This is a genomic window from Psychrobacter sp. TB55-MNA-CIBAN-0194, from assembly GCF_040309505.1.
In the GTDB taxonomy this organism is placed as follows: Bacteria; Pseudomonadota; Gammaproteobacteria; order Pseudomonadales; family Moraxellaceae; genus Psychrobacter; species Psychrobacter fozii.
In genome coordinates this window covers 346,029-403,699 of record NZ_JBEOOW010000002.1, presented here as the reverse complement: position 1 = coordinate 403,699, position 57,671 = coordinate 346,029, and the positions used below count along the sequence as shown (strand labels likewise).

Here is a 57,671-nt window from a genome sequence, read left to right as displayed (position 1 = left end):
AATCAAGAGCATATTGCGCTTTGCCATGTAAAAGCCAGTAAAGCACTTAAACTTGGACAACGCTTGCAACTCGCCGATGGTCATATGAGTGCGACTATGATTGGTCGTCAAGACAATTTATTTATCTTAGCTTTCGATGCGCCTGTCTTGCCGCACTTAGAGCTTTATGGTGAGTTGCCTATCCCGCCCTACTTTGAACGCCATGCTGACGATACAGATAATGCTCGCTATCAAACAGTCTTTCATGACCCAACCAAGCTTGCAAGCGTAGCAGCTCCTACCGCAAGCTTACATTTTGATGACTTAGTACTCAGTAAACTGACTGAAAAAGGCATCAATACTGCCTTTGTCACTTTGCATGTCGGCGCTGGTACATTTGCGCCTGTAAAAACAGACAACTTACTCAATCACACCATGCATAGTGAGTACGCACATCTACCACAAGCCACTGCCGATCTAATCAATCAAACACATGCTAATGGTAAGCAAGTTATCGCTATTGGTACGACGGTTACCCGTGTGCTCGAGACAGCGTATCAAAAAACAACAAATGATGGACAAGCTCTGTCTAGTTGGTCAGGTGACACTGATATATTTATTTATCCAGGATTTAAGTTTGGTGTAATAGACAAACTGTTAACCAACTTTCATTTACCTAAATCCACGCTATTAATGTTGGTGTCGGCATTTTCGGGTAAAGATACGATAGAGCATGCTTATAAACATGCTATTAAAGAGCAATATCGCTTCTTTAGTTATGGCGATGCAATGCTACTTGAAAAAAAATCAGCTTGAACATTACTTAAACATTTTTTGTATTGTTCACAACAGTTGTGAAATAAACTGGTAAACTAAGCAGTATTTTGTTATAACAGCAAAGATAACTAATATTCTAAAGGGCGGCACATGTCTGGTCATTTATCTCATCGTTTGACTAATATACATCGCGCGGTATCGGTGGCACTACTTTATTCTGTAGGTTATGCCGCCTTAGTGTCGAGTGCACAAGCGGCAACGATAGGAAAGACTGTTGTTACTTCTGCTCAGCATGAGCCTCTGGTAGCAAGCATTGCTGTTTCAGATATTAGAGCGGCTGATTTTTCAGCAAGCTTGGCAAACTCTACTATTTATCAACAGATGGGGTTGACCCAGACTGACTCAATGAGTGTACGCTTTCAGCCTACTTCAGCGACCAGTGGTCAAGTATTTATAACGACTTCGCAGCCAGTATCTAAGCCTTTTGCCGATGTAGTTTTGACTCTAAATGATAAAGGTCAACACAATGTTATTCCTAAGACATTGTTGATGCCGCTTAATGATAATGTGCCTGTTGAAGCAACTAAGAATACCGTTACTGGCGCAAAAAAACCAAGTTTACCAAGTGTATCCGCAAGTATTGCCGAGCCATTAACCGTCAGAAAAGGTGCGCCACCACCGTTTATATCAGCGCCTAATGTATCAACGAGCGAGTTAGTTGCCTCTAAATTGCCAGCGCCGAGCATGCAGTTACCTACCGTGGGTACTGCGGCGCAAGGCACCAATCTTGCTTATGCACCGAGTCGTTTGGATAATGGTCGCCTGAGCAATAGCGTTGAGACAAATAATACCAATACTAACGACAATAAGCCGAATTCAGCAAGCCGATTAGACAATGGTCGTTTGAGTGCAGATAAGAATGTTACGACAATCGGCACCAATAATACCGACCTTAATGAAAATAAAAATACGTCGATTACAGCGCTCACTGACAAAAAATTCGATATTTTAAATATACAAATCACCCGCCAAATACAGCCAAGTAGCAAGTCAGATAATGGCATAATGACTGCTGTGCCTATGATGCCCGCACCAAACGATAATAAAGCAAACATATCAACGCCCGATCTCGACACTAGCAATGACATCGCTACCACTACTCCGACGAATAATATACCTGCTAACATTGCTGCACCTGCATCGCCTAACACCAGTATTGCCAATAGTGCCTCTGATAATACGGCAAACAATACTGCGGCTGCCCAGTATCAAGTACAGCGCAACGATAGCCTATGGGTCATTGCTCAGCAGATAGCACAAGAAAATGATCTCGATGTGCAAACCGTGATGAAACAGATTCAATCACAAAACCCTGATGCTTTTATTAACAAAGATGCCGATCAATTAAAAGCAGATGCCAAGCTCAGCTTACCTAGCTATGATGTCGTGCCATCACAGCAGAAATTAGAAGCAGCGATTAGTGCACAAAGACAATATAACCGCAGAGCAAACACACCGATAGTAAAAAAAACAGCTAAGACACCAGCTAAAAAAACCGCTGAGAAATCTCAAACAACAAAACAACGTAAAAAACCAGTGATTACGAAGACACAAACGTTACCAAAAGCACAGTTTTCTGTGCTAGCTCCTGGTCGTAATGGCAGTGCAGACGGTACTCAAGCAAAATCTGCTTCGGCAACAGGTAATGGTCTCAGCACAGATGTATTAGCAACGCTCAAGGCATCAAGAGAAAACGCCGCTTTACAAGCTCAGCGCTTATCAAAAACCAGTATTGCCCTTGATAGCTATACTAAAAAAATTCAACTACAGAACCAAAAACTGGCTGAGCTACAAGCTCGTCTCAAAAAACTACGCAATCAATAATTGCCTGACTAATCAATGCAATACGCCGTGATCATAGGCGTGGGAGTAACTATGGACAACATGCTATATATCATCGCTGGATTGGTACTTATTCTACTAGTAGTTGGTTTAGTACTGCGCAAAAACAAAGCGCAAAAACCCTCACCACAACCATTTGCAAAGTCGGAGCAAAACGCTGCTACGACAACTCCGGACCATGGTTCTCCTGCCCAAAGCAATAAAGCTGAAGATAAGTTCAATCATATTATGATTGCGCAGCGTTTTATGGATCAACAACGCTATGACAAAGCGATTGAGACACTCAATCGTGGTCTAAGAGAACAGCCCAATGATGGTGAGCTATCTCTCAAGCTACTTAGCATATACGCAACCATCAATCAGCCAGAGAACTTCAACAAAGTCTATAATGCAATTAAAACGCAAAGCGATCCAAAGAGTATCGTTCTAGCCGATGAGTTAAAAGCTTTGTTTTCTGAAGAGCAGAATCAAGTCGCGGCAAAAGAGACACCAGTAGAAGATAATAGCGGTTTTGAAAGCATAGATTTTGACTTGCCAACTAGCCAAGTCGATAGCAATAACGCTACTCTAAGTAACGAGCCTATCGTTAGTGCGATATCTTCAAATGATTCTCCAAAGGCAACCGCTCCGGACGACAAAATAAACGATAGCTTTGATCTTACACTGAACGATTTAGAGAGCGGTTTCAACGAACCTGCTGCAACCAGTACAGCGCCTGTCGCATTAGATGTGATAGAAGATGAAAGTATCGATGTATCTACTATTGATACTCCTACCGAAGATGACGAGCTTATTGATTTCGACTTTAGCTTTGATTCACCTGAAGAAACAAGTGCGCAAACAGAGCCTTCTATAGACGCAGCTTCATCTGATCATGCTACCGAAGATATGACGCTAGACAGTGAAGATTTCGTCTTAGATTTTGATGATTTAGCGACTGATGCTGATCAAAGTACTGAAGAGAACATTACTGAAGAGTTGGTTATTGATGCGTTCGAAAGTGATGCAGCAGAAGACTTTGTACTACCTTCAGACAATATTGATACGCCAAGTAGCACAGAAACGTCGTTAGAAATCGAAGAAACTACCTTTGCAGAAAATAGTGATAACTTTGTTCTTCAAGACAGTAGTTTTGAAGAACAAAGTTTTGAGGACAGCGATTTTGAAATAGAAGATCTTGAAAAAATCGATGTTGAAGAGCCACTGCTCAACGATAGCAACTTACAAGAAACTCTTGCTAATGGGTTTGCTGCTATACCGACTGACACATCACTGTTCGATGATAACAGCCTAGTAAGTGATGAGTTTGCTGTAGAGCCTTTGACTGCAGCTAGCCCAGTCGATATCGAGACCGATATTGCAACTGACGAAGTGGACGAAACTCTTGAAACTGCAGAGGATTTCTCATCGCGTTTTGCAGCAGATTTTGACTTTGTCAAATCACTAGATAGTAATCAAGTGACTCTTGACTTGGCTGGCCAATATTTGCAACTGGGTGAGTACGACAGCGCCAAACGCCTGCTTACTGAAGTGATTGCCCATGGTGATAGTGAACAGCAGAGCCAAGCGCAAATACTACTTGAGCGCACTGCATAGTAAACAACCCGTTTTCTTATCAGCAAGTATTCTATCGTCATAGAATACTTGCTGATTTTTTTTGCGTTTAACCTTTATACTATTTATTATTAATAGAGCTTATTGAGTACATTCTAGACCTCTTTTTCTTTCATACTTAATTATTACGCCAATACTATGCCATCTTCTACTATGACAACGACAATATCTAATTCTATTCAACTGGTTTATGCTGGTGGTACTTTTGGTAGCTATGGACGACCTCTAGCTCCTTTATCAGCAGATGTGTTTTTGCCAACGCTACAGGCCCTAATGCTTAATCATGATAGTTCAGCCAAGCTCCCTAATATCTTTTGGTTAGATAATTCATTGATTAAAGACAGTAGCCAACTCACCCCGAGTGACTTTATTCACTTTTATCAGCTGTTACTGACAGCTTATGCACATGGTGATAGACGCTTTGTGTTAATTACTGGTACGGACACCTTAAGCTACTTAGGGGCATTTTTGGCAGAAGCATTTGCAGGTAGCGATATTTGTGTCATCGTCACTGGCAGTATGCGGCCATTGTTAGACAGTGAAGTACTACAGTCCTACACTATCGACACTCACAGTGATGCTTGGGACAACCTCAATCATTCGTTGAAACTGGCAGCGGCAGGTGAGTCAGGTGTCAAGATCAGTTTTGGTGGTGAGTCTTGGCCTGCACAAACGGTACAAAAGATTCATAGTCATGATTTGATGGCATTTACTGGTCACTCTCGAGCAGCATATCCGGCAAATAGCTATATTAAAAATCTACCAGATACTCGACGCCAGCATTGGCTTGATGATCAGCAATCCTTACTTGCCAGTATTCAAGCGCGTGCTAAATCTAGCAGCGTCCATGCCCTATATTGCTTGCCTAATGATACCGAAATCATCAATAATCAGCTGCAAGCACTCTTATCACAGCCACCATCTGGCATTATTCTATTAGGATTTGGGGCTGGTAATGTTCCTTATTCCGCAGCACTAGCAGAAACATTAGAGCTGCTTCATAAAAAAGGGCATATGGTAATATGTGCTAGCCAATGCCCATTCGGCGGTGTGAGCGATAGCTATGCGGCTGGTAGTTGGCAGTATGACCATCATGTCATTGCGGGTGGACGTCTAACCATTCCGGCAATTTATGCGCGATTGTTATGGCTGCTATTACGCTATGACACTCCGGCAAGACGTAAACAACGTTGGTTGAACAATGTCAGTCAGACTGGCACAAGCATCAAAAAGCGATAAACTACTCTTAATAACCTTAATTTTATAAGTTTAAAAACCACCATGTCTGAAACTGAAATCATCGAGTCTGAACGTTTGCCAATTTATACCTTAGCGATTGCTATTGAGTTTTTGGGCACACATTATCATGGTTGGCAGCGACAACGAGAAGTGATGGGTGTACAAGAAGCACTCGAAACGGCTATTAGTAAAGTTGCCAACGAATCAGTAGAAGTCATCGCAGCTGGGCGTACTGATGCAAGCGTTCATGCCAGTAATATGATTGCTCATTTTACGACGCACGCTTACCGCCCTACTCATAACTGGTTGCGCGGCGTGAACAGCTTGCTACCTGACGACATTGCTCTACGCTGGATTCAACCGATGCCTGCTGACTTCCATGCGCGCTTTGGCGCCATTGCCCGTCGTTACCGGTACATTACTCTCAACCAACCACAGCGCCCTGCGATACTCAATCATCAAGTCACTCATATCTATGAGCCGCTCGACTTAGCAGCAATGCAATTGGCGGCAGCCGATATCGTTGGTACTCACGATTTTAGTAGCTACCGTGCCGCAGCTTGTCAATCCAACCAACCAGTGCGTACCATCAGCCATGCCAGACTTTTTGAACACGGTCAGTTTATTGTATTTGATATTCAAGCGGATGGGTTCTTACATCATATGGTTCGTAATTTGATGGGTACTTTATATGCCATCGGTAGGCATGAGTTAGTGCCAGATGATTTTATGAATATTTTACATAAAAAAGATCGTACGATTGCACCACCGACGGCCTCTGGTGATGGCTTGTACTTCATTAACGCTTATTACCCTGAACGTTTCCAGCAGATATTACCAAAGGTACCTTTGACGCCTATTTGGCTAAATTTGCCTAACTAAATTAATGTGAACTGGCATACATATCACTTACAGACTGTCAAGTCAAAACCCGGTTCCGTATTGCTTTAACCTGCTAACTTACGTATAATATGGGCTTATTTTTAATTGATTGATACAAATTATGGCAAAAGACGATATTATCGAATTTGAAGGCGAAGTCATTGATACCCTTCCTAACACTTTGTTCAAAGTTCGTTTAGAAAACGGACATGAAATCATTGCGCACATCTCTGGTAAAATGCGTAAGCATTATATCCGCATCTTGACTGGTGATAAAGTTAAGGTCGAAATGACGCCTTATGACCTTTCTAAAGGTCGTATTACTTATCGTGGCAAAAACTAATTTCTTACCAACTAAAACGGTTATAAAAGCATTTATATAAACACAGCCAGCTGTCGAATGACACTTTTATCACTGGTATAAATGTTTGAGTAGTTTAACTGATAATAATAATGAAAATGCTAACCTACTCATTATTGCCTATCAATATTTTAGTTGTTTGATGTTTGTTTTTACCATAAAAATACCGCTCAATATCAGCGGTATTTTTTTGTCTGTTTTTTATGATTTAGCTTCTTCGTTTTTAACTAAATTCAACGGTTGCGCCGTTCTTGATCACACCTAGCAGACTAAGTGCATCCCAGTTAGTCAAACGCACACAGCCAGCTGAAGCCTGACGACTGATACGATCAGGGTCTGGTGAACCATGAATACCATAAGTTAGTTTGCTCAATCCAATCCATACCGAACCAACTGGATTATTAGGGCCTGGCGGAATGATAGACTTACGACCGTCATTGCCTGTATAGGTATAATTAGGCTCATTCACCTTTACCTTTACTGTATGCGTACCTGTGGGCGACGGTGTCGCTGTACTACCCACTGTCGTCGGATAACTAGCGACTAACTTATTATTTTCGTCATAAGCATAGAGTGTTTCAGTGTCCTTGTCGGCGACTACTCGGCTAACAGGCTTGGTATTCGGGTTGCCAGGGTTGTATACCGTAATAATTTCACCAGCAGTAAAGCTAGCATTAGGATTGAGAGTTTTTAGATACCTCTCACTAATATGGAATTTTTCCGCGAGCGCTTCAGTGAGGCTTTCATAATACATTCCTTCAAGCTTGGATTTGGCAACAGAATCAGCCGGTATAGTCGTGGTCTTGACGTTTACATCTGTATCAGTTAGCTGATAATTTACTAATACTGGTTGGGCCATAAGCTTTTCATTTTTAATCAGTGCTTGCCACGTTTCATTGTTCAACGTATCAGTTACGGTCAGGCCATTCGCATTTTGAAATGCCTGCATGGCTTTGCGGGTATTTTTTCCCCAATATCCATCTACAGATCCTACCCCATTATGATGCCAATTCAATAAGGCTTGTAGTTTTGTTCCCATGTTACGATCTACGGCAGCATCTGCAGACCAATTGATAGCATTCACTTTTTTTGCAGTGTCTGATAGATTTTCAGTTGTGTATTTTATGGTAGGCAATAGCTTATTTAATGATGTCACAGCTTTGCTATCTCCTGTTAACTTTTGGCTTATCCCATTCGTCACTGGACTCACTTCTGTTGGAGCTATGGCGCTACCATCTGTACTCACATCGTTAGTTGGTTCTGCTGCAATACTTTGTCCCATAAAAACGACTGTAGAGAGTCCAATCATTGCTATCGCTGTGCTTAATTTTTTTAATTGGTACATGTAACACTCCTGATTTTTGATAAAAATTTTGTTTTTTGTTTTCAGTTTTTATTATTAATACGCTATTATTTTTAGACTTTCGAAATTTTAATGGTTATAGCGCTTTTTCTATTAATTTCCTTATAAAACGATAAATACATCTATCCATTTGTTATTAATCAATATTGCCATATTCTTCTGTGAGCATATAACAGCTTTGTGTTAATGAAAGCCTTGCCTGACGGTAGCTGTGTTAAAACAAGTGCTTTTTTACGACTTGGTGAACTAGTATGTTACGGCTAGTAAAAATCTCAGACAAGCACGAAAAAACCCATAATCTGCTTAGCAAATTATGGGTTTGCAACTACAAGAATTTATTAAGATTAAAATAACTCAGTCTAAAAATAAGACGGAGAAAATTTCAAGCTACATCACAAAGGTATGGATTAAACCAGTTTAGCCAATACTGCTTGACCCATTTCTATACAACCTACTTGCTTAAGTCCAGCTTCACTGCTATCTAAAATATCAAGCGTACGTAGACCATCATCAAGCACATCACTGACCGCTTGCTCAATGGCTTTAGCGGCCTCTTCTTGCTTAAAGGTATAACGCAGCATCATCGCAACAGATAAGATGGTCGCCAATGGGTTGGCTTTATCTTGTCCTGCAATATCAGGTGCTGAGCCATGGCACGGCTCATACATGCCTTTACCTGCTACATCAAGGCTAGCTGATGGCAACATACCGATAGAGCCTGTTAGCATCGCTGCTTCGTCAGATAAGATATCACCGAACATATTGCCCGTCACCATCACATCGAACTGCTTAGGGTCTTTGATAAGTTGCATACAAGCATTATCAGCATACATGTGCGATAACGCCACATCGCTATAGTCCGCTTGTTGCATCTGGGTCATCGTCTGCTTCCACAGCTCTGTGACTTCTAATACGTTTGCTTTGTCCACTGAGCAAACTTTCGGCGCTGTACCTGCTGCTTGCGCACGTGTTTTTGCCAATTCGAAAGCCACTTTACCGATACGTTGAATCTCACTCGTACTATATACCATGGTGTTATAGCCTTGCTGCTCGCCATTCTCTAATGTGCGAATACCACGCGGCTCACCAAAATAAATACCACCTGTTAGTTCGCGAACAATAAGCAAATCTAAACCCGAGATAATTTCAGGCTTGATACTAGATGCATTAGCAAGCTGAGGATAAAGCTTTGCCACACGTAGATTAGCAAACAAACCAAGCTCACCACGGATTTTCAGCAGACCACGTTCAGGACGTTTGCTACGTTCAATACCATCCCACTTAGGGCCACCAACGGCTCCTAGTAATACGGCATCTGCAGCACGTGCACGTGCCAGAGTCTCATCAGGTAAAGGCTCGCCAGTTGCATCAATAGCAACGCCACCAATCAATCCAGACTCAAGTGTCAAACCTAATGTAAACTTATCGTTGACAGCATTAAGCACATCAATGGCTTGAGTCATGATTTCAGGGCCAATACCATCGCCTGCTAATGTTAAAATCGTTGCCATACTGATCCTTGGGGGTAAGTAAGTTTTATTTATAATATTGCTATAAGCTAATGATATTTTTTAAAATCAAACACTCATGCAATGAGCTACGCAAAAATTGCGATATATCTGCTTGAATGATTATCCGCATCAATATTAAGACACAGATGTACTGACTTCACTGACTGTTAGGCTTTCGCTTTTGACGGTGCAGGCATAGCATTAGTGAGACGCGTTTCTACAAACTCGCCTTGATGCTCACTACCAATTTCTTTACAAAAGCGGCGCTTTACACTATTTCCTTGATATAGATCGACACACAGAGGTTCTGGTGATGCAGTGTCTAACAAACTACCTGAGTTATCGCTAGATTTATTTTGATAAGCTCGAAGCTGATAAGTATCCGCCTCTACAAAATCATGAATCATCGCAAAACGCTCAACGTAACCTAAATTGTTTTCTGGATAAAAATTCACTTGTACTTCTCGTTTGGCTGGCTTTACCCGTGCATAGTAATTGGTTAGACCTGCGATACCTGATGCAGACAAAGGGACAATTTTTATCTCGTTTTTATGAGCTATTGGTGTCATGTCCATTTTCATAGTGACTTTTGCAGGTTTATTACTATTGTAATTTGTCCCATTGCCACTTGCTCCGTTATCACTCGCTGCTGTCATCGCAACGACCATCGCAGAGTTAATAGGCTCATGGGTATCAGTACCTATTACTGGTACTTTATCTATTCGCGCAATTTCACAATGATAAGTGCCTATGCAAGCAATATTCACCTCACCAGCGACAGGTTGAATCTTACCTGCCCACGCTTTTGCGCTTTCTGCCTCATCTATTTTCTGGTAGCCATTCATGAGCTGACAGCCTGACAACCACAAGCTGGCAGCAACCATTGTACTTGTCCATAAAACATAACGTTTTTTATTCATAATGACGGCTACTATTCATAAGTGAAATAATAAAATACTTTACAAAACCATACTTCATTTTAGCCAGTTCGCCGCCATAACTCAACGCTGCATTACGGTTGTTCAGCAGTTTTATGCACCATAGCTATCAATTAACTGCCTAGGCTCGTACTTCGTTGAAGATCCAAGGCGTTTTTTGCATCATTTGTTGCTCATACTCTTTGATAGCATCACTTTGCTGCAAGGTAAGGCCGATATCATCAAGACCATTTAGCAAGCAGTGTTTACGGAAATCATCCACTTCAAAAGCGTACTCTTCACCTGTTGGCGTAATAACGACCTGACGCTCAAGATCAGCCGTCAGCTCATAACCTTCATTAGCCGCAGTAGCTTTCATCAACGTATCGACGATATCTTCCGCCAATACAATTGGGAGCATGCCATTTTTAAAGCAGTTGTTATAAAAAATATCGGCAAAGCTTGGTGCAATAACGGTACGAAAGCCATATTCTGAAAGCGCCCACGGTGCATGCTCACGGCTAGAGCCACAGCCAAAGTTTCTGCGTGCTAGTAAGATATTAGCACCCTGATAACGTGGCTGATTGAGAATAAAGTCTGGGTTGATAATGCGTGTGCTATTGTCCTGACCTGGATAACCTTCGTCGAGATAGCGCCAATCATCAAATAAATTGACACCAAACCCTGTACGTTTAATAGATTTTAAAAACTGTTTTGCGATAATTTGATCAGTATCGACGTTTGCGCGATCTAAAGGGCAAACGATACCGGTTTGGGTGTTATAAGCTTGCATAAAATTCCCTATCAATGATATGTTTCTTGATGCGTATCCGTCTTAGAATGTGCGTACATCTACAAAGTGACCGGCCAATGCTGCTGCTGCTGCCATCGCTGGGCTAACCAAATGCGTACGACCACCATTACCCTGACGACCTTCAAAATTACGATTAGACGTAGAGGCGCAATGCTCTTGTGGCTCAAGCTTATCGGCATTCATGGCTAAACACATAGAACAGCCCGGCTCGCGCCATTCAAATCCAGCGTCCGTAAACAAGGTATTCAAACCTTCTGCTTCTGCTTGTAACTTCACTTGACCAGAACCAGCAACCACAATAGCTTCTTTAATATTGTTAGCCACCTTACGACCCTTAATCACCGCTGCTGCATCACGCAAATCTTCGATACGTGAGTTGGTGCATGACCCAATAAAGATACGATCTAGCTGGATATCGGTAATTTTTTGACCCGCTTCTAGCCCCATATAGGTATAGGCACGTAACCAACCTTCTTCTTGCGCTTCATCCACAGCTTGGTCAGGTGTTGGCACTGACTGAGTAATATCGACGACCATTTCAGGTGACGTACCCCAAGACACTTGCGGCGCTATTTGGCTACCATCAATCTCGACTACGCTGTCAAATACTGCATCATCATCTGAATACAATGTACGCCAGTATTCTTCAGCTTGTTGCCATTGTGATTCCGTCGGCGCATAAGGACGACCTTTCACATAATCGATAGTGATGTCATCGACCGCAACCATACCGACGCGCGCGCCCGCTTCAATGGCCATGTTACAGACGGTCATGCGACCTTCCATACTCATCTCTTCAAATACTTGCCCAGCAAATTCAATCGCGTAGCCTGTGCCACCCGCTGTACCAATTTTTGCGATGATAGCCAGTACAACATCTTTCGAGGTCACGCCAGCACCTAGCTGACCGGTCACACGAATTTGCATATTTTTTGATTTTTTCTGAATCAGGCATTGAGTGGCTAATACATGTTCTACTTCAGACGTACCGATACCATGTGCCAAGCAGCCAAGTGCACCATGGGTCGCTGTATGCGAATCACCACAAACGACGGTCATACCTGGTAATACTAGGCCTTGCTCAGGACCAACAACATGCAAAATTCCTTGACGGGCATCGTTGATCGTAAATTCAGCGATATCAAACTTGGTACAGTTATCATCCAAGGTGACCACTTGCAAGCGTGATACTTTGTCTTTGATACCAGACACACCTTCTAAGCGCTCTTTAGATACCGTTGGTACGTTGTGATCAGGACTCGCGATATTGGCAGACAAACGCCATGGCGCTCGGTTGGCCAATTCCAAACCTTCAAATGCTTGCGGACTTGTCACTTCATGCAGTAAATGACGATCGATATAAATGAGGCTCGAACCATCATCACGTTTAGTGACTTCGTGAGCGTTCCAAAGTTTGTCATATAATGTTTGACTGGCCATGTTGTTATCCTTTATTGGTTGCTAGCTACTTAATTACTCGATGGCTTACACCATAATAAACGAGGATTCTATTTAAAATTTATGTTTACGTATAACGGCTTGATGGTATTTTCTTATCAATGCCTATTGGCTCAAAACTGAGCCTTTTCAATCAATACTTTCATCGAAATAAATTTATCAGGACATCTCTACTCTATAAATACAAAATAACAATTATCTATTTTTTAATATTTATTGCTGCAATTGAGGCTCAAAACAAGTTTTATAGCGTCATTTATCAAGTTAATCTAATAAATATGTCACAATACGTCCTGATGTCTTGTGATTATAGCAGGCTAATCCTATAATAATAATTGATGATTTTTGACCAGACGCAAACTTTTATTTCTAATACATTGTGATTAGGCCAGCCAACTTTTATTTATAGCTCGATAAGTAGCTAAGGACATCCGCTTGAACACCACAAACTTAACGACTTTCGTCACTGTTATGCATACAGGCAGTATCTCAGGCGCGGCAGAAAAGCTGTTTATTACTCAGCCTGCTGTCAGTAAACGCATCAAAAATCTAGAAGATGAATTTAATATTACGTTGTTTGACACAGTAGGACGCGGGATTGTACCGACACAAGCAGCTAATGAGATGCTACCACATGCCAAACGTTGGTTAGAAGATTATGAAAATTTCAAAATCAACCTACAGCACTCTCAACATATTGTATCTGGCAAACTGGTCATCGGCACCAGTCACCATATAGGCTTGCATCATCTAGCCCCTGTGCTTAAACACTTTATTCAAGCTTATCCTGCAGTGCAATTAGAAGTGCATTTTGTCGATTCAGAAAAAGCACACAAGGCCGTGTTAGATGGTGATTTGTCATTGGCCTTCGTCACGCTGCCACCTGTTTATGATAAGCGCTTGACCTATCACACACTATGGTCAGATCCTCTCTACTTTATGACAGGCACTTTATCGCCTTTAGCGACCAAGTCTAATGTCACTTTAGAGCAATTAGCACGTTATCCTGCTATTTTACCATCGGCCAATACCTTTACCAGTCAGATTACATTGGCTGAATTCGCTAAGCATAATCTCAAGCCTTATGCCACGATGAGCACTAACCCGCTTGAGTCTATCCGTATGTTGGTTTCTGTTGGACTTGGTTGGTCTGTGTTACCGCAGACCATGATTAGTCAGGATTTAGAACGTATCGATATGGCCGATAACGTTGAGCTACAGCGTCATTTAGGCGTCGTGATCAATCCAAAACTAACACAATCTAGTAGTGTTACTGCTTTGCTAGACTTGCTTGCTCCTATCGAATAAAAACTGCTCTCTAAAGATAAATTTCTATAGTTACAATTGGGTCAATTTATTGGGTCAAAAAAGCACGCTATTCGCATTTGCGTCAGTCATACGTTATAATACACTCGGCATTGTCTACATAACAAAAACTTACCATATGAACACTGATAGTCATATATTGAAGACTTCTAGTAAGATATGATGGTTAGTAGTAGGTTTGATGGTTTTAAATGATTGGTTATACAGGCGGCTTATATTGATATATAACGAGCAGATGCGAGCAATTAAGACAGATAGAAAGAGCGTAATATTTCTATTGCTCTCAAATGACTGCTTAATTAGTATTGGCCCTAAAACAGCATCAATCATATAAAACTAACAACAGATATTAAATAAAAGCCATTATGTCCTACTTAATGGCTTTTTTTGTCTTTAGATATTGTTTTGGACATCGTCTTGTAACACTTAATATTTATAGTTAAAAATAATTACAGCCAACATGGTTGGTTAAGGATCATTTATATGAACGGAGTTTCTAGTGGCGTGCTGATATCACTCGGCGCCTATTTCTTAGTGATGATTGGGATTGGCATTTACGCTTATTTTAAGCAAGCCAATGATACTGAAGGCTATATGTTAGGGGGTCGTAACTTAGGTCCAGCAGTAACAGCACTTTCGGCAGGTGCATCAGATATGTCAGGTTGGTTATTACTTGGCCTACCTGGTTATATGTTCGCCGATGGTGTGGTTAGTATTTGGATTGCCCTTGGTTTGACATTAGGCGCATTCTTGAACTATCTCATCGTGGCACCGCGTCTTCGTGTTTATACCGAAGTAGCTGATAATGCTATTACCCTACCTGATTATTTCGCCAACCGCTTCGAAGATAAATCACATATGCTACGGGTTATTTCAGCCGTGGTTATCATCTTGTTCTTCACTGTTTACACCGCAGCCAGCTTAGTAGGTGGTGGTAAACTATTCGAAAGCTCACTCAACCTTTCTTACAGCACAGGCCTATGGGTCACCGCAGGCGTGGTTGTAGCATACACCTTGTTTGGTGGTTTCTTAGCTGTATCAATGACTGACTTTGTGCAGGGCGTTATCATGCTTTTTGCCATGGTTATCGTACCGGTTGTTGCTTTCACAGACTTAGGTGGTATTTCTGCCACCACAACAGCTGTTAGAAACATTGACCCTAGTTTGCTAGACATTACCAGTGGTATGACGGTTATTGGTATCGTTTCTCTGATGGCATGGGGCTTAGGCTATTTTGGTCAGCCACATATTATTGTTCGTTTTATGGCGATTCGCTCAGTGAAAGACGTTCCTACTGCGCGTAATATCGGTATGAGCTGGATGGTAGTTAGTCTTGTAGGTTCATTGATGACTGGTTTTGCTGGTCGCGCTTATGTACAAAAAACTGCGATGACACTAGACGATCCTGAAACTATCTTTTTAGTATTCACTCAGTTTTTATTCCATCCACTGGTATCAGGTTTCCTATTAGCCGCTATTTTAGCCGCTATTATGAGTACGATTTCTTCACAGCTATTGGTGGTATCAAGCTCACTAACCAAAGATGTGTACAAATTGTTCTTTGATCAAGATGCACCAGAAGCTCGCCAAGTATTGGTTGGACGTATTTCTGTAGTCGCCGTTGCTCTAGTATCAATCTTACTTGCCTCTAATCCTGAAAGCTCTGTACTAAGCCTTGTATCTAACGCATGGGCTGGATTTGGTGCAGCATTTGGACCATTGGTTATATTTAGCTTGATATGGCGTGGTATGAACCGCAATGGTGCGGTTGCCGGTATGGTCATTGGTGCTTTGACCGTCATTCTATGGATATATGGTCCATTCGAGATGAATGGTATGGCATTGAATAGCTGGTTATATGCTATCGTTCCAGGCTTTGTATTAAGTACGATTGCAATCTTTGCTGTTAGTATCATGACTGGTGGTCCAAGACCTTCAGTATCTGCTAAGTTCGAAGAGATGGAGCTGAACCTAAACAAGTAACTTTGTTTAGCACTACTAGCTTTGTACAATAAAAAAGCCTCGCCATCATTGGCGAGGTTTTTTTGTTGATTGCAATTAATACAAAAGAGAAAAGTAACTAGAACTTAAATCAACTCACTTTGGGCTTGTCGCTTAGTACCTACCGTGTGTTGGCAATGCCAAATTGCTATAACGACAGTACCAATACCTCTATTTTCTTTGTGAAAGGATATAAACAGTCGTTAATTATTCTTTCAGACTGTCATGTAAAGATTCCATCAATAGATCGCTATAGTATCCAATCGTAGCGCTATACTTCTCAGATAACCCTACATAGCATACAAGCTGAAACTCTATAGCTTACACCCTAAACCCTCTCTATAGCTTCAGTCTACCTAACCACAGTAACTTATCATCTGCCTTAGACTTATTTATATCGATTGCATCAATCAGCATTTTTTCACTGAACAGCATGTCCTATTATTCGTTATTAAACTCTTTATAAGAAAGCTCATATAAAAAACGCCATAAAAAAGCGACCTTTAGATGGTCGCTTTTTTTACTACACAACAGTTATAAGTTAATACTATTTTGCTTGATAGGAAACTTTTAGACCAGCGATGAAGCCATCGTTGTCTTGAAAGTCACCAACGAGTTTATCACTAGGTAACTGTCCTTTTGCATCACCGAACCACAGATATTTACCACCAGCTGATACGGCCCAGTTCTCAGTGAAATTGTACTTAGCACCAAGACCAACACTATAGTAACCTTCAACAGGGCCTAATGAGGTCGTTGGATCACCAGCGCCACTGTCCCAACCAACCGTACCACTAATTGCTAGTGCTGGTGCTACACGTTTAGCTAAACCAAGCTCCACCATCCACTGATCATCAGTATATTCAACCAAGTTTAGACCATCAGGGCCATAACTTATTTTACTAGTATCATTATAAAGTGGTGGTGTAATGACAAAATCACTCCACGGTACCCAACGTACTTTTGCCGTCGCTAGTGTCGTAGGATTGATACCAGTTTGAAAATCAAAGTTTACTGATTTAGGTGTAGTAATTTCATAGTTACTAGCTCTATTTGATAATGCTGTAGCCTGTTCTGCAGTTGCTCCTGCTGCTATGGCTCTGATAGCTACTAACGGGTAACTCTCAGCGATATCTACATTGTGTTCAATCTCAGAACGGTACGTCAACGCTGCTTTTAGTGCAATTTCAGGCTTACTATAGGCAATACCTGCAATGTAACCATAATCCATATCAGGATTACTGGTTGAGGTATAACCACTAGCAGGACCGTAAGCCAGTCCACGTAGTTTGGTTTCTGCTTGAATACGCTGTGCCACTGGGCCGCCATAAATTTGGAAGTTTTTATTAGCACCAAACTTCATACCAAGAATACCGGTTAGGCTTTGGCTACGAACCTCTACATTGGTTTCTTCACCTGCGGTACTTGCTTCGGCTGTTGCTACTGCAACTGCTCCACGCAACCCGTCTAATTGAGCTTGCTGTGCTGGGGTTAACACACCTGCTGTTTCTCCTGCAGCTAGTGCACCAATTCCAGCTTGTGCTGCTGCCAGACTCGGAGCGGCGCCGCCAGTAATGGAAGCGACGGAAGCATCCATATCCCCTTGCGATACAAAGTTACTTTGAGTGTATCCAGCAGCAGCACCAAAAGGCTCGTCATATAAAACACCAATACTAAAAGTATCATTGATATCGGCTTTTACGCCATAGCGGAAAAAGTCATAACTTTCAGCGATATCGCCCGTTTTATCACCACGTACATAATCATTTTGGGAAGGATTAGTATTAGCACTGTCGTAACCACTCACATCAGCATCGATGTAGGTATAAACGGCTTCAGCATAAGTGCCATCTTGAAAAAAGGCGGTGACATCTTGACCTGAACGATCGAGACCAGCTGCATTGGTGACACTGGCTATAGAAAGAGTAGCAATAGCTACTGCGAGGGTTTTCAAATGAAAGTGATTGCGCATTGTGTATCTCCAACGGTCCTTGTTGTATTACTACTTTAACAATCAATATGTAGCATTGCTGCGCTTAACATTGAGGTTATCAAAGTCGTGTCCTAAGTTGAATACTAATGCCTTTTTGACACTAAAACAACAATTAAAGTGCTTTATTTCCCTATTATGACTGGACAGTACAAATACCATATAAATATAATACTGGTATATTCTTTTAAGATATGGTTATCATTTAAATAATATTAGAATTGCTTATATACGGCTGCTAGATACGGAATCGGCAGCAGTTAAGCACACGAAGATAGCTATTACTTTCCTTAGAAGTAGTAATGCACGCACAAAAAAACGACCCATTATGAGTCGTTTTTTTGCTGCTAAATTATACATTCAACAATATGGGAGACGTATGCCTTATAGCGCTTGGTAAGAAACTTTTACGCCAAGTACAAAGCCATCATTGTCTTCAAAGTTAGCAACAGTGTTACCAGTTGGCACTTGACCATCAGCATCACCAAGCCATAGGTATTTACCACCAGCTGAGATTGCCCAGTTTTCGGTAACGTTATACTTAGCACCTAAACCAGCACTATAATAGCCTTCAGTAGGCCCTAATGAAGTCACAGGATTACCAGCGCCACTATCCCAACCTACCGTACCACTTACTGCTAGAGCTGGCGCTAGGCGCTTCGCTAGACCTAGCTCGACTACCCATTGATCTTCATCATAGCTTACCAATGGTAGGCCATCTGGTTGATAGGCAGTGTTCAGCTTGCTAACGTCATTATATAATGACGGTACAATTGAAAAATCACTCCATGGCACCCAACGTACTTTTGCTGTGACTAAAGTCGTAGGATTAATACCAGTCTGGAAATCAAAGTTTACTGACTCAGGGGTAGTAATATCAATATCACCTGTTCTTGGACCAAATCCAGGGAAGCTGGCTACTGCAGGATAACTTTCAGCAGCATCAGCTGTATGCTCGATTTCTGAGCGATAGGTTAAAGCAGCTTTCAATGCAATTTCAGGTTTGCTGTATGCAACACCAGCAATATAGCCATATTCTTGATCTGTACTAATATGTGTCGTATAACCATTAGCAGCACTATAAGCTGTACCACGCAGCTTTACATCCGCTTCTACACGTTGAGCGACTGGGCCACCATATACTTGGAAGTTCTTGTTTTCACCAAATTTAGCACCGACAATACCTGTAATGCTTTCGGTACGTACTTCTACATTTGTACCTTCACCATTTCTAGGTGAAGCGGTATTTTGGTCGACGAAGTTATTGTCACCACTATAGTCAGCCGCAGCACCAAAAGGCTCGTCATATAAGATACCAACACTAAAAGTCTCATTAACGTCTGCTTTTACACCATAGCGAAAGAAATCATAAGATTCTGCGATATCACCAATTTTATTACCTGAGACATCATTGCCTGTCACATCAGCATCGATATAAGTATAGACGGCTTCGGCATAGGTGCCATCTTGTAGGAATGCGGTGACATCCTGACCTGAGCGATCAAGACCAGCAGCACTAGCAATGCTAGTAATAGAAAGTGCAGCAACAGCTACTGTAAGAGTTTTTAAATGAAAGGTGTTGCGCATTATATGTCTCCAAACGTCCGCATTGTTTTACTGCCTTACCCATTTTTGACAAGTAAGCAGTATCCGAGATGGAGAATAGTAATGATTTTCGAACATTAAAACAACTAGAAGAATACATTATTTCTTCATTATGACCAGATAGTCATAATATAGTGCCTTTATATAAATACGTGAATATAATTTTATTAACGGTTCAATATTTATATATATCAATAATGAGGCGGTCTGTCTGCCATCACATCAAATGGTGCAATGCCCGTTTCTATATCTTGACTATCCACTTGCTTATAAATCAGCTGCAACTGTCGCTGTAATGTCTGAAGATCCTTGTCTTGACGTGCAATCACCGCATCGAGTCTCTCTACTGTCATCTCAAGATGCGCCATACTCATTTGCAAGTCAATGACTTGTTGCGTTTGTAAATCAACCTGCATAGCTGATTCATCGATTTGAGCATCGTTTTGAACATTGTCTTGAGTGTTAGATTGATTCATGTCTTTCTCTGAGTTATCGTAAATATAAAGCTAGTAGTATTGGTTACACAAGTAAATGAGTAACCGATATATTACCGCTATTAAAAAATAAGGCTTTTAAAACGGTAGCTATAAATAGTGTGTATAAAACCATTTACACGCACTACAGTCACGTAGTGGCATGTTATACTGCTAGCAATTCTGCAACAACCCCTACCTCACTATTATATAAGCTTAAGATATTCTATGGCACTGATACATTTAAAAGATATTCACCTTGCATTTGGCGTCGCTCCTGTACTTGATGGCATTGATTTTGCTATTGAAGCAGGCGAGCGTGTCTGTCTAATTGGCCGTAATGGCGAAGGCAAATCCACTCTATTTAAGCTGATTAGCGGCACCTTACAACCTGATAGCGGCGAAGTTATTATCAATAGTAGCGTACGTGTTGCGATGCTAGAACAAGACGTTCCTGAAACCAGCGGACGTATTTTGGATATAGTCATGGGTGGCAGCCGCCGCACGGCCGATCTGCTTATCAACTATAACGCCCAAACTGACTTATGTGCGAATGGCGATATGGATGCCTGCGAGCGTATGGCTGATTTGCAACATGATATCGATGCCGTACATGGCTGGGATCTAGAGCGCGAAGCTACCCGCCTTATCAAAACCATGGGGCTTAACCCAGACGATGATTTGTCTTCATTATCAGGTGGCCGTAAGCGCCGTGTACTACTAGCACGCTCTTTGGTAACCAAACCTGATGTACTGCTTCTCGATGAACCAACCAACCATTTGGATGTTGATAGTATTGAATGGTTAGAACGCTTTTTATTAGACTGGCAAGGTCTGACACTATTGTTCGTGACCCATGATAGAGCATTCGTTAACAAACTATCGACTCGCATCATTGAGCTTGATCGTGGCCAATTGACCAGCTATGACGTCACCCAAGGCGAAGGTGGCTACGCACGCTATCAAGAGCTAAAAGAGCTACAGTTACTGGCTGAAGAAAAGAATAACGCCAACTTTGATAAAAAACTGGCGCAAGAAGAAGTTTGGATTCGCCAAGGTATTAAAGCCCGCCGTACCCGTAATGAGGGCCGTGTCCGTGAGCTAAAAGCCTTACGTGAAGAGCGTGGTGATCGCCGTGAGCAAGTCGGCAATGTCAACATCACGATGGGTCAAGGCGAAAAAAGCGGCAAGCTCGTCTGTAAAGTTAAAAACTTACATCTTGAGTATGACGGCAATGTATTGGTTGAAAACTTTACGACGACTATTATGCGCGGCGATAAAATCGGTATTGTCGGACCTAACGGTGCGGGTAAAACCACCCTTATCAAAGCCCTACTCGATATGTCTGATGACGAAGTGACCAAGTCTGGTAGTGTCGAATTGGGAACTAACCTAAAAATCGCTTTCTTCGACCAGTTACGCGATCAGTTAGACCTTGAAGCAAGTGTGGCGCAAAACGTCTCAGAAGGCTCGGATTTTGTAGAAGTGGGTGGTCGTAAGACGCACATCATGAGCTATTTGCAAGATTTCTTGTTTGCCCCAGAGCGTGCACGTACGCCCGTTAAGGCATTATCAGGTGGTGAGCGTAACCGCGTCCTACTTGCCAAGCAATTATTGAAGCCTGCCAACATTCTAGTACTTGATGAGCCAACCAACGATTTGGATATGGCAACACTTGAGCTATTAGAAGAGTCAGTCGCCAGCTTTGGTGGTACGATTTTGCTCATCAGTCATGATCGTTCATTCATGGACAACGTCGTTACCTCAACATGGGTATTTGGCGAAGACGAAGATGGCAAAGGTACTGTCAGCGAGTATGTCGGTGGCTATCAAGAGTATTTGGTACAAAAAAACCGTGAAGAAGCAGCAAAGGCGGCTAGAGCACCAGTAATCAATACAGCAGGTAAAGCTGCCAGTAAACCAACAGCCGCAAAACCCAATAAAGCAGCCAAGAAGCTTAACTTTAATGATCAACGCGAACTGGATAATTTACCAAAAGAAATCGCGGCACTAGAAGCTGAACAAAATGATCTACAAGAAAAACTGGCAGATGGCTCTTGGTTCAATAGCGACTTTGATGCGGCGACTGCTGCTAGTGAGCGTCTATTGACTATCGAAGATGAGATGATGAACAAGCTTGAACGCTGGAGTACGCTAGAGGGCTAAGTATTCGTTTTAGGTTCTTTGATAAGTGCTTATTTGATGAGCGTTTATAGTAATAAGCAGTTCAATATTACAAAATAATCACCACTTGATTGTACAAAGTGGTGATTATTCGTTTATAGCGACTTACAAAGCAGTTAGATAGTGAAAGTTACCTTAATTTCAAGTATCATTCGCTATTGCTAAATATCCTTATTAATTATAAGGTCATCCGCATTTATAATCCTTGCTAGAAAACAGAGTCCAGATAGTGATAAACCATCTACTTTACTTAGGTTATCGCTTTCAACCTTATAATATATCCTATTAAGGTTGCTTTATTTTTAACGCAATAATTTATTTTATCACCGAAATAGCTTAGAATAGCAACAATTAGCAAAATTAGGCATAGCCAAAGTGGCTTGATATTATATATTTTATAAGTCACAAACCCAGTGTGGGATAATCCCATTTCATTCACCTGGAGGAAGTATTAATGAGCCAAGCCGAAGGCGTTAATGTACAACGCCGTAGAGTTCTTATTGCCTCAACTGCCGCGATTGGTGCAGTTGGAGTCGCTGCTGTGGCAACACCTTTTGTCCGTTCTTGGTATCCAAGCGCTAAAGCTGAGGCTGCAGGGGCTGCAGTGACCCAAGACATTGGTTCTATCGAAGCAGGACAGATGATTGTTGTCAAATACCGTGGTAAACCTATCTATGTGGTTAAACGTACCGAAGAAATGATTGCAGGACTAGAGTCAGTCAAGCCATTATTGTCTGATCCTGAGTCTGCAGCATCGTTACAGCCTGAATACTGTACCAATCCTACTCGCTCTTTAGAACCAACTGTGTTGGTCGTCGAAGGCGTTTGTACGCATCTAGGCTGTGCACCGAACTATCGTCCTGATGTTGGTGCAGCTGATTTGGGTGGTAATGACTGGTTTGGTGGATTTTTCTGCCCGTGTCATGGGTCTAAATATGACTTAGCCGGTCGCGTCTTTAGTGGCGTTCCAGCACCGCTTAATTTACCTATTCCAGAGTACAACATGGATGGTACCATCTTGACGGTTGGGGAGGCTTAATATGAGTATGGGTAAAAAGTTAATGCATTGGGTAGACGCTCGCTTCCCAGCGACCGAAACCTATGAATACCATATGTCAAAGTACTATGCACCAAAAAACTTTAACTTTTGGTACTTCTTTGGCGTATTGTCAATGATTGTACTGGTTAACCAATTGGTGACTGGTATTTGGCTGACGATGATGTATAACCCAAGTGCCGAAGGGGCGTTTGCATCTGTTGAATACATCATGCGTGATGTAAAAGGCGGCTGGCTCATTCGTTATATGCACTCGACTGGCGCATCAGCGTTCTTCGTCGTGGTATATTTGCATATGTTCCGCGCATTACTATATGGTTCATATCAGAAACCGCGTGAGCTTATTTGGCTCATCGGTATGGGTATTTACCTAGCGCTAATGGCAGAAGGCTTCTTTGGTTATCTACTACCTTGGGGTAACATGTCATTCTGGGGTGCACAGGTTATTTTGAACCTTCCTGCTGCCCTACCTGTGATCGGCGATGGTCTTGCTGAATGGGTACGTGGTGATTATATTATCTCTGGCATTACGCTAAACCGTTTCTTTGCTCTACACGTTGTTGCTATTCCATTAGTACTGGTAGGCTTAGTATTTATGCATTTGGTGGCACTGCATCACGTGGGTTCGAACAACCCTGATGGCATTGACATTAAAAAGCTAAAAGATAAAAATGGTGTGCCATTAGACGGTATCGAATTCCATCCGTACTACACTGTGCATGACATGGTTGGTATTGTTGTGTTCTTTATCTGCTTCTTTGCAGTGGTATTCTTCTTCCCAGAAGGCGGCGGTTTCTTCCTTGAGCCACCAAACTTTGAGACAGCGAACTCACTGAAAACACCAGCACATATTGCACCAGTATGGTACTACACGCCGTTCTACGCTATTTTACGTGCAGTTCCTGATAAGCTAGGTGGTGTGGTCGCGATGGGTGCTGCAATTGCCGTACTATTCTTGATACCATGGCTGGATAGATCACCAGTACGTTCTATACGCTATAAAGGCATATTGTCTAAGATTGCTTTAACAGTATTCGCTATTAGCTTTGTCGTACTAGGCTACTTGGGTGCAACACCAACGACCCCAACAGCAACATTAATGGCTCGTATATTTACGGTCTTGTATTTCTTATTCTTCTTATTGATGCCGTTCTACACTGCTATTGAGAAGTGTAAACAGCCACCAGAACGCGTTACCGGAGGTCACTAATGAACACGCTAATTAAATCCCTAGCTGGTCTAGGCTTGGGCGCGGCATTAACCTTGACTGCTGGTACTGCAATGGCCGAAGGTAGTGGCTGTGGTACGTTCACTAATGCCGATGGCGTTGATGAACATCTGGCTTGTAGTACAGCTCCTATTGATTTTACCAATAAGGGCTCATTACAAAACGGTGCTAAAATCTTTATGAACTACTGTGCTGGGTGTCACTCAGCCAAGTATGTTCGTCATTCGCGCATTGCCAAAGATTTAGAAATACCGCCTGAGCTTGTTGAAAAGTATCTGATGGTCACCACCGATCAAATCGGTGACCATATTACTGCTGAGATTGATCCTGATATTCAAGCATCTTGGTTTGGTGCTGCGCCTCCGGATTTGTCACTTGAGACAAGACTACGCGGCGATGACTGGGTATATACTTACCTACTGTCGTTTTATGAAGATCCAAACCGTCCTTGGGGCGCTAATAACCTAGTGCTTAAAAACGCTGCTATGCCTCACGTCTTGCATAACATGCAAGAAAAATTGAGTGCAGAAGAGTTTGAGAGCGAAGTTGGTGACCTAGTGAACTTTATGGCATGGATGGGTGAACCTGCTCGTCATGACCGTCAAGTGATTGGTTTCTTTGTGATTCTATTCTTATTAGTACTGCTCATCCCAGTTTACTTATTGAACAAAGAATTCTGGAAAGACGTAAAATAAGATAGTAGTAGAAGCATAAGAGACAAGCATGATATTAGGCACTACTTCGGTAGTGCCTTTTTCTATTCTGATAAACCATTAAATAGTAGAACTATCGCCAAAGAAGTAGACAAATAAAGCGCTCACAAGCAATGTTTACGTACGTTGCCTTGATAATCAGGGCAACTTTGTTTACGATGATAGTCTTTACTATTAACATTAGGCTTTCATGATTGATGCGAACGACATTCCAAGTAGTCAGCTGATTTTGTATGCTGATGACGGCTACGACAGTCATGTGGTACGCCTATTACTTGAAGAAAAAAAGCTCGCCTACTATTTATCACGTTTGCACTCTGAGCGTCCTGAAGATTTGACTGAGCTGAACCCCTATCATACTTTACCTGTCCTGCAGCAGCGAGAAATTGCGCTCTATGAGATCAATGTTATCTTTGAGTATCTCGAAGAACGCTATCATACAAACAAACTACTGCCTGATACCCCGCAGGAGCGTGCACAGTTCAGACAGTTAGCGTGGCGTATTCAGCGTGATTGGCTCTCACTTGGTAAGCGCCTACTCGTACATCCAGATAGCTTTAATAAAGCACAAGCAGTGGTTGCCAAAAAACAGCTGAGTGATTCGCTGATTACCTTATCGCCTTTGTTTGCCCATAAGCCTTATTTTATGGCAGATGAATTTGGCTGGTGTGACATACTATTAGCACCGTTATTGTGGCGGCTTGAAGAGATGCATATCGAACTGCCTCGTGCCATTAGTCGTCCACTATTTGATTATCAAAAGCGTGTCTTTGAACGCGATAGCTTCCAAAAAAGTGTGCGTTGATTAGACAGCTGGCTTAGAATAGAAAATTATTAGAATAGAAGTTAAATAGGGTCTGTTGAACATTCAAATGTGGTGCTGGCAGTCACCATTTTTTAGACAATATGCAGTGAAATTTTTGACGCCTAGTTATTCTAGGTTAGACAATTTCGCCATATATTGGCAAAAAATAGTACTGCCCTGAAAGGCTGATGCTAAAATTACCCCAAACGTTGTTGCAAGCCTAGTTAAGGTCTCGACATTATCGTCGACTTACGCCTAGCTTGATGCAATTTTAGCAATCAGCAGCCCTAATATTTGAATGTTCAACAGACCCTAATATTTATTTAGGTTTTTTCAATGAACAAGCTACTCCAAGAAGTATCTGTTCACTATTAAAAATAATTCGTATAGGAAATCATCAAATGAGCGAAACCACCTCTATTACCCCAACACGTCCCTATATGGTGCGCGCACTGTATCAGTGGATAGAAGACAATTCACTTACCCCGTATCTAATGGTTGATGCCACTGCTGAAGAAGTACAGATTCCAAGAGAGCATGTGCAAGATGGTCGTATCGTGCTCAATATTGCTAGCCGTGCAACTGGTAATATGAGTATGGGAAATGACTATATTAACTTCAGTGCCCGCTTCGGTGGTGTATCGCAAGAAATTTGGGTGCCACTGACTGCCGTATTGGGTATCTATGCAAAAGAGAACTCACAGGGTATGTTCTTTGATCCTAACGAATATGATAATTACGTACCTGAAGAAGACTCAGATGTTACGGTTAAGACAACCCCTACTGCTGCGCCCAAGCCAAAACGCGATAACAAAGCAGGCCTAAAAGTCTTAAAGTAGTCAATTTTTCTATATAAAAAAGGCCAGTCATATGAAATATGACTGGCCTTTTTTGTACTACGTATCGCCTAAGACCTAATCTAGGTTCTTGGTAGTGTCACACCGCGCTGACCTTGGTATTTACCACCGCGATCTTTGTAACTGGTCTCACAAACATCATCAGCATCACTTTGGAAAAACAGCATTTGTGCCACACCTTCTCCGGCATAGATACGCGCTGGGAGATTGGTGGTATTACTAAACTCTAGAGTGACGTGCCCTTCCCACTCAGGCTCAAGCGGCGTCACGTTGACAATAATACCGCAACGCGCATACGTTGATTTACCTAGGCAAATAGTCAATACGTCACGTGGAATACGGAAGTACTCCATGGTACGAGCCAATGCAAATGAGTTTGGCGGAATGATACATTCGTCACCAACGATATCAATAAAACTTTTTTCATCGAAGTTCTTAGGGTCCACTACTACTGAATGTACGTTGGTGAATACCTTGAACTCAGGTGCACAGCGCACGTCATAGCCATAGCTTGACGTGCCATAGCTCACCAAACGCTCGCCAGCATCGTTAAAGCGTACTTGACCCGCTTCAAATGGCTCAATCATGCCATGCTCTTCGGCCATTTTACGAATCCAGCGATCAGATTTGATAGACATTGTTATTCATTCCTTAGCAAATATTTAATAGCGACGATTATACGGAATTGATGACTTAATTTATAGGGTAGCGAGGACTTTAAAATCCACTACTCTATTAGATTGATAAATCAAATCGATGATTAGACAACTCTCAACACCCTCATTCCATACATGCTAAATGTTAAGCGTTGAGATTGAGACATCTACACTGAATAACCATCAGAAAATCCGCTTATCATCGACAGGCTTGGCAAATTTATTAATATTGGTTTCAATGTTTTTAGCAATGCTCAAATAATATGGTGCAAACTCATCATCAGCCAATACACTTGGTTCGCCTTTATCCACTTGAGCACGAATACCGCTGGCTAAAGGTAACTGTCCTAATAATGGCACATGATATTGTTCAGCAATTTTTTCGCCGCCACCTGTACCAAAGATAGCTTCGGTATGGTTACAGTTGCTACAGGTATGCAGTGCCATGTTTTCAACCACACCCAGCACAGGGATGTTGGTTTTGTTAAACATCTCGATACCTTTTTGCGCATCCAGTAGCGCAACATGCTGCGGTGTCGTCACAATCACGGCTCCGGTGACTGGAATACGCTGTGCCAATGTCAGTTGTATATCGCCAGTACCGGGTGGCATATCAATCACTAAATAATCTAGCTGCGGCCAGTTGGTTTGATTATAAAGCTGCATCAAAGCACCAGTCGCTTTCGGTCCACGCCATGCGACAGGCGTATTATCGCCATCAAGTAAGCTACCAATTGATAGCATCGCTATGCCATGTGCATCAACAGGTACGAATTGCTCGTTCTCTAGTTGTGGCTTCACATCGGCAACACCCAACATCGTAGGCATACTAGGACCATAAATGTCAGCATCAAGCACACCAACACGATTGCTAAGCTTTTGTAATGCCAACGCGATATTGACTGTCGTTGTCGATTTGCCGACGCCGCCCTTACCCGATGCCACCACGATAATATGGCGAATACGCGGATGTGCTGCTAACGATGCTTGTGTCGGTGCCGCTTTAGTAATCGGTGGTTCAGCATTGTTATCATTATTACTATTGTCATCAGGATTGGCTACAGGCTTGCTTTGACTATCCATAGCATTGGTCGTCTTCGGCATTTTCTTTGGTAAACTTGAACCTGAGCCTTTTTCTGGCGCTGGTAGACGTACATTCATATGAATCGTCGTAATACCATGCGGATGCAGTAATTGACCCAGCTCTTGCTGAATGGCTTCAGGCTTACTCTCTTGCGGTAGACGCAAGTCTAAAGTGAGCTGGTCACCATCGCGATTAAGACCCGTTACCATAGTCGCGATACTAACCGTACCGACTTCATAACCAAGTAATACCTTGTCCACAGCACTATCTCGAGCCGCTCGCTGCTCTGGCGTTTCTGGTTTATTGGTGGGAGTTTTCTTCATAAAGTTAAACATAGCGACCATTACTGCCTATACAAGTGGGTTGGTATGCTAAAACAGCTCGTTCAACACCATAGTAGATATGATAAACCACATAGTCAGTTCAATATAATTTGAATACAAGGAAGGCGAGTGAAAGTGCTACAAGTAGTAGACTAAGCGAGCCTGACACCGTATCCAATTTATAGAGGATTGACTATATAATATATGAGCGTTTAGCCAGACCTTTTATCTTGATAGTGTAGCTGAATTACAAGCATAAAAAAACCACAACGCCAGTAGGACTGAGCTTTGCTACATATGTTCTACTGTGAGCCAAGTTTGCTGCCTGCTATTTCTTAAACTATCTCAACCATTAATCAAAAAATAGACAGGAAAAAGCAATAAAAAAGAGCCAATCTAATTGGCTCTAATGGGTATAAAACAAGATGCTGATCCGATAAGAATCTAGAAGAAAACGAGTGGCTATTCCATCGAATGGATAGTTAATAATTTCTTAGTTCATAAACCAACCATGACTGGCAACGATAGATTGTCCAGTAAATACATTGGTTGGGAACGCCGCTAAAAATAGCGCCAATTGCGCAATGTCTTCTACCGTCGTAAATTCTTTGTCTACCGTGTTTACCAACATAATATCGTTAATGACAGACTCTTCACTGATGCCCTTTTCAGCTGCCTGCTCTGGGATTTGTTTTTCTACCAAAGGTGTTTTAACAAAGCCTGGACAAATCACATGCGAACGTACTTTATGCTCGGCACCTTCTTTGGCCAATACACGACACAGACCTAATAATCCATGCTTGGCGGTCACATAAGGGGCTTTATATAATGAGGCCTCATGCGAATGAGCAGAGCCCATATAAATGACCGTGCCGCCTTTATCGCCTTTATACATATGCTTAATCGCTGCTTTGGTGGTTAAAAATGCACCGTCCAAATGGATATTGAGCATTTTTTTCCAATCGCTGAAAGCCATTTTATCAATAGGGTCAATGATCTGAATACCAGCATTAGAGACTAGAATATCAATACCACCAAAGGTATCTACTAGCTGCTGTACACCTTCGTTGACTGCATCTTCTGACGTAACATCCATCGCAATCGCGAGAGCACGTCCGCCAGCCGCTTCAATAGCATCAACGGTTTTCTGTGCCGCTTCTAGATTAATATCTGCAATACCAACCGCTGCACCTGCTTTTGCATAAGTCTCAGCGATATCACGTCCGATACCACTTGCAGAGCCAGTGACTAACGCTACTTTGCCTGTCAAATCTTGTTGTAGTTGGGTCGCCATACATATTCCTTATAATGGTCTAAAATATTGTTAATTTTTATAAAAATAGAACTGAATGAATACGCCACTATAATTATAGTGGCGTATCTATCTGAGGGATAAAGCTCATTGATGTTAAGACAATCACATTACAGTAAAGAGCTTACTGTACAAAGTTTACTGGATAATGTTTACTGGCGTTTTTTCTTGTAACGCTTCAAAGCTAACACCGTCTGCTAATTCAACCAATTTTAACCCGTTATCAGTAACGTCTAATACAGCAAGCTCGGTGATGATACGATCGACCACGCCTTTGCCTGTCAATGGTAGCTCGCAATTGGCCAGAATTTTTGGGTCGCCGTGTTTATTGACTTGTTCCATTAGGACAATCACACGCTGTACGCCTGCAACCAAATCCATCGCGCCGCCCATGCCTTTGACCATCTTTTTGGGAATCATCCAATTGGCCAAATCGCCATTTTCTGATACTTCCATCGCGCCCAATATCGCCAAGTTAACATGGCCACCACGAATCATCGCAAAAGACTCTGAGCTGCTAAAATAGCTGGAGCCTGGCGCTGCTGTGACCGTTTGCTTGCCAGCATTAATCAAGTCAGCATCAACGTTGTCTGCTGTGGGAAACTCGCCAATCCCTAGCAAGCCGTTTTCTGATTGTAGCCACACATCCACGCCTTCAGGAATGTAGTTAGCGACCAACGTTGGTAGACCAATGCCTAAATTTACGTAATAGCCGTCTTGTAGTTCCTGTGCAGCACGCTGCGCCATTTGTTCTCTTGTCCATGCCATGGTAAATTCCTTATTTCTACGATATTCTATTTTTGTTCATTTAGACTGCTAATTATTTTCAATTAAGCTTCGACCACGTTTTTATTTAAGCACCTTACACTGCTTTAATTGTCGTTTTTTCGATGCGTTTTTCAGGGCTATTATTCAATACAATACGTTGAACAAAGATACCCGGTAGATGCACTTCATCTGGATCAAAAGTGCCTGTCTCTACAATCTCTTCGACTTCGACAATCGTGATTTTACCTGCCATTGCACAGTCTGGATTGAAGTTACGAGCGGTTTTGTTAAAGATCAGATTACCCGCTTTATCGGCTTTCTGTGCTTTGATTAAAGCAACATCCGCGCGCAATGAATGCTCTAACACATAAGTTCGACCATCAAAATCACGCGTCTCTTTACCTTCAGCGACCAGAGTACCTACGCCTGTTGCGGTATAAAACGCAGGGATACCTGCCCCGCCTGAGCGTAATTTCTCAGCCAATGTGCCTTGTGGTGTCAACTCAACCTCTAACTCGCCAGCTAAATATTGACGCTCAAACTCTTTGTTTTCACCGACATAAGAGGAGATCATTTTTTTGATTTGGCGAGTTTGTAGTAACAGCCCAAGACCAAAGTCATCCACGCCCGCGTTATTACTGATACAGGTTAGACCCTTAACTTTACTATCACGCAATGCTTCGATTAACGATTCTGGAATACCGCATAGACCAAAGCCACCAATAGCGAGTGTTTGCCCATCAGTCACGACGCCTTTTAGCGCCTCTTCAGCACTACTGTATATCTTTGATTGACTCATACTTATCTCCTGTAATTCTCATTTATATTTTTAATCCTTGCATAAACTAATGCTGAATTAAGTATTTCAATTATCCATTTGCTTGTTACTTTTAATAAGACCTAACAGCGAAAACTCATTATGCTTGTTTTTCTTTTGAGCGTTATAACCTTGTATAGTCAATTCAATTTAAAAATAGTACAAGGCAACCGAGTGTAGATGTATATTAAATACTTCAAGCGAGGTTAACGCAGTAATACTTTTATAGTGGAATGACTATACCACCAGCCAAAACACACTCATGATAACAGCACCAGATACCGCCAGTACTATCAGACAGTAACCCATGATAGCGCGTGCATCCAAACCTGCGATACCCAATAATGGCAAAGCCCAAAACGGTTGAATCATGTTGGTCCACGCATCACCCCACGCAATCGCCATCGCAGTAATGGCTGGACTAACACCCAGCTCAATGCCAGCAGGAATCATAACAGGACCCTGTACCGCAAACTGTCCACCGCCCGATGGTACAAAGACGTTGACCAAACCAGCACTCAAAAAGGCAAAAATCGGGAAACTGTCTGCGGAAGCTGAATTGACGAAAAATTCGGTCACTTGCGTACTGATAGAAATCCCATCAGCATTCGCACCAGTCATGATGCCCATGATACCGCCATAGAACGGAAACAGTAGCACAATACCTGTGATGCCACCTATCCCTGAGTGCACGGCTCGATAATAACGCTCTAACGTGCCATGCGATAGTAACCCTATAAACAAAAACAGCCCAATGACGATGTTGAGCCCGAGGTTAAAACCGTTACTACCAAACTCGCTGATATAGTACATCAGTGCCAACGCCAATAGGATAACAGCAATAATACGGCTGTCATCTAGTTTTTGTGCCGGCGTGTCTCTCTGAGGTGCGACATACACTTCTTGTTTGATCAATTTAGGATCGATAACCGTAGGGTTTTTGGGATGCATAAAGCGATTGACGAGTGGCAAAATAATGATGAGCAAACCTACTAGCAACAAGTTATAGCCTGCAAATACCGTCTGTGACAGAGGTACCGCTTCGGTCATGGTATTGCCTGATAGCGTCAGCAGCGTATCACCGCCAGAGCTAAGCGTCAGTGGTATCGAACCTGAAAAACCGCCATGCCAAATCACGAAACCTGAGTAAGCAGCAGCGACCAATAGCGGATAATCGACATTAGCGACCTTTTTTGCCAGTGCTTTGGCAAAGATAGCCCCGATGATAAGACCAAACCCCCAGTTTATCCATGAACCGACCAGACCAACCAAGGTTGATACGATAATAGCGGTCGTAGGAGAATGCACTCTACTGGCAAGATTGTCTAACAAACGCTGAATAAATGGTGCGCTGGCAAATGCGTAGCCTGTCACTAGGACCAATGCCATTTGCATGGCAAAGCTATGTAATGACCATAACCCATTGCCCCAGTGCCCTGCCATAGCAATCATATCTTGGCCAGTAATAGCCAGTCCCACCGCAAACGCGATGAGCGTCAAAACGATCGAAAATACGAATGGGGATGGTAGATAGCGGTTGACTAACTGCACGCTCATATTGGTGATGGCACTAAACATATTCACATTCCTTGTAAATTTAATGTTTGGTTTTAAAAAATATAGTTAGAGCTATATTGAACGATTATCATATTTGAGAGTAATTACTGTTTACTGTACCTAATAAATGGAAAACATTGTATTTTATATTGTCATCCATAACAATACATTTTATATCGCTATATCATGCGTGAAACACTTGTGCTAACTTAACATATTATTTTCGTAGCGACTAGAAAATAACAGTCAGTGCATGTGAGTCAACGCTGTGCAGTATATAGTTCGGTAAGATATTAATGATGGATAGCGCATGAGTCTAGATTTATGTTTGATAAAACAGACGAAATAGACCTGTTTTGATTAATTTTATTGACCTATATGGATAAGCACGGCATAATCGCTGCCTTATTTTTTTGCCAAGGAGGGCCATCATGTTTAGTACGCTTGCTATTGTCATTACTCTATTATTACTCATGTTCTTTGCTTATCGCGGTTATTCTGTGCTGATCTTAGCACCGATTATGGCGACATTAGCCGTATTTCTTTCAGGTGACTTTTTAAGCAGTATTCCCGCCTATACCGATGTTTTCATGGGTGCTTTGAGTGGATTTTTACTCAAGTTCTTCCCTATTTTCTTATTGGGCGCGCTCTTTGGGCGTTTGATGGCAGACTCTGGTGCAGCAACAGCAATTGCCAATACCGTGGTCGAAAAGCTTGGTGCTAGCAAGGCTATTTTAGCCGTTATCTTAGTCTGTGCTATTTTGACCTATGGCGGTGTGTCATTATTCGTCGTGGCATTTGCTATTTATCCAATCGCCAAAGACTTGTTCAAAGCTGCCGATATTCCTAAGCGCTTGATACCAGCAGCGATTGCTTTGGGCTCATTTACCTTTACGATGACAGCATTGCCAGGTACGCCTGCCATTCAGAACGCCATTCCAATTCCTTATTACAATACCAACGTATTTGCCGCGCCTATTTTGGGTATTATCGGTGGTCTGGTTATGTTTATTGGTGGTTGGTTGTGGTTGCAGTCACGAGCCAGAAAGGCCAATGCAGCGGGTGAAGGCTATGGTCAGCATGATGAAGAGGATGTGGGCGGTATCAGTTCAACTGCAAAAGAAACTGAAGCATTAAACACGCATCACACCTCATTTACCGTTGCGATGATTCCATTAATATTGGTCATCGGTTTAAACGCTGTATTGACGTACGCTATCTTTCCATCGATGGACTTTAGCGCTTTACAGACGCAGTTTCCTGACTTAAATATCGCAGGCTCACTCGGATTATGGTCAATTATTCTCTCATTGGTTGTGGCTTGTGTGGTATTAATCTTGCTACGTATCGGACATTGGAACAATCTACAAAAAACCATTAACCGTGGTACTTACGACTCTATGTTGCCGATTTTTAATACTGCATCGGAAGTCGGTTATGGTGCTGTCATCGCCTCGTTGGCAGGCTTCCTTATCATTCGTGATAGCATCTTGAACCTAAGCCCTGAAAACCCACTCATCTCAGAAGCGGTCGCAATGACCACGCTGGCGGGTATTACCGGTTCATCGTCTGGTGGTTTGAGTATTGCTCTATCCACTTTGGGTGAAGACTATCTCAGAATGGCCGTAAATGCTGGTATCAATCCAGAGCTGATGCATCGAGTCGCTGTCATGGCAGCCGGTGGTTTGGATACCTTGCCACATAGTGGTGCGGTTATTACCTTACTAGCGATTTGTGGTCTGACCCACAAGCAGTCATATCTAAACGTTGCCATGGTCACAATGGCTATTCCACTGGTAGCGGTCGTCACTGTTATCACTTTAGGTACTATGTTTGGTTCGTTTTAATTTTTAATAATAAAGTCTAAACAACAGTACCTAACCAAAAACCCACCTAGCGATTGCTCGGTGGGTTTTTTATGGCCAGCTGATAACGTCTAAATTCGATGTAAGCCTATTGTTTATGGTTAGTAGATGCCTAACGAATGAGAAGTAATTACCAAGGAATATCACAAATTTAGCCGAATTACGGTATCATAGGCACACTTTTTAAATTTTCATTATTTTTGGAAGTTTTTAGCATTGATAACATCGCGTCTAATGGCCATAAGCTGCTTAAGACGTTTGATAACTAACCCGTTTATATAAAAATATAGGTGATGAAAGTGCGTGAGATTCTAGTAACCAGTGCGCTGCCCTACGCCAATGGCTATATCCATTTGGGGCATCTTGTAGAATATATTCAGACAGACATTTGGGTACGTGCGATGAAAGCGCAAGGCCATCAGGTCACTTATGTCTGCGCAGATGATGCACACGGTACCGCCATCATGCTAAAAGCAGAAGCCAATGGCGTGACACCAGAAGAACAAATTGCGTCAGTGAAAGCATCACATGAAGCTGATTTTTCTAAGTTTTTGATTAATTTTGATAATTATCACTCTACTCACTCAGAAGAAAACAAAGAGTTTTCTGAGCTTATTTATCGTCGTCTTAGTAGCGCTGGACACATCAGCACCAAAGACGTTGAGCAGTTATTTGATCCTGAAAAGCAGTTATTTTTAGCCGATCGCTTTGTCAAAGGCACCTGTCCTGAATGTGATAGTCCAGACCAATATGGTGATAACTGTGAAGTATGCGGCACCACATACAATGCCACCGAACTTAAAAATCCACAGTCTACGCTGTCTGGTTCAACGCCTGTACTCAAAACCTCTAAGCATTATTTCTTTAATTTGCCAGAGTTTGAGCAATTCTTAAAAGACTGGACACGCAGTGACAACCGTTTGCAAACGTCAGTGGCCAATAAATTGCAAGAGTGGTTTGAGGCAGGCTTAGCGACTTGGGACATCTCACGCGATGCGCCTTATTTTGGCTTTCAAATTCCAGATACTCCAAGCGATGAACCAGACAAATACTTTTATGTATGGCTAGATGCACCAGTCGGCTACATGGCAAGTTTTAAAAACCTATGCGACAAACGCGCAGGTACAGAGCAAGCGCTTGATTTTGACCGCTATTGGGCACAAGAAAACGAGCACAAAACCGAGGTTTACCACTTCATTGGTAAAGACATCGTTTACTTCCACGCTTTGTTTTGGCCAGCCATGCTTGCGGGCAGCGAGTATCGTACACCAACAGGCGTCTTTGCCCACGGCTTTTTGATGGTCAATGGCGAGAAGATGAGTAAGTCACGCGGTACCTTTATCAAGGCCGAAACGTACGCTGAGTATTTACATCCTGAGTACCTGCGCTATTACTTCGCCAGTAAACTGTCTGACAAAGTCGAAGATATCAATCTAGATTTAGAAGACTTTATGCAAAAGGTCAACTCTGATCTGGTTGGAAAAGTGGTCAATATTGCCAGTCGCAGTGCAGGGTTCTTGGTTAAGAAATACGACGGCATGCTTTCAGAAGTTTGCGCAGAACCAGAACTGTTAGAAGACATCACCAAAACGGGCGATGAGATTGCTGCTGCCTATGAAAACCGCGAATTCTCACGTGCTATGCGCTTAATCATGCAGTGTGCAGATAAGGCCAACGAATATATTGACGAGAAAAAACCATGGTCGCTTGCTAAACAAGAAGGCACTGAACAAGAAGTTCAAGACGTCTGCTCGGTTGCGATTAATATTTTCCGTCAATTGATGGTCTACCTTGCGCCTGTACTACCTGAGCTGACCAATAATGCCAAAGAATTCTTAAACATTGACAGCTTAGATTTCGCTAGCCGTAATCAGTGGTTACTTGGACATAAAATCAATAAGTTCAAACCACTCATGCAGCGTATCGAAGAAAAAGATATTGAAGCTATGGTAGAAGACTCAAAAGCCTCTCTCGCACAAGTAGACGCGCCAGCTGCTATCACAAACAGCAAGCCAGCAGCAAAAAATGCAGCACCAGAAGCCAATGCAGACGCTGAGCAAACTGACTACATTGGTATCGAAGACTTTGCCAAAGTTGAGATGAAAGTGGCACACGTCTTAGCCTGTAACCATGTCGAAGGCGCGGACAAGCTTTTACAGTTTACGTTAGATGTTGGTGAAGACAAGCCACGCAACGTGTTCAGCGGTATCCGTAAGTTTTATGAGCCAGAGCAATTGGTTGATAAAAAAGTCGTTTGTGTGACCAACCTTGCACCGCGTAAGATGAAATTTGGTATCTCAGAAGGCATGGTACTATCAACTGGTGAGCCAAAGACGGGCTTAACAGTCGTTACCTTACCGGATGCTTGTGTCGTTGGTGATGTTTTAGCTTAACGGTTATTTTTAGGGCGTGTCTTCATTTCAAAAATGGTGATAAAAATGAGATAAATTGCCGTCAAACGAGGAAAATAGTGCAGATAATATCGGGATATTAACTAGCTATTTAACGATATTTGGCAAAATTTAGCTGTTTTTAGCCCATTTAGATAACTATCGAGTGAATTGAAGACACGCCTTAGTAGTAAAAAATAAAAAAGATGCCCTAGTGGCATCTTTTTTTATGGTTGATTTATTAAATGAATAAAAACCAAGCCTTACCTATTCAAAATATTAATAATCTGCAACGTGTCACTAATCACCGTCACAATATTATTTTCTGGCGTGCGAATACGAATGTAGCGGTTATCATAACGGTCTAAGACGACCGAACGATCGTAATCTCTTCTATCAATCTTGCCGACTACTCTGTAACCGTATCTATCGAGATCACGCTTGAATGAGGCGTTAGGGCTAGCATTGCGATAAGCGTTAATATTAGGTCGGGCTTTACTGTGATGGTTATTATCTTTATGGACATAAGCAGATTTGCCATTTCCGTGTCCATTTCTATTCCCGTGCCCGTTTCCATGACCATTTTTTGCCATAGCAGGTAAGCAAATCAATGAGGTAGCAGTGATGCCAGCGATGGTTAATAGTTTAAGATTAGCAGTGTTCATAATGTTGCCTTCATAATGGTGCTTGCAGAGTATTCGTTTAAACAATATCAAGTAGAGACCAGCGTGAGTTTTATATTCGCCACATCAGCGTAATAGTAATGTGAATTTTGGACTCACTATCATTCTCGTATTAGAAAATTCTCGTATAAAAATTAGCTTACGTTAATTATGAAGGCAGTCCGTAATAGATGCGTTGCTAGCTTGTAAGCTTTTTGATGGTGACTTTACTGAATAAGATAGCCAACCTACTCCTTATTAGCACCGATGACGAACACGACTGAATTTTTTATTGCGATAACTTACATTACTGTCATAATATGAACATAATGATCGATGGAACGATTACTTTATTGTTAGCCTGCTATTTTGGCATCAACATAGCATTGACTCGGCTAACCTGCATTTTCCAATATCATGTTTAAAACCCAAGCATAACGAAGGCGAGTAAGGTCTCTTATAAATAGACTGAACACATCTAACGATATGTACTTGGTTTTTACGATTGATATAACCTATGAGTTAACCTAATAATGACTATTGCTTCTACCTTACGCTTAAGCCTATACGGTGCTGCTATCAGCGCCACTCTCGGACTGATTGGCTGCTCAAATGCTACAGACACTGCTGCAACTGATGACAACGCCACTGCTGATGCTAGCAAGCCCGCCAAAACATTGGCCATCACGCAAATTGTCGAACACCCTTCGTTAGATGAGATGCGCCGCGGTATCATAGACGAGCTGGCTGACAACGGTTATGTCGAAGGCCAAAACCTAACAATTAACTTCCAAAGCGCTCAAGGAAACACAGCGACAGCGGGTCAGATTGCCAAGCAGTTCGCAGGAGACAACCCAGATGCCATCGTGGCCATCTCAACGCCCTCTGCCCAATCAATCGTGGCTTCAACCAAAACCGTCCCTGTCATCTATACCGCTATCTCAGATCCGGTCGCAGCGAAGCTTATCGACGCAAACGCTGTGCCTATCCAGTCTAATGTGACAGGCCTATCTAGCGAGTTACCTATTGAGCCGCAATTAGACAACATTCAAAAAATTGCGCCTAATGCTAAGACCATTGGTTACGTTTATAGCCCAGGTGAGGTCAACTCTGTATCAGTACTCAATCAACTGAAAAAAGCTGCACCCGCGCGTGGCCTTAAAATATTAGAAGTCACTGCCAATCGCCCAACGGACGTTGCTATGGCAACGCGTAGCTTATCTGGTCGTGCTGATATTATTTATACCTCGTTAGACAACAATGTCGTCTCTGCCTTTGAAGCGATGGCAGGTGCAGCCAATGAGCTTGATATTCCTGTCATTGCCTCAGACGAGTTTAGTGTGAGACGCGGTGCTACTGCGGCGCTTGGTGTCAATGACTATGACTTTGGTCGTACCACAGGCAAAATGGTATATCGAGTATTAAGTGGCGAAGCCGTCAATACGATCAAGCCCGAAGTCATGAATACCTTAACCTTATATGCCAGCCCAAAACATGCGGCTGAACAAGGCGTAAGCTTGACCGATGAGCTGCTAAAAAATGCCATCAATGTCGACAAAGAAGCAAAGAGTGCCAAATAAGTAATCGTTACCTATCTGGTGCGTGTTATCAATATAAGAACCGCTAGCAATCATTTTTATTTATTAAATAATGTACGGACACATTATTATTTTCAGGAGTGAGACCCATGTTGTATCAAAATCGTTTTGGTCATTTCAATTTTAGTAAGGCGCTATTATTAGGCGGTGTTTGTACCGCTCTATTGACTGGTTGCAATCAATCAGCACAAGATACTGGTAGTACTGACAGCGCTACTGGCGATGCCGCAACAGAGATGAAAAACGTCGCTATTACGGCTATTGTTGAGCATCCAGCGCTTGATGACGTACGCAAAGGTGTCATCGATGAGCTAAATGAGGCCGGCTTTAAAGACGGTGAAAACTTAACCGTTAATTTCCAAAGCGCACAGGGTAACACTGCTACTGCAGGACAGATTGCCAAGCAATTTGTTGCAGACAACTCAGATGTTATCGTTGCCATTGGTACGCCATCAGCACAATCGGTTGCGGCTGCTACCAGCACTATTCCTTTGGTATTCTCTGCGGTAACCGACCCAGTAGAAGCCAAATTAGTATCAAAGCTTGATGGTTCTGGCACCAACGTTACTGGTGGTTCTGATGCGCTCCCTTATGAGCCACAAATTGCTTTAATGCGCCAAATTATTCCAAGCTTGAAAAATGTAGGTTATGTTTATAGCCCAGGTGAGGTGAACTCTACCATCATCCTAAAAAATCTCAAAGAAAAGCTGACACCAATGGGCATCACTGTACATGAAGCCCCTGCCCAGCGCAGTACCGACATCGCAATGGCTGCACGTAGCCTCGAAGGTAAAGTCGATATGATTTACACATCAACCGATAACAACGTGGTATCTGCTTACGAGTCGCTATTCCAAGTCGCTAAAGAAAGTAAAATCCCGCTGGTTGCTTCAGACACCAGTTCTGTTGCACGCGGTGCCATTGCCGCATTGGGCGTTGACTATTATGCACTTGGCCGCGAAACAGGTAAAATTGTGGTGCGTATTTTGAACGGTGAAAAAGCAGGTGATATCCCTGTTTATACACCACAAGCACTTGATTTGTATGTCAGTCCAAAAAATGCCACAGCTGAAGGCATCACATTGCCACAAGCAGTTATCGATAAAGCAAAAGAAGTGGTAGAATAGCGCCCTCTGAATGTAAGCATCACGTTAAACGACTATATAGATAGTTTAATCATAGATTGTTGCTTATATTTACTGCTATTATTTCAGTATAAAAATGACCCAGCTACTGGTATATGAGCTGGGTTATTTTTAATGTGATATAAGCATTAAAACCGAATTTCGAACCAAGGTATTTTATGCTCATTCCTCATAGGAAGATGTTTTGGTTTACCCTAACCGCAGATTGCTTAATCTGTTAAATTCACCGCTTAGCCGTTTGGGTTATATAGGCTTATAGGCAGCATGCTTCATGCCTTTGCTGCTTTTTGCTTGTGATAATAATCGCTAAACGCTTGATGATAACCGACTAATATCTTATGTCCTTAATTGCTTTTTTTGGTGCGCTTGAAAGCGGTCTAATTTATGGCCTTGTTGCACTTGGCGTGCTGATTTCATTTCGTACGCTCGACTTTCCCGACTTGACCGCTGATGGTAGCTTTCCGCTAGGTGGCGCAGTCGCTGGTATATCCATCATCGCTGGTATCAACCCATGGTTGGCCTGTGCCTTTGGTATGTTAGCAGGCTCCGTCGCTGGTATCGTTACTGCATGGTTGCATGTCAAACTTGGCATACTGCAATTACTTGCCAGTATTTTAGTGATGGTTGCCCTATATTCTATCAATTTACGTATTATGGGAGCGCCAAACTTACCGCTATTGGGCGAAACCACGGTGTTTAGCACCTTGGTGACCGATGGTAATGGCTATTGGATGCGCTGTTTGATTATTGGTATGGTTGTGATACTTGCCATGCTGTTTTTAAACTGGTTCTATAGTACCGAGACTGGTCTTTCAATGCGTGCCACTGGCTCAAACCTAAGAATGGCGCAGGCTCAAGGTATTAATACCTCATGGATGACCATCGTTGGTATGGCAGTGTCTAACGGTTTGATCGCTTTAGCGGGTGCATTGTTCGTTCAGACTCAGGGCGGTGCAGATATCTCGATCGGTATCGGTACGATTGTCATTGGTCTAGCAGCGGTCATCATCGGTGAAACCATCATTCCGGCCAAGCGCATTTGGCTGATTACTTTTGCCGTGGTCGTTGGTGCTGTGCTGTACAAGCTATTTATTCAGGTCGCCCTATCGAGTGATACGCTGCGTAGTATTGGCTTTGGCCCGCAGGATTTGAACTTGATTACAGCGCTACTCGTCGTATTTGCCTTGGTATTGCCAAAAGCTAAAAATAAATTCTTAAGTCGTAAAGTTCGAGCTTAATGTCAATGTGCAACCATAAGGAATAATTATTATGATGCAAGCTACAGATTTGCGGTTGACCTTTAATCCTGGAACGCCCATTGAAAACCCTGCACTACGCGGTATCAATTTAAACATTGCAGATGGTGAGTTTGTGACGGTCATCGGTACCAATGGTGCTGGTAAGTCGACCTTTCTAAACGCAGTCAGTGGCACCACACGCGTCGATAGTGGCTCAATCCTGTTAAACGGTATTGATGTCACCAAAAAGACTGCGCATCAACGTGCTCATTGGGTTGCTCGTGTGTTTCAAGACCCAATGGCAGGAACTTGTGAAGCGCTCACTATTGAAGAAAATATGGCGCTTGCCTATAAGCGCGGCGGCAAACGTGGTTTGAGCTTTGCCCTAAACCCAAATAACCGCGACTTGTTTAGAGAGAAACTCTCAGTCTTAAAGCTTGGACTAGAGAATCGCCTGACTGACCGTATGGGACTGTTGTCTGGTGGTCAACGACAAGCTGTCAGTCTGCTTATGGCATCATTGCAACCGTCTAAAATTCTATTACTAGATGAGCATACAGCGGCACTTGATCCAAAGACAGCGGCTTTTGTCTTAGAGTTGACCGATAAGATTGTAACGGACAATAAGCTGACAACTATGATGGTCACGCACTCGATGCAACAAGCATTGGCGCATGGCACACGTACTGTTATGTTGCATCAAGGCCAAGTCGTACTAGACGTGTCAGGCGACAAACGCCAAGGCATGACTGTACATGACTTGCTCGATATGTTTGAGCAAACTCGTGGCGAAAAAGTCGAAGATGACAGCTTGATTTTAAGCTAATCCGCAAAACAGCTGCATTTGAATGCTAAATAAAAAACGCCTGTTAAATGGGCGTGTTGAACATTAGGAACAAAAAAATAGCAAACGAGTAACCTTTAAGTTCTTACACAAAAAGGACGTCGTTTGCTATGCCTTGCTCAAAGAGCAACACTGGACAAGACTAAGGTCTATATTACTAGAGCTTAATATCTATGTCACAGGGAATCTTAGACAAACGGTCGAAGGCGTACTGTATCGTATGCGTGTCGGCTATCCTTGGCGTGATCTACCCTCCTCATTTTTAATCATCATAGTCATTATATAAATTTTATAAAGAATGACAAACGACTTCAATCTTGTTCCCTGAAGGATCGATTAGAAAAGCGGCATAATAACCCTCATGATACTCAGCTCGAAGTCCTGGCTGCCCAGCGTCATATCCACCATTAGCAATGCCTTGAACATGAAAGGAATCAACTCTATCTCTCTTATCGACTTGAAAACACCAATGGTTAGCATGGTTACGAGTGAAGTCTTGTGCCTCAAAGATAGTCAGATAGCTATTATGATGAGCAGCTGGCGTGTTCCGAATGCCGTATTTTAAAGCCTCGGCTGAACCCTCTACTTTCTTAGCACCTAAAATAGGCATAATAGCATCGTAAAATTTTTCAGCATTATTTAAGTTGGCAACCGATAGTGAGATATGATCAATTTGTAGCGTCATGAAAGTTCAACCTTAAAGTTATTAGAGTGTTAGGGTGTGTTATCAATTAGCACATTAATACATTATTTATCTACAATTTTTCTTATTTTAAGCCTCATAATCTAATCGATGACACACCCTAGGTGATTTAAGAATAAATAGAGACACTTCTCTACTTTGCGCAAAAGCTTTTAATACCTATCAGCCGCAATGCTTACATTAATTTCCATATCTCCGGAACTAAACCCCCTTCCATATCGATAAAGGTAACTTTATTCATATTTAATTCCTTTAGTTTAAGTTTGCAAAGAGCAAGAACACACCTAATAGACCTAATATAAAACCAATGACACGATTAATTGCGACTTGCTGCTTTAGCATTTTTTCTCTTAGCGTCCGTTGAGAGAACAATAAAGCCACCAAGGCGAACCATATGAAGTGAGCCACAGACATAAACAATCCATAACCGATTAAAATAGATTTTGGGGTACTGGCGCTAACAATCTGCGTATACGTGCTAATGACAAACAATGTAGTTTTGGGATTCAAAGCATTGGTAAAAAAACCATAGCGCAATGCTTGTCCGGAACTGATGCGCGCAGAAGCGCCGACGTCATGTACAGGCTTTTGTATGAATGTCTTATAACCAATATAAATAAGATAAAGTGCACCAAGATATTTTATGATTGTCAAAAAATTTGGCGCAAGTTTCATTACAGTCGCAACAGCTACTAACGTATAAGTCACGTGTACTAAGACACCTAGCGCTATACCAATAGACGTTAGCACACCGACTGAACGCCCGTATAGGTAGCTATTCTTAGTAACAATAGCGAAATCAGCCCCAGGACTAATCACAGCAAGAATGGTAATCATGATAACGGTAAAAAATTCTGTCATGTAATGAACTCTATAAAGAAAATACCAATATATAAAGAGTTTTATCTTTATATTAGTCTTTTCATATTATTAATTTAAGTGCATTCTCCTACATTTACAGATAAACTAAAATTGAGTTTATTACATCATCATCTATGAGATTTTGGCATGATAGAAAAAATATCGTTGAATTCATTAAGGTTCTTTTACTACGTTGCAGAGCATAATAGTGTGACGCTTGCTTCTCAGAAACTGTTTGTGACACAAAGTGCAGTAAGTAAACAGATTAAGAATTTGGAAGATGCTTTAGGTGTATCTTTGTTTAACCGAGTCAATAAGAAACTGGTGCTCACAGCCAATGGCAATCTACTTTTTTCTTGTTGCCAGCAAGTTTTTGCAAAATTAGATGACTGTCTTGTAGATCTAACGAGACAAGATCATCGAAAAAAGCAACTGGTACTCTCCTGTGAACCCACTATTTCAATGAAATGGTTGATACCGCGTTTGGCTGAATTTAATTCATTAAATTATGGGTTTGAAATTGTATTGCTAACGGATGGTGGAACAGTAGACTTTCAAGGGAAATCTATTGATATTGCTTTGCGCAGAAATGATTTTGAATGGGAACAAAATATATTTCATGAGAAAATTATTGAAGAATACATAGTCGCTGTCCGCAACCCTAGAACTGAACCAACGAATACCCTATTACTGACTTCTTCTCGACCAAATTTTTGGCATCACATAAATAAATCCAAGTTAGTGAGTAGCGAGATTTTATCGTACGAGACCATGGTGTTAGAGCACTTTTACTTATGTATTGAGGGATGCTTAGCTGGTTTGGGAACCGCTATTGTTTCAATATTTATGGTGGAAAAAGAACTTTCGCATCACTTTTTAGAATTAATCCATCCTCCAATGGCAGACAGCTCGTCTTATCATTTATTGTCTTATCACCCTTTTTACGAAGATGAGAGAAAGGTGGTGTTTAAAAATTGGCTGAAAAAAGAGATGCTGAATAGCAAAATGCAGTTTATGGAAACTTTGCAATGCGTATAGAAATTATATCCCGACATTTCGACAATACTTGCATTTTGTTATAAGTAAAAAAATATATTGAGTAAGATGAACCGCCCCAACTTTATCGGAGACTTAATATTCCGAGAAAATTGACTATATGAGATTCAACCCTCTTCGAAAAGGTGCTCGGTATTACTCACTTTATGGATTTAGGCTATAGAACGCCAAGACAGATGTGGTTTGACTTTTATTGTCAGGCTACGTAACTAAAATCTCCCAAGTGAATGTCTACAGATTTGACAGCATAGGTCACTTATCAACCTTTGAGAACACTCAATCTTCTCAAAGGTTTTTTGTTATCTATAGTTACTGATTCTACAAATTTCTCGCTCATCATTATATAGTTGTCGTCTATAAAAACAACTTATCCATCACCATTTATCTATGAGGTTTGTCATGCGCAAAATTCCTGTCTACTCCCACCCTGCTGCTGGTTGGCCTGCGCTGTTTTCCTCTACTCGTAAACTGATGGACTATCAAACTTTTTTGCGTGGCAGTGTCAGCGTATTCAAAAGCAACCAACCTCAAGGCGGATTTGATTGCCCAGGTTGTGCTTGGCCTGACCACAAGTCACACAAAGCTATCGACGTCTGCGAAAATGGTATCAAAGTCATCGCTAGTGAAACCATGACCAAAAAAGCAGATGCCCAGTTCTTTGCGCGACACACCGTCACTGAGTTGCAAGGGTGGTCTGGCTATGAACTAGAACACAGTGGCCGCTTATCAGAGCCGCTATATTATGATGCCGCGCAAGACCGCTATGTAGCGATCTCTTGGGAGATGGCTTACCAACGTATCGCTGAACAATTCAAACAGTTGAACTCGCCAGATGAGGCGCTCTTTTATACCTCAGGCCGTGTCACCAACGAGCCAGCCTTTATGTATCAGTTGTTCGTACGCTGTTTCGGTACTAATAACCTACCTGACTGCTCAAACATGTGTCACGAGCCAACCTCGGTCATGCTAGGAAGGCAGTTAGGTATTGGTAAAGCAACGGTCAAGTTAGAAGATTTTGAGCAAGCCAAACTTATCTTGATGTTTGGACAAAATCCAGCAACCAATCATCCACGAATGCTTGAGATGCTCGCCCATGCTCACGAGCAAGGGTGTCGAATTATTTCTATCAATCCCATGCGAGAACAAGGTCTAAGTAAATTTAGAAACCCGCAAAAACCCACACATATGGCAGCAGGCCAAAGCAATGACATGGTCGATGAAGTAGTTCAACTTCAGATCGGTGGCGATGCGGCGTTATTGACAGGTATCGCCAAATGGCTGATTGAAAACGATAAAATCAACCACGATTTCATTAGCACTCATACATCAGGTTTTGAGCCAATAAAACAGTGGTTGGCAGAGCAGTCATGGGCAGATATCGAGCTTGGTTGCGGTATTCTAGAAACAGATATTATAAATCTCGCCGAACTGGTTGCTGCTAGTCCTGCAACGATTTGCACATGGGGTATGGGCATCACTCAGCATGTGCAAGGTGATGACAATGTCGCGATGATTACCAATCTACTATTATTAATGGGAATGATTGGTATTGATGGCGCAGGCGCGTCTCCTGTTCGTGGGCACTCTAATGTACAGGGTGATCGCACCATGGGTATCCATGAACGCCCTAGCAAAAGCTTACTAGACAGTCTGGAGCGTGTTTTTGAGCATCCTATGCCACAAGAGCATGGCTATGACGTGGTTACTGGGGCCAAAGCGCTTATCGCTGGTAAACTAAAAATATTTATGGGCATGGGTGGCAACTATGCTGTGGCAGCACCTGATACCAGTGCCATTGAACAAGCTTTGACGACAACTCAGCTTAATATATTCGTAGGTACCAAGCTAAATGAGACTATGCTGTACCCGGGTACAAACAATCTAATCTTGCCATGTTTAGGCCGTACTGAACGCATCGTGACGGCTAAAGGCGAGCAATTTGCAACCATCGAAGACTCTATGTGTCAGGTAGTACCCACTCAAGGCACGCTCAAACCTGTCAGTGATACCTTAAAGTCTGAATCACAGATTGTGGCAGACATAGCCACTCATGTGCTTGGCCCTGACTCTACTATTCCTTGGCAAGCCATGAGCGAGGATTTTGACATCGTTCGTGACTATGTTGCCCAAGCTATCAATGGCTTCGAAAATTTTAATCATCGCATTCGCACTACTGAACGTGGCTTTCATTTATATCATGCTGCTCGCCATCGCATATGGAACACTGACAGTGGTAAGGCACAGTTCGAAGTACCCAAATACCCAATTACTTATGTCGCCGCACAAATGGCAGAAACAACATCAGCTCTTGAAGACAATGCGAGAAAAAATGGCAGCGTTGATGACGATCAAAACGATGGACAAAAGATTTGGCAATTGACCAGTGTGCGTAGTCATGACCAATTTAATACGATGATTTTCGGCTATAAAGATCGCTATCGTCAAACCAATCGCCGTGATGTTTTGTTGATGCATCCTGATGAAATCAGCCGCCTGGGCTGGAATGCAGGTGATAGTGTCATGGTATCTCGACAAGGTAACCCAAATGGTACTAGCCAGCCGCGTACACTAGGGCCACTGGTATTGACTGAAATGGATATTGCGTCTAATGCTGTTGCCGCCTATTACCCTGAATGTAACGACTTATTTGACTTAGACACGCATGCGCCCGATTCACACATACCAGCGTACAAATCAACGACGGTTGTCTTACAACGGGTCAATGCAAGCATTACTGAGCCAGTATAGTAAGTGGGAAGTAGATCGTAAAATGATGACAACTGAGACCTATGTTAAAGAGCATGAGCGCACCAGTGAACCGCCGCATGAAAGCAATGTGTTTGAAACCGTAAACACATCGATGACGCCACTGGTACGTACCCATTTATCAGAAAAGCATTATTATTCATCCGCTAACAACAACGATGACAACACTGCTCAAGTACATATTGATCGCCAACCCGCCAGTCTCGCTGTAGAGGCTGCTGTTGCTATAATTATCAATGGTATTCACTATGCGGTATTGATGGCAAGCCCGCATCAGTTAGAGTATTTAGCTGTTGGGTTTTTATTTAGCGAAGGCTTGATCCAACACAGTCATGAATTGCTTGATTGGGACGTCACTCAGCTAACCGATACCGCAAGCTACCAACCCCTTACTCAAGAATCAGCTGATCTGGAATCAGAAGATGTTGAAGCAGAAAGCCTTGAGCAAACCTTACAACAGCTACAGGACTATGATATTTACATCGTGGAACTGATCTTAAACCAACGCTGCCATCAACGTATCCAAGCACAGAAACGTCAGCTCGCAGGGCGCACAGGTTGCGGCATGTGCGGTATCACTGGACTGGCACAAGCTTTGCCTGATTTGAGTAGTTACGCCCAAGATAATGTATCAAACGGCTCAAATAAAAAATCCACAACACCGAGTCTAGACGACTTATTAAAAATGCGACAACAAGTCGATGCCACACAGCACACCCACCAACTAACAGGCGCCGTACATGCAGCGGCAACGATACATCAGCAGCAGTTATATCTATTTGAGGATGTAGGACGTCATAACGCCCTCGATAAACTGATTGGCTGGCAACTGCGTCAAAAGGTCGATGTCGACTGTGTGCTAATGACTTCACGCCTATCAATTGAACTGGTACAGAAATCTATCCGTGGTCGCATACCTTGGCTGGTTGGCATGTCTGCGCCTACCAGTACAGCGGTACGTGTCGCTGAGCGTTATGGATTGGGATTAGCAGGATTCTTACGTAACGATAGAGTGACCTACTACTCAGGCATTTGATCCATCATCACGTATTCTGTAATAAAGGCTAATTCATAGAACTAATGAATAGGTATCATCTTAAATTTACTCATATTAGCTTCTCGTAACAACTCTCAATACCACCCCTTTCACTAAACCTAGACTATCTATTAATGGCTTACCTTGAATGCTCAGATGTTCAAGGTAAGGTCGTGCCCCCATTTTAAAGATATCAATAAAAATAAGATAAGTTACAGTAAAATGAAAAAGCTAGCGCAGATAATATCGAGATATTAACTAGATTTCTGACATTGTTTGGCTAGATTTAGCTACTTTTAGCCCATTTAAGTGGTAAGCAATTGAATTGAGGAAATGCTCTATTAATCTCGCATAAAATTTGAGGTTGACGACATAATAGGTTACCCTAACCTCACGAACATGTTACATACACTTAACAGATCTGTAGTTTTATTTATTAATACCAAGTTCACTGTGCTGATTATTCACACAGTATTGGATTTGGTATTTGAATTACAGGTGATGCATCAATGCGATAGTTGAGTAAAAACCTCTTAACTATTGCTTATTACAGCTGATAAGGCTGTCTAAACCGAGCTCAGGTCATGCCCTTATGGCTTAGTGCTCATTCGTAATTCTGCTATAGACGCTCATCATATGAGTTTTCTTTAGCACTCAGCTACCTTTGTGTATGCCTATTAATAGTGTCATGGTTTATCCATTAACTGACGCCTATTGAGAGTAGCCCCTGTCATTTTGATTTAACACGATGTGAGTCATAAAACAGCGGCACGACACTTAGTACTTGCTCAACACTACAGTTGGTATTTTTGCTGTTTACATTAGCCACATACATCCAGTATGAGGGCTTTTTAGGCTATGTCGTATGCTCAATAGTTTGGAATAGATAATTTTAATAAACTTTATTTACTTAAAACAATTGCGAGGTATAAGTTTGAAAACTGAGTCATTGTTCCAATTTTCATCATTAACCATTATTTTATTACTACTAGCTTTTTATGGCGGCACTTACCTGCTTTCTTTGTTGATAAAAAAGGACAAAGAAACAACTTCTGGGTTTATGGTGGCAGGCCACGGTGTTGGCTTTGGTATGGGCGCGGCCAGTATGACCGCCACTTGGATTTGGGCTGCTTCATTTTATGCCGCGGCTACCTCTGGCTATAAATACGGCGTATCAGGACCGATACATTATGGCTTCTGGGGCGCGTTGATGATTTTATTCATCTACCCTTTTGGTATGCGCTTTCGTGAGCTTGCCCCCAATGGTCACACGTTAGGCGAGCTCATCCATGCCCGCCATGGTTCATCAAGCCAATTAATTTTAGCAATATCTAATATTATGGGCAGCTTAATTAGCTTGATGGTCAACTTCACTGCTGCTGGAGCACTGGTGTCAGTCTTGTCACCATTATCATTCCAAACCGGTGTGATGATCGCGGGTATCGGGGTATTGAGCTATACGTTAACGTCAGGCTTCCGTGCATCCGTATTTACTGACTTCGCCCAATTGGTCGCGTTGATGGCCATTGGTGTTGTCATTATCCCAGCGGTACTATTTGCGATGGGTGGGCCTGAAGTCATGGTTGAAGGACTGTCAAATCTGACATTGGAGCAACAAAACTTCTTTTCTTCTGAAGCATTCTTTCAGCAAGGTGCGCCCTATTTCGTTGCGGTATTGGCTTACGCGATCGGTAACCAAACCATTACCCAACGATTATTTGCGATTGATAAAACTAAGATTAAGGCCACCTTTGTCACAGCCACCGTCGGCTACGCTGGTATCGTCATTGGTCTAGGTATGATTGGATTGATGGCCGTCACCATCGGTATCGAACCACTCGATGGCAATATGAATAACCTGATTCCACAGATGGTCAGCACTTACCTGCATCCTGTCTTTATCGCATTATTCTTTATCTTAGTGATTGGTTCATTGTCATCCACTGCTGACTCCGATTTATCAGCACTATCGACGATTATGATGGCTGATGTCTATGGTAAAAACATCGCTAGAAAAGGTCATATTAAACCAAAAACTATGATGCTCGTCGGTCGTGGCACGATGATTGTTGCGACGGCAGCTGGATTGATTTTTGCCAGCTTTAAACTAGACATTTTAGTGATGCTAGTCTTCGTTGGCGCATTATGGGGGGCGATCGTCTTTCCTGTCATTGCCAGTGTCTTCTGGAATCGCGTGACCAATACTGCTTTCACCTCAGCCGTCATCATCGGACTTCTTCTATTCTGTGTTGTACGCTTTGAATTACTACCGATTACAGGTTTCACTGCCCTATTCTTCGAGATATTGGCCAGTGTCGGTGGTGCTGTCGTGATTGGTCTGATGGTCTTTGGATTCTTAGGTCGTAAGATAGGCATGGGAGCCGCTGCTATCACGCTCGTACTGATGCTAATCTTTGCCACTGGCTTCTTACGTCAATATATGGTTCTACTGGCCTCACTGACCGCTTATGGCGCTAGTACTATCGTCTGTGTGATAGTCAGCCTGATGGGTAACGAACATTTTGATTTTGACTTAATCAAGCAGCGTGTGGGTGACTACGATAATAAGCCTGATACACCACAAATTTAAATTGTCTTAACTGAAATTATTTGATGTAAACAACGGTTGGTCAGTTTGTCATAGCGTCATCAAACTGATCATCCGATGACTATTAAAAGAGACTATAAGGAGATAGTATGGATAACGTCTTTATCTACGGCTCATATATTTTGATTTGGCCAGTGATTACGTTAGGGGTGCTGATATTAATTTGCACCGCAACTTATCGTGATATTAAAAAAGCAAAACGTGATAACAAGGATATCGTTTAGCGTCTCATCGCCATTATTTTTAGAAAACATCACTGAGCACTAGCTTGGTGATAGCATCTTAAAGCCTATTAATCGTATAAATAACTCTAAATTAGGGTTATTTATAGATAAGGTAGTAAATAACCTGTTTTTAATGAAAAAATCACTTGTAATTTATTATAGTTTTGCTAATATAGGCCACCTTGATTGGCTGGATGGCAGAGTGGTCATGCAGCGGACTGCAACTCCGTTAACGCCGGTTCGATTCCGACTCCAGCCTCCAATTATTTATTAACTTTACGTTAATTTAAGCTTGCATTATTATCATAATTGACTATAATAGCGAGCACTTATCTAGTAACTAGATGGTCTATCAGCTAGTTTACATTTTAGATAAAACAAGTTTTGCCCGGGTGGTGAAATTGGTAGACACAAGGGATTTAAAATCCCTCGCTAGCAATAGCGTGCCGGTTCAAGTCCGGCTCCGGGTACCATTACATTAAAAGGCTTCCAAGCAATTGGAAGCCTTTTTCTTATGCCTTAATATTTCTTATTAAACTGAATCTCTTCTTTAAACGCCCACTCCCTAGATGGTCTTCAGTAAGAATTTCATCTATATCTTTTTAGAACCACGCTTCTTTACATATCATATGCTACCAGCAGCAAATTTTATTGTCTTCTGTTTGCATGGCAGAGTCAGTAAGCATTCATACAAACAATGCTGTATCGGTTTTAAAGTTATTAGATTATAGTTTGAGTCCATTACTTAAAATCAGTATTGATTTCATGGGTCTTCTAGACAAACCCCCTACTTATCTTATTTCTTCTTTAACTTAGGGGCTATAGTAGATAACTACTAAGTATTATATGCCACTACTGCCCATACAAATAAACCAGCATTAATAAGTATGATACATACCCACCTGACATTAACTTCCCAGTTTCTACCTTCAAAGGCTAGTTCGGCTTCATCAGTTATAGGCTGTATCGGATAGGGATTGTTTTGACCGTCCCAGGTTAAAAGCTTTTGCACGTCAGGATGCAAGATGGCTCGCTTGGTACATTGATAATGATTTGCCTGAAACAGATTACCTAAAGCTATTATTGAGCCTATGATAAAGACCATGATCTGATCACCGCCAGAATGATTGCTAGGTAGTATGCCATTTTTGCGAAAGACAATATCAGCACAGGCAAATAGTGATTTACTAGTATCAGTTGGATAAGCTTGGCAGATTTCGTTGTCTATTGGCAGATCATCCGCTGGACTTTCCATATAGGTGCGAATAAACGCCCATTGCACTCTTGGATTGACGTTATAGTCCTCTAACTTTAGATGATGGGTGATATCGCCTGTCTCAGGATCAGCGACATAAAGATTAAGGGGTGTATACGCCCGATTGCCTTTGTCTTGATGGAGGTCTGGATGGACGTCCTTGTAGTCTACTATTTTTAGCACGTAGGGCTGTCTGATTTTCCATAGCGGACGGTAGTAGTAAGCTATTTTTTGCTGCTGCTTTAAAAAGTAGTATTGGGTGCGAAACGGTTTCTTGGTAATGAATTGATAGAGGATTAGGACTAATGGCACACAGAATACGATAAACATCAATAGTAATATAAAAATATCCAACAACAATAGAGGGATATTAGAAGTTTTTAAGCGAAAAATTTCATCAATAAAAACTAGAGAAAACATAAAAACAGAAAAATAAACCCATCCAATAACAAAATAGAAATACCAGAAATAAGCGGGGAAAAAGGTAAGATAATCAGGGTTTATATTATGGATTTCTCTATTAAGATAGCTGATATCATCTTCATTATCGTTAAGTAGCGTCTTGTCTATAGGCTGAGAGTATGGACGCTCTATAGGATTGTTAAGTTCACTGATGTGGGTGGCAAAATCGTCACGTAATTGCATTCACAGCCTTCTTATTCTTATCTAAGCAATCACCAACATCACATATAGTATCGAGCCGATAAACCATGTCGCATTTACTGCTATGCCTGAGTACCATTTCAGTTTGACCTTTGTATTTTTATTATCAAAGGCGGCTTGGCGCTCTGCGGTGACAGGCAACACGTTATATGGGTTATCTTTTCCATCCCACATGAGCCGACGCTGCACTTCAGAGTGCAGTGCAGGATTGGCACTGGATTGGTAGATATTACCTTCGGCTAAATCTAAGTAGCTGACGATACAGGCTCGTGACCACCCCATTAGATTTATCTCATGAGTAGCATTAGAGTAATAGACGTCCTTTGATACCTGCGCAATGTCAGCACACGCAAGTAATGAGGTACTCATGTCTGTTGGGCATTCTTGAGCATATTCGATATCTAAAGATAGTTCATCGGCTGGACGTTCCATATAGGTACGGATAAACGCCCATTGGTCATAGGGGCTGAGTCTATGATCATCAAATTTAATCGAATGAATCAATTCGTCTGTTGTTTTATCAACAATATGTAAGTTAAGAGACTCAAATTTAGTACCTTCATTACCTCTGACAGAGGCAATAATATCTTTATAATCAATCAAATGAAAGATAGGTTCTTGCTTTTTATTATGTTCATAATAGGCAATTTGTTGAGTACTTTTTAGTAGCAGAATTTTGTAGTAGCGAGACTGTTTAGTTCTAAACTGTTTTAAAGTTAGAAAAGGTGCAAACCCAAGCATCAATAATAATAACAATTGTACAGCTATACCTATAAGAAACAGTAAATCTATACCTTTATAAAATATAATATCGTGAAAAACTACTAGAGCAATAAAGAAACTTTGTCCAAATAACCAAGCTGATGCATAAGATGCCAACAAGGATACATTTTGGATAGAGTTTATTGATGGGTGGAATAATAAATAATCTGGGTTAATTTCATGTATAAGCCCACTTAGCCTATATACACTGTACTCTTGCTCGTTGAAGTCAGCAATCTTACCTTCGTAAGGACGGCCAATTATTTTACCAATAGGAAGCTGTTGAGGTATGGGCAATATCATTTTATACTCAATTTATTAATATTATTAACTTTTAATATTTCTCATTATCCATATAAGAAAAATTATATAGTGGATATGTAGGGTTTTGAGTACTATCGGGAATATACTTGATAATAACCTTTCCTTTTTTTATACTATCCTCACTATAAACACTATCTTCAATATAAATGTCTCTTATCTCTATAACTGTAGCGTTCTTTTCTTTTTTGATAATTACTTGATTACGATGAAAATAAACGCCACTGCCAGTAGATAATGGAGAACCATTCGTCGATGATAAACTCATATCAAAAATATTAGTTAACACTTCACCATTATTTTTGACCAGCTCAACAGATATAGTTAGTTCACTGACATCAGCAAAGTTTTCAATAACGATTCGACTGTTAAATTTGATGTTATTTAGTACATTTGAAGCAGTAAAACCCAAAATACCACTGTTATTAGTTATGGGATCCTGACTTAACTCACTACTAGCAACAAAGCTTGTACAAGCAGTGACGAATCCACTGATATCTTCTGCCAAGCTTGTAAAGGTCTTAAATGGGTTTAAGTCTTTATAACCTTGTTCTTGCATGTTGTGATTTCCAAAGATACTACTGTCTAACCAATACTCTATCAGAGTATTCTGTTTGTCATCATACTTATAAGCCAGTCTTTGAAAACCATAACTTAAAGACAATCCTACCATCATGACACCGAGCAGCACAGCGCCTGGAATAGCAGCTGCTCCACCTGTTGCTGTACTAACTGCTGCATAACCATAAATCAAACCCGCTGCAGCCGAAGCTGATACAGATACAGCAGCAGCGCCAGTATAAACCCATGAAGCAGTGTTCCCATCGTTAAACTTACGATGACCATATATAGCTAAACTCCCAACCTCCAGTGCTGCTCCAGCTACGCCTATCCATCCTGCTCGATATACCAGCTTGTTTGCAAAACTAGCTTTACCGAGCAAGCTAGCTCCTGAAGCGGTCACATCCATACTTGCTGTTACTAGAGCCAAGCCACCACTTGCTACACCGAGTTGCTTTTCCGTTAATAATGACGCATCGCCTGCATACTCTAGTCTTGCAAGCTCTGGCATACTTTCGAGAAGTGAATTTAATTGAAAAAAAGCAACCACACCAGATACTAAACCGGCACCAACATTCATTTTTCTGTTATGCCACTTTATTGCATGAGCCGCTAATTCATCTGCATTAAGCACATCTAAATCAATAGGCTTTCCATTATGCAGTGGCTCAAGTGCACTAGCACCTTGCTTGCTTCGATTAACTTCTTTAACATAATGGAGTACATAGGTTTTAGCTTCAGCCTCTGTACCAAAAGTAGGTTGCTTAACCACTTTAAGACCTGAGAAGTCTTCAAAACCACTTTTAAGACCAGCCTTCATTTTAGATGCTCTTTTATCGATGCCATTTTTAACCCATTTAGGCAAAACAAAATCTGCAGCCATACTTGCATAGGTCGTTATAGTCTCGACCCTCGCTGTCACACTCTCTCCAACAACGTAAAGACCATAATGATGAAAGATGCTTTTTTCTAAAGTAATATGTAACTGTCTAGCTGCTTCTGGATTATTTTTATAAAGCTTCAACAAGTTGTGACTAAGCGTATTTATAAGTATTGTTTTGTTGGCGATAGTACTTGTAATTTGATTAAGTTTAGCAGTACTGGCTCTGTCACTGACATAGCCAATACCTGAACCGGCTGCTTCAGACCCCCTGTCCTTCTTCTTAAAGTCATAGAGTTCGTTAACAAACTCTTTGTCTAAGCCACCAAGTGCCTTGATTAACCAGTTTTCGTTGATTCCGAGACTACGATCTAGCTGAGGTAGTAATACTTTTTTAAACTCTTCGTTAGTGGTTTCATCACTCTTAGGCGGATTGATCTCAAAGGCATCTAAGATACTTTGGGGCACACCAAGGTTACTATCATCAGTACCACATCCTACGATACAACGAGCAATCATAGACTCAAAGCTTTTGGCAGTTTCTGCTTCATGAGTAAGCTCAATATCAAAGTCATTCTCTAAAATGTATTTAAAATCTTCGCTACCGATAGCTTTAATAAAAGTTTTACGAGCACTGACAATCTCTTTCTTAAGATCAAT

Annotated in this window: 45 protein-coding genes, 2 tRNA genes and 1 pseudogene (2 of these 48 cut by a window edge); 28 read left to right on the top strand and 20 right to left on the bottom strand. The window is 41.8% G+C overall.

Annotated elements, in window-relative coordinates:
• From queA to infA, 6 genes are all read left to right on the top strand, one after another.
• Positions 1-795, top strand: the 3' portion of a protein-coding gene (queA, locus tag AAEY75_RS04250) for a tRNA preQ1(34) S-adenosylmethionine ribosyltransferase-isomerase QueA (protein WP_352258598.1). 405 nt of this gene lie to the left of the window's left edge; 795 of the gene's 1,200 nt are visible here — the last part of the coding sequence; the start codon falls outside the window, past its left edge; its stop codon occupies positions 793-795.
• A 111-nt stretch (positions 796-906) separates the two neighbouring features.
• Positions 907-2,640, top strand: a complete 1,734-nt coding sequence (locus AAEY75_RS04245; RefSeq protein ID WP_352258596.1) for a type IV pilus assembly protein FimV — start codon at positions 907-909, stop codon at positions 2,638-2,640.
• A 51-nt stretch (positions 2,641-2,691) separates the two neighbouring features.
• Positions 2,692-4,254 carry a FimV/HubP family polar landmark protein gene (locus AAEY75_RS04240; protein WP_352258594.1) on the top strand — a complete coding sequence of 521 codons (1,563 nt, stop codon included), beginning with the start codon at positions 2,692-2,694 and terminating at the stop codon, positions 4,252-4,254.
• A 156-nt stretch (positions 4,255-4,410) separates the two neighbouring features.
• Complete coding sequence (locus AAEY75_RS04235) at positions 4,411-5,511, top strand: asparaginase (protein WP_502944365.1); 1,101 nt, start codon at positions 4,411-4,413, stop codon at positions 5,509-5,511.
• Between the two features lie 42 nt (positions 5,512-5,553).
• Positions 5,554-6,393, top strand: coding sequence for a tRNA pseudouridine(38-40) synthase TruA (gene truA, locus AAEY75_RS04230; RefSeq protein WP_352258592.1), 840 nt, complete (start codon positions 5,554-5,556; stop codon positions 6,391-6,393).
• 121 nt (positions 6,394-6,514) lie between these two features.
• A complete protein-coding gene (gene infA, locus AAEY75_RS04225; protein WP_021814850.1) occupies positions 6,515-6,736 on the top strand; it encodes a translation initiation factor IF-1 in 222 nt (73 codons plus the stop codon).
• Positions 6,737-6,977: 241 nt separating this feature from the next.
• Here the strand turns inward: infA and AAEY75_RS04220 are convergent, their stop codons facing one another.
• From AAEY75_RS04220 to leuC, 5 genes are all read right to left on the bottom strand, one after another.
• Complete coding sequence (locus tag AAEY75_RS04220; RefSeq protein WP_352258589.1) at positions 6,978-8,099, bottom strand: L,D-transpeptidase family protein; 1,122 nt, start codon at positions 8,097-8,099, stop codon at positions 6,978-6,980.
• 425 nt (positions 8,100-8,524) lie between these two features.
• The gene (gene leuB / locus AAEY75_RS04215) at positions 8,525-9,628 is read right to left on the bottom strand and encodes a 3-isopropylmalate dehydrogenase (RefSeq protein ID WP_110922533.1); all 1,104 of its coding nucleotides are present in this window, start codon (positions 9,626-9,628) and stop codon (positions 8,525-8,527) included.
• A gap of 167 nt (positions 9,629-9,795) precedes the next feature.
• Positions 9,796-10,548, bottom strand: coding sequence for a hypothetical protein (locus AAEY75_RS04210; RefSeq protein ID WP_352258587.1), 753 nt, complete (start codon positions 10,546-10,548; stop codon positions 9,796-9,798).
• 139 nt (positions 10,549-10,687) lie between these two features.
• Positions 10,688-11,338, bottom strand: coding sequence for a 3-isopropylmalate dehydratase small subunit (leuD, locus tag AAEY75_RS04205; protein ID WP_352258585.1), 651 nt, complete (start codon positions 11,336-11,338; stop codon positions 10,688-10,690).
• Between the two features lie 42 nt (positions 11,339-11,380).
• Positions 11,381-12,799 (bottom strand): 3-isopropylmalate dehydratase large subunit, encoded by a 1,419-nt coding sequence (gene leuC / locus AAEY75_RS04200; RefSeq protein WP_194197109.1) that lies wholly within the window; start codon positions 12,797-12,799, stop codon positions 11,381-11,383.
• A 453-nt stretch (positions 12,800-13,252) separates the two neighbouring features.
• Here leuC and AAEY75_RS04195 point away from each other — a divergent pair, with 453 nt between their 5' ends.
• Both AAEY75_RS04195 and putP read left to right on the top strand, forming a co-directional pair.
• Positions 13,253-14,125, top strand: a complete 873-nt coding sequence (locus AAEY75_RS04195) for a LysR family transcriptional regulator (protein ID WP_110922529.1) — start codon at positions 13,253-13,255, stop codon at positions 14,123-14,125.
• A gap of 501 nt (positions 14,126-14,626) precedes the next feature.
• Positions 14,627-16,126 (top strand): sodium/proline symporter PutP, encoded by a 1,500-nt coding sequence (gene putP, locus AAEY75_RS04190; protein WP_110922528.1) that lies wholly within the window; start codon positions 14,627-14,629, stop codon positions 16,124-16,126.
• Between the two features lie 565 nt (positions 16,127-16,691).
• Here the strand turns inward: putP and AAEY75_RS04185 are convergent.
• From AAEY75_RS04185 to AAEY75_RS04175, 3 genes are all read right to left on the bottom strand, one after another.
• Complete coding sequence (locus AAEY75_RS04185; RefSeq protein ID WP_352258582.1) at positions 16,692-18,116, bottom strand: outer membrane protein transport protein; 1,425 nt, start codon at positions 18,114-18,116, stop codon at positions 16,692-16,694.
• Between the two features lie 402 nt (positions 18,117-18,518).
• Positions 18,519-19,721 carry an OmpP1/FadL family transporter gene (locus tag AAEY75_RS04180; RefSeq protein ID WP_352258580.1) on the bottom strand — a complete coding sequence of 401 codons (1,203 nt, stop codon included), beginning with the start codon at positions 19,719-19,721 and terminating at the stop codon, positions 18,519-18,521.
• A gap of 209 nt (positions 19,722-19,930) precedes the next feature.
• Positions 19,931-20,155: a SlyX family protein gene (locus AAEY75_RS04175; protein ID WP_413786936.1), complete on the bottom strand. Its 225-nt coding sequence runs from the start codon at positions 20,153-20,155 to the stop codon at positions 19,931-19,933.
• A 285-nt stretch (positions 20,156-20,440) separates the two neighbouring features.
• Between AAEY75_RS04175 and AAEY75_RS04170 the strand changes: the two genes are divergently transcribed.
• The 6 genes from AAEY75_RS04170 (at position 20,441) to AAEY75_RS04145 (ending at position 27,038) form a co-directional block, all read left to right on the top strand.
• On the top strand, positions 20,441-22,378 hold the full coding sequence (locus AAEY75_RS04170; protein ID WP_352258578.1) for an ATP-binding cassette domain-containing protein: 1,938 nt from the start codon (positions 20,441-20,443) through the stop codon (positions 22,376-22,378).
• A 472-nt stretch (positions 22,379-22,850) separates the two neighbouring features.
• Positions 22,851-23,435 carry a ubiquinol-cytochrome c reductase iron-sulfur subunit gene (gene petA, locus AAEY75_RS04165; protein WP_110922523.1) on the top strand — a complete coding sequence of 195 codons (585 nt, stop codon included), beginning with the start codon at positions 22,851-22,853 and terminating at the stop codon, positions 23,433-23,435.
• 22 nt (positions 23,436-23,457) lie between these two features.
• Positions 23,458-24,663 (top strand): cytochrome b, encoded by a 1,206-nt coding sequence (locus AAEY75_RS04160; RefSeq protein ID WP_181416241.1) that lies wholly within the window; start codon positions 23,458-23,460, stop codon positions 24,661-24,663.
• The gene (locus AAEY75_RS04155) at positions 24,663-25,376 is read left to right on the top strand and encodes a cytochrome c1 (RefSeq protein ID WP_110922521.1); all 714 of its coding nucleotides are present in this window, start codon (positions 24,663-24,665) and stop codon (positions 25,374-25,376) included. Before AAEY75_RS04160 ends, AAEY75_RS04155 begins: the two co-directional genes overlap by 1 nt.
• 208 nt (positions 25,377-25,584) lie before the next feature.
• A complete protein-coding gene (locus tag AAEY75_RS04150; protein ID WP_197216369.1) occupies positions 25,585-26,199 on the top strand; it encodes a glutathione S-transferase N-terminal domain-containing protein in 615 nt (204 codons plus the stop codon).
• 401 nt (positions 26,200-26,600) lie between these two features.
• Positions 26,601-27,038, top strand: a complete 438-nt coding sequence (locus tag AAEY75_RS04145; protein ID WP_197216371.1) for a ClpXP protease specificity-enhancing factor — start codon at positions 26,601-26,603, stop codon at positions 27,036-27,038.
• 80 nt (positions 27,039-27,118) lie between these two features.
• On the opposite strand, the gene dcd is transcribed toward AAEY75_RS04145, so the two are convergent.
• The 6 genes from dcd to AAEY75_RS04115 all read right to left on the bottom strand — a co-directional run bounded on the left by dcd (position 27,119) and on the right by AAEY75_RS04115 (position 33,594).
• Positions 27,119-27,694 carry a dCTP deaminase gene (gene dcd / locus AAEY75_RS04140; protein ID WP_010199897.1) on the bottom strand — a complete coding sequence of 192 codons (576 nt, stop codon included), beginning with the start codon at positions 27,692-27,694 and terminating at the stop codon, positions 27,119-27,121.
• 201 nt (positions 27,695-27,895) lie between these two features.
• Complete coding sequence (apbC, locus tag AAEY75_RS04135; RefSeq protein WP_352258574.1) at positions 27,896-29,131, bottom strand: iron-sulfur cluster carrier protein ApbC; 1,236 nt, start codon at positions 29,129-29,131, stop codon at positions 27,896-27,898.
• A 481-nt stretch (positions 29,132-29,612) separates the two neighbouring features.
• Positions 29,613-30,413, bottom strand: coding sequence for a 3-hydroxybutyrate dehydrogenase (locus tag AAEY75_RS04130; protein WP_197102776.1), 801 nt, complete (start codon positions 30,411-30,413; stop codon positions 29,613-29,615).
• A gap of 156 nt (positions 30,414-30,569) precedes the next feature.
• A complete protein-coding gene (locus AAEY75_RS04125) occupies positions 30,570-31,199 on the bottom strand; it encodes a 3-oxoacid CoA-transferase subunit B (RefSeq protein WP_197216375.1) in 630 nt (209 codons plus the stop codon).
• 94 nt (positions 31,200-31,293) lie between these two features.
• Positions 31,294-31,998, bottom strand: a complete 705-nt coding sequence (locus AAEY75_RS04120; RefSeq protein WP_197102773.1) for a CoA transferase subunit A — start codon at positions 31,996-31,998, stop codon at positions 31,294-31,296.
• A 255-nt stretch (positions 31,999-32,253) separates the two neighbouring features.
• Positions 32,254-33,594 carry a short-chain fatty acid transporter gene (locus tag AAEY75_RS04115; protein ID WP_197216377.1) on the bottom strand — a complete coding sequence of 447 codons (1,341 nt, stop codon included), beginning with the start codon at positions 33,592-33,594 and terminating at the stop codon, positions 32,254-32,256.
• A 410-nt stretch (positions 33,595-34,004) separates the two neighbouring features.
• On the opposite strand from AAEY75_RS04115, the gene AAEY75_RS04110 reads away from it, so the two are divergent.
• The gene (locus AAEY75_RS04110; RefSeq protein ID WP_352258570.1) at positions 34,005-35,420 is read left to right on the top strand and encodes a GntP family permease; all 1,416 of its coding nucleotides are present in this window, start codon (positions 34,005-34,007) and stop codon (positions 35,418-35,420) included.
• A gap of 311 nt (positions 35,421-35,731) precedes the next feature.
• The gene (gene metG, locus AAEY75_RS04105; RefSeq protein WP_197216382.1) at positions 35,732-37,831 is read left to right on the top strand and encodes a methionine--tRNA ligase; all 2,100 of its coding nucleotides are present in this window, start codon (positions 35,732-35,734) and stop codon (positions 37,829-37,831) included.
• 260 nt (positions 37,832-38,091) lie between these two features.
• Here the strand turns inward: metG and AAEY75_RS04100 are convergent, their stop codons facing one another.
• The gene (locus AAEY75_RS04100; RefSeq protein ID WP_352258568.1) at positions 38,092-38,493 is read right to left on the bottom strand and encodes a hypothetical protein; all 402 of its coding nucleotides are present in this window, start codon (positions 38,491-38,493) and stop codon (positions 38,092-38,094) included.
• A 530-nt stretch (positions 38,494-39,023) separates the two neighbouring features.
• Between AAEY75_RS04100 and AAEY75_RS04095 the strand changes: the two genes are divergently transcribed.
• The 5 genes and pseudogenes from AAEY75_RS04095 to AAEY75_RS04075 all read left to right on the top strand — a co-directional run.
• Complete coding sequence (locus AAEY75_RS04095) at positions 39,024-40,070, top strand: ABC transporter substrate-binding protein (protein WP_352258566.1); 1,047 nt, start codon at positions 39,024-39,026, stop codon at positions 40,068-40,070.
• A gap of 107 nt (positions 40,071-40,177) precedes the next feature.
• On the top strand, positions 40,178-41,215 hold the full coding sequence (locus tag AAEY75_RS04090) for an ABC transporter substrate-binding protein (protein ID WP_197216388.1): 1,038 nt from the start codon (positions 40,178-40,180) through the stop codon (positions 41,213-41,215).
• A gap of 356 nt (positions 41,216-41,571) precedes the next feature.
• Complete coding sequence (locus tag AAEY75_RS04085) at positions 41,572-42,471, top strand: ABC transporter permease (protein WP_194197089.1); 900 nt, start codon at positions 41,572-41,574, stop codon at positions 42,469-42,471.
• A gap of 31 nt (positions 42,472-42,502) precedes the next feature.
• Positions 42,503-43,297, top strand: a complete 795-nt coding sequence (locus tag AAEY75_RS04080; protein ID WP_352258563.1) for an ABC transporter ATP-binding protein — start codon at positions 42,503-42,505, stop codon at positions 43,295-43,297.
• 133 nt (positions 43,298-43,430) lie between these two features.
• Positions 43,431-43,577: pseudogene (locus tag AAEY75_RS04075) on the top strand (IS5/IS1182 family transposase); the annotation flags it as partial.
• 27 nt (positions 43,578-43,604) lie between these two features.
• On the opposite strand, the gene AAEY75_RS04070 reads toward AAEY75_RS04075, so the two are convergent.
• Positions 43,605-44,000: a VOC family protein gene (locus tag AAEY75_RS04070; protein WP_352258561.1), complete on the bottom strand. Its 396-nt coding sequence runs from the start codon at positions 43,998-44,000 to the stop codon at positions 43,605-43,607.
• 270 nt (positions 44,001-44,270) lie between these two features.
• A complete protein-coding gene (locus AAEY75_RS04065; protein WP_352258559.1) occupies positions 44,271-44,879 on the bottom strand; it encodes a LysE family translocator in 609 nt (202 codons plus the stop codon).
• A gap of 147 nt (positions 44,880-45,026) precedes the next feature.
• Here AAEY75_RS04065 and AAEY75_RS04060 point away from each other — a divergent pair, with 147 nt between their 5' ends.
• The 7 genes from AAEY75_RS04060 to AAEY75_RS04030 all read left to right on the top strand — a co-directional run bounded on the left by AAEY75_RS04060 (position 45,027) and on the right by AAEY75_RS04030 (position 53,042).
• Positions 45,027-45,917, top strand: a complete 891-nt coding sequence (locus AAEY75_RS04060) for a LysR family transcriptional regulator (protein ID WP_352258557.1) — start codon at positions 45,027-45,029, stop codon at positions 45,915-45,917.
• 417 nt (positions 45,918-46,334) lie between these two features.
• Positions 46,335-48,683 (top strand): FdhF/YdeP family oxidoreductase, encoded by a 2,349-nt coding sequence (locus AAEY75_RS04055; RefSeq protein WP_352258555.1) that lies wholly within the window; start codon positions 46,335-46,337, stop codon positions 48,681-48,683.
• Positions 48,684-48,795: 112 nt separating this feature from the next.
• Positions 48,796-49,737 (top strand): formate dehydrogenase accessory sulfurtransferase FdhD, encoded by a 942-nt coding sequence (locus AAEY75_RS04050; RefSeq protein WP_502944367.1) that lies wholly within the window; start codon positions 48,796-48,798, stop codon positions 49,735-49,737.
• A 949-nt stretch (positions 49,738-50,686) separates the two neighbouring features.
• The gene (locus AAEY75_RS04045) at positions 50,687-52,327 is read left to right on the top strand and encodes a sodium:solute symporter family protein (RefSeq protein ID WP_352258625.1); all 1,641 of its coding nucleotides are present in this window, start codon (positions 50,687-50,689) and stop codon (positions 52,325-52,327) included.
• 107 nt (positions 52,328-52,434) lie between these two features.
• Complete coding sequence (locus AAEY75_RS04040) at positions 52,435-52,569, top strand: putative transporter small subunit (protein ID WP_220034714.1); 135 nt, start codon at positions 52,435-52,437, stop codon at positions 52,567-52,569.
• Positions 52,570-52,757: 188 nt separating this feature from the next.
• Positions 52,758-52,831: transfer RNA gene (locus AAEY75_RS04035), tRNA-Cys, on the top strand.
• Positions 52,832-52,955: 124 nt separating this feature from the next.
• A tRNA-Leu gene (locus AAEY75_RS04030) sits at positions 52,956-53,042 on the top strand.
• Between the two features lie 362 nt (positions 53,043-53,404).
• On the opposite strand, the gene AAEY75_RS04025 is transcribed toward AAEY75_RS04030, so the two are convergent.
• The 3 genes in view from AAEY75_RS04025 to AAEY75_RS04015 are tightly spaced (at most 31 nt apart) and all read right to left on the bottom strand, a layout consistent with a single transcriptional unit that may run on beyond the window.
• Positions 53,405-54,469: a hypothetical protein gene (locus AAEY75_RS04025; RefSeq protein WP_352258551.1), complete on the bottom strand. Its 1,065-nt coding sequence runs from the start codon at positions 54,467-54,469 to the stop codon at positions 53,405-53,407.
• A 21-nt stretch (positions 54,470-54,490) separates the two neighbouring features.
• Positions 54,491-55,552: a DUF2304 domain-containing protein gene (locus AAEY75_RS04020; RefSeq protein ID WP_352258549.1), complete on the bottom strand. Its 1,062-nt coding sequence runs from the start codon at positions 55,550-55,552 to the stop codon at positions 54,491-54,493.
• A 31-nt stretch (positions 55,553-55,583) separates the two neighbouring features.
• Positions 55,584-57,671, bottom strand: the 3' portion of a protein-coding gene (locus AAEY75_RS04015) for a toxin VasX (RefSeq protein WP_352258547.1). The gene runs 1,422 nt beyond the window's last position; 2,088 of the gene's 3,510 nt are visible here — the last part of the coding sequence; the start codon falls outside the window, past its right edge; the stop codon is at positions 55,584-55,586.

Bases quoted from the DNA above. Each gene is read 5' to 3' on its own strand.
- AAEY75_RS04245 (WP_352258596.1), top strand. From the start codon at position 907: ATGTCTGGTCATTTATCTCATCGTTTGACTAATATACATCGCGCGGTA.
- AAEY75_RS04240 (WP_352258594.1), top strand. From the start codon at position 2,692: ATGGACAACATGCTATATATCATCGCTGGATTGGTACTTATTCTACTA.
- AAEY75_RS04235 (WP_502944365.1), top strand. From the start codon at position 4,411: ATGCCATCTTCTACTATGACAACGACAATATCTAATTCTATTCAACTG.
- truA (WP_352258592.1), top strand. From the start codon at position 5,554: ATGTCTGAAACTGAAATCATCGAGTCTGAACGTTTGCCAATTTATACC.
- infA (WP_021814850.1), top strand. From the start codon at position 6,515: ATGGCAAAAGACGATATTATCGAATTTGAAGGCGAAGTCATTGATACC.
- AAEY75_RS04220 (WP_352258589.1), bottom strand. From the start codon at position 8,099: ATGTACCAATTAAAAAAATTAAGCACAGCGATAGCAATGATTGGACTC.
- leuB (WP_110922533.1), bottom strand. From the start codon at position 9,628: ATGGCAACGATTTTAACATTAGCAGGCGATGGTATTGGCCCTGAAATC.
- AAEY75_RS04210 (WP_352258587.1), bottom strand. From the start codon at position 10,548: ATGAATAAAAAACGTTATGTTTTATGGACAAGTACAATGGTTGCTGCC.
- leuD (WP_352258585.1), bottom strand. From the start codon at position 11,338: ATGCAAGCTTATAACACCCAAACCGGTATCGTTTGCCCTTTAGATCGC.
- leuC (WP_194197109.1), bottom strand. From the start codon at position 12,799: ATGGCCAGTCAAACATTATATGACAAACTTTGGAACGCTCACGAAGTC.
- putP (WP_110922528.1), top strand. From the start codon at position 14,627: ATGAACGGAGTTTCTAGTGGCGTGCTGATATCACTCGGCGCCTATTTC.
- AAEY75_RS04185 (WP_352258582.1), bottom strand. From the start codon at position 18,116: ATGCGCAATCACTTTCATTTGAAAACCCTCGCAGTAGCTATTGCTACT.
- AAEY75_RS04180 (WP_352258580.1), bottom strand. From the start codon at position 19,721: ATGCGCAACACCTTTCATTTAAAAACTCTTACAGTAGCTGTTGCTGCA.
- AAEY75_RS04175 (WP_413786936.1), bottom strand. From the start codon at position 20,155: ATGCAGGTTGATTTACAAACGCAACAAGTCATTGACTTGCAAATGAGT.
- AAEY75_RS04170 (WP_352258578.1), top strand. From the start codon at position 20,441: ATGGCACTGATACATTTAAAAGATATTCACCTTGCATTTGGCGTCGCT.
- petA (WP_110922523.1), top strand. From the start codon at position 22,851: ATGAGCCAAGCCGAAGGCGTTAATGTACAACGCCGTAGAGTTCTTATT.
- AAEY75_RS04160 (WP_181416241.1), top strand. From the start codon at position 23,458: ATGCATTGGGTAGACGCTCGCTTCCCAGCGACCGAAACCTATGAATAC.
- AAEY75_RS04155 (WP_110922521.1), top strand. From the start codon at position 24,663: ATGAACACGCTAATTAAATCCCTAGCTGGTCTAGGCTTGGGCGCGGCA.
- AAEY75_RS04150 (WP_197216369.1), top strand. From the start codon at position 25,585: ATGATTGATGCGAACGACATTCCAAGTAGTCAGCTGATTTTGTATGCT.
- AAEY75_RS04145 (WP_197216371.1), top strand. From the start codon at position 26,601: ATGAGCGAAACCACCTCTATTACCCCAACACGTCCCTATATGGTGCGC.
- dcd (WP_010199897.1), bottom strand. From the start codon at position 27,694: ATGTCTATCAAATCTGATCGCTGGATTCGTAAAATGGCCGAAGAGCAT.
- apbC (WP_352258574.1), bottom strand. From the start codon at position 29,131: ATGTTTAACTTTATGAAGAAAACTCCCACCAATAAACCAGAAACGCCA.
- AAEY75_RS04130 (WP_197102776.1), bottom strand. From the start codon at position 30,413: ATGGCGACCCAACTACAACAAGATTTGACAGGCAAAGTAGCGTTAGTC.
- AAEY75_RS04125 (WP_197216375.1), bottom strand. From the start codon at position 31,199: ATGGCATGGACAAGAGAACAAATGGCGCAGCGTGCTGCACAGGAACTA.
- AAEY75_RS04120 (WP_197102773.1), bottom strand. From the start codon at position 31,998: ATGAGTCAATCAAAGATATACAGTAGTGCTGAAGAGGCGCTAAAAGGC.
- AAEY75_RS04115 (WP_197216377.1), bottom strand. From the start codon at position 33,594: ATGTTTAGTGCCATCACCAATATGAGCGTGCAGTTAGTCAACCGCTAT.
- AAEY75_RS04110 (WP_352258570.1), top strand. From the start codon at position 34,005: ATGTTTAGTACGCTTGCTATTGTCATTACTCTATTATTACTCATGTTC.
- metG (WP_197216382.1), top strand. From the start codon at position 35,732: ATGAAAGTGCGTGAGATTCTAGTAACCAGTGCGCTGCCCTACGCCAAT.
- AAEY75_RS04100 (WP_352258568.1), bottom strand. From the start codon at position 38,493: ATGAACACTGCTAATCTTAAACTATTAACCATCGCTGGCATCACTGCT.
- AAEY75_RS04095 (WP_352258566.1), top strand. From the start codon at position 39,024: ATGACTATTGCTTCTACCTTACGCTTAAGCCTATACGGTGCTGCTATC.
- AAEY75_RS04090 (WP_197216388.1), top strand. From the start codon at position 40,178: ATGTTGTATCAAAATCGTTTTGGTCATTTCAATTTTAGTAAGGCGCTA.
- AAEY75_RS04085 (WP_194197089.1), top strand. From the start codon at position 41,572: ATGTCCTTAATTGCTTTTTTTGGTGCGCTTGAAAGCGGTCTAATTTAT.
- AAEY75_RS04080 (WP_352258563.1), top strand. From the start codon at position 42,503: ATGATGCAAGCTACAGATTTGCGGTTGACCTTTAATCCTGGAACGCCC.
- AAEY75_RS04070 (WP_352258561.1), bottom strand. From the start codon at position 44,000: ATGACGCTACAAATTGATCATATCTCACTATCGGTTGCCAACTTAAAT.
- AAEY75_RS04065 (WP_352258559.1), bottom strand. From the start codon at position 44,879: ATGACAGAATTTTTTACCGTTATCATGATTACCATTCTTGCTGTGATT.
- AAEY75_RS04060 (WP_352258557.1), top strand. From the start codon at position 45,027: ATGATAGAAAAAATATCGTTGAATTCATTAAGGTTCTTTTACTACGTT.
- AAEY75_RS04055 (WP_352258555.1), top strand. From the start codon at position 46,335: ATGCGCAAAATTCCTGTCTACTCCCACCCTGCTGCTGGTTGGCCTGCG.
- AAEY75_RS04050 (WP_502944367.1), top strand. From the start codon at position 48,796: ATGACGCCACTGGTACGTACCCATTTATCAGAAAAGCATTATTATTCA.
- AAEY75_RS04040 (WP_220034714.1), top strand. From the start codon at position 52,435: ATGGATAACGTCTTTATCTACGGCTCATATATTTTGATTTGGCCAGTG.
- AAEY75_RS04025 (WP_352258551.1), bottom strand. From the start codon at position 54,469: ATGCAATTACGTGACGATTTTGCCACCCACATCAGTGAACTTAACAAT.
- AAEY75_RS04020 (WP_352258549.1), bottom strand. From the start codon at position 55,552: ATGATATTGCCCATACCTCAACAGCTTCCTATTGGTAAAATAATTGGC.